This window comes from Dulcicalothrix desertica PCC 7102 (genome assembly GCF_003991905.1).
Taxonomy (GTDB): domain Bacteria; phylum Cyanobacteriota; class Cyanobacteriia; order Cyanobacteriales; family Nostocaceae; genus Dulcicalothrix; species Dulcicalothrix desertica.
In genome coordinates this window covers 3,054-44,626 of the sequence record NZ_RSCL01000019.1, presented here as the reverse complement: position 1 = coordinate 44,626, position 41,573 = coordinate 3,054, and the positions used below count along the sequence as shown (strand labels likewise).

Annotated in this window: 35 protein-coding genes; 20 read left to right on the top strand and 15 right to left on the bottom strand. The window is 39.5% G+C overall.

Annotated elements, in window-relative coordinates; all coding sequences use genetic code 11:
• The 3 genes from DSM106972_RS52735 to DSM106972_RS33535 all read left to right on the top strand — a co-directional run.
• On the top strand, positions 1-369 hold a 369-nt coding region (locus tag DSM106972_RS52735; RefSeq protein WP_411675356.1), incomplete at its 5' end, for a WD40 repeat domain-containing protein.
• A gap of 314 nt (positions 370-683) precedes the next feature.
• Positions 684-4,214 (top strand): WD40 domain-containing protein, encoded by a 3,531-nt coding sequence (locus DSM106972_RS33540; RefSeq protein ID WP_127084769.1) that lies wholly within the window; start codon positions 684-686, stop codon positions 4,212-4,214.
• Positions 4,215-4,376: 162 nt separating this feature from the next.
• Entirely contained in the window at positions 4,377-5,447 is a 1,071-nt protein-coding gene (locus DSM106972_RS33535; protein WP_127084768.1) for a S1C family serine protease, read from the top strand.
• Between the two features lie 377 nt (positions 5,448-5,824).
• Here the strand turns inward: DSM106972_RS33535 and DSM106972_RS33530 are convergent, their stop codons facing one another.
• The 4 genes from DSM106972_RS33530 to DSM106972_RS33515 form a co-directional block, all read right to left on the bottom strand.
• Positions 5,825-8,032, bottom strand: coding sequence for a hypothetical protein (locus DSM106972_RS33530; protein WP_127084767.1), 2,208 nt, complete (start codon positions 8,030-8,032; stop codon positions 5,825-5,827).
• A 16-nt stretch (positions 8,033-8,048) separates the two neighbouring features.
• On the bottom strand, positions 8,049-10,253 hold the full coding sequence (locus DSM106972_RS33525; RefSeq protein WP_127084766.1) for a hypothetical protein: 2,205 nt from the start codon (positions 10,251-10,253) through the stop codon (positions 8,049-8,051).
• 165 nt (positions 10,254-10,418) lie between these two features.
• Entirely contained in the window at positions 10,419-10,610 is a 192-nt protein-coding gene (locus DSM106972_RS33520; protein ID WP_127084765.1) for a hypothetical protein, read from the bottom strand.
• Between the two features lie 65 nt (positions 10,611-10,675).
• On the bottom strand, positions 10,676-11,392 hold the full coding sequence (locus tag DSM106972_RS33515) for a hypothetical protein (protein ID WP_127084764.1): 717 nt from the start codon (positions 11,390-11,392) through the stop codon (positions 10,676-10,678).
• 344 nt (positions 11,393-11,736) lie between these two features.
• On the opposite strand from DSM106972_RS33515, the gene DSM106972_RS33510 reads away from it, so the two are divergent.
• The 4 genes from DSM106972_RS33510 to DSM106972_RS33495 are packed head-to-tail and all read left to right on the top strand — an operon-like array spanning position 11,737 to position 16,664.
• Positions 11,737-12,162, top strand: coding sequence for a GPW/gp25 family protein (locus DSM106972_RS33510; RefSeq protein ID WP_127084763.1), 426 nt, complete (start codon positions 11,737-11,739; stop codon positions 12,160-12,162).
• Entirely contained in the window at positions 12,159-14,369 is a 2,211-nt protein-coding gene (locus DSM106972_RS33505; protein WP_127084762.1) for a putative baseplate assembly protein, read from the top strand. Before DSM106972_RS33510 ends, DSM106972_RS33505 begins: the two co-directional genes overlap by 4 nt.
• Before the next feature lie 3 nt (positions 14,370-14,372).
• Positions 14,373-15,446 (top strand): phage tail protein, encoded by a 1,074-nt coding sequence (locus DSM106972_RS33500; protein ID WP_201800820.1) that lies wholly within the window; start codon positions 14,373-14,375, stop codon positions 15,444-15,446.
• Between the two features lie 36 nt (positions 15,447-15,482).
• On the top strand, positions 15,483-16,664 hold the full coding sequence (locus DSM106972_RS33495) for a DUF4159 domain-containing protein (protein WP_127084761.1): 1,182 nt from the start codon (positions 15,483-15,485) through the stop codon (positions 16,662-16,664).
• Positions 16,665-16,738: 74 nt separating this feature from the next.
• On the opposite strand, the gene DSM106972_RS33490 is transcribed toward DSM106972_RS33495, so the two are convergent.
• From DSM106972_RS33490 to DSM106972_RS33450, 9 genes are all read right to left on the bottom strand, one after another.
• Positions 16,739-18,793: a VgrG-related protein gene (locus DSM106972_RS33490; protein WP_127084760.1), complete on the bottom strand. Its 2,055-nt coding sequence runs from the start codon at positions 18,791-18,793 to the stop codon at positions 16,739-16,741.
• Between the two features lie 62 nt (positions 18,794-18,855).
• Positions 18,856-19,416 carry a CIS tube protein gene (locus DSM106972_RS33485; RefSeq protein ID WP_186538736.1) on the bottom strand — a complete coding sequence of 187 codons (561 nt, stop codon included), beginning with the start codon at positions 19,414-19,416 and terminating at the stop codon, positions 18,856-18,858.
• Positions 19,417-19,450: 34 nt separating this feature from the next.
• On the bottom strand, positions 19,451-19,840 hold the full coding sequence (locus DSM106972_RS33480; protein WP_127084759.1) for a hypothetical protein: 390 nt from the start codon (positions 19,838-19,840) through the stop codon (positions 19,451-19,453).
• A 33-nt stretch (positions 19,841-19,873) separates the two neighbouring features.
• A complete protein-coding gene (locus tag DSM106972_RS33475) occupies positions 19,874-20,389 on the bottom strand; it encodes a contractile injection system inner tube protein (RefSeq protein WP_127084758.1) in 516 nt (171 codons plus the stop codon).
• Between the two features lies 1 nt (position 20,390).
• A complete protein-coding gene (locus tag DSM106972_RS33470; RefSeq protein ID WP_127084757.1) occupies positions 20,391-20,585 on the bottom strand; it encodes a hypothetical protein in 195 nt (64 codons plus the stop codon).
• 110 nt (positions 20,586-20,695) lie between these two features.
• On the bottom strand, positions 20,696-21,394 hold the full coding sequence (locus DSM106972_RS33465) for a hypothetical protein (RefSeq protein WP_127084756.1): 699 nt from the start codon (positions 21,392-21,394) through the stop codon (positions 20,696-20,698).
• 59 nt (positions 21,395-21,453) lie between these two features.
• Positions 21,454-21,999 carry an FHA domain-containing protein gene (locus DSM106972_RS33460; protein ID WP_127084755.1) on the bottom strand — a complete coding sequence of 182 codons (546 nt, stop codon included), beginning with the start codon at positions 21,997-21,999 and terminating at the stop codon, positions 21,454-21,456.
• A 14-nt stretch (positions 22,000-22,013) separates the two neighbouring features.
• The gene (locus DSM106972_RS33455; protein ID WP_127084754.1) at positions 22,014-24,143 is read right to left on the bottom strand and encodes a substrate-binding domain-containing protein; all 2,130 of its coding nucleotides are present in this window, start codon (positions 24,141-24,143) and stop codon (positions 22,014-22,016) included.
• A 22-nt stretch (positions 24,144-24,165) separates the two neighbouring features.
• A complete protein-coding gene (locus tag DSM106972_RS33450; protein ID WP_127084753.1) occupies positions 24,166-24,849 on the bottom strand; it encodes a response regulator transcription factor in 684 nt (227 codons plus the stop codon).
• Positions 24,850-25,235: 386 nt separating this feature from the next.
• Here DSM106972_RS33450 and DSM106972_RS33445 point away from each other — a divergent pair, with 386 nt between their 5' ends.
• The 12 genes from DSM106972_RS33445 (at position 25,236) to DSM106972_RS51685 (ending at position 36,901) form a co-directional block, all read left to right on the top strand.
• Positions 25,236-26,627, top strand: coding sequence for a hypothetical protein (locus DSM106972_RS33445; RefSeq protein WP_127084752.1), 1,392 nt, complete (start codon positions 25,236-25,238; stop codon positions 26,625-26,627).
• A gap of 916 nt (positions 26,628-27,543) precedes the next feature.
• On the top strand, positions 27,544-28,386 hold the full coding sequence (locus tag DSM106972_RS33440; RefSeq protein WP_127084751.1) for a Pvc16 family protein: 843 nt from the start codon (positions 27,544-27,546) through the stop codon (positions 28,384-28,386).
• 55 nt (positions 28,387-28,441) lie between these two features.
• Positions 28,442-30,163, top strand: a complete 1,722-nt coding sequence (locus DSM106972_RS33435) for a phage tail sheath family protein (RefSeq protein WP_127084750.1) — start codon at positions 28,442-28,444, stop codon at positions 30,161-30,163.
• Between the two features lie 53 nt (positions 30,164-30,216).
• Positions 30,217-30,675 carry a phage tail protein gene (locus tag DSM106972_RS33430; protein ID WP_127084749.1) on the top strand — a complete coding sequence of 153 codons (459 nt, stop codon included), beginning with the start codon at positions 30,217-30,219 and terminating at the stop codon, positions 30,673-30,675.
• A gap of 113 nt (positions 30,676-30,788) precedes the next feature.
• Positions 30,789-31,274 carry a phage tail protein gene (locus DSM106972_RS33425; protein WP_127084748.1) on the top strand — a complete coding sequence of 162 codons (486 nt, stop codon included), beginning with the start codon at positions 30,789-30,791 and terminating at the stop codon, positions 31,272-31,274.
• Between the two features lie 21 nt (positions 31,275-31,295).
• Positions 31,296-32,351, top strand: a complete 1,056-nt coding sequence (locus DSM106972_RS33420; protein WP_127084747.1) for a Pvc16 family protein — start codon at positions 31,296-31,298, stop codon at positions 32,349-32,351.
• Between the two features lie 435 nt (positions 32,352-32,786).
• Positions 32,787-33,506 (top strand): hypothetical protein, encoded by a 720-nt coding sequence (locus DSM106972_RS33415; RefSeq protein ID WP_127084746.1) that lies wholly within the window; start codon positions 32,787-32,789, stop codon positions 33,504-33,506.
• A gap of 243 nt (positions 33,507-33,749) precedes the next feature.
• Positions 33,750-35,786 carry an ATP-binding protein gene (locus DSM106972_RS33410; protein WP_127084745.1) on the top strand — a complete coding sequence of 679 codons (2,037 nt, stop codon included), beginning with the start codon at positions 33,750-33,752 and terminating at the stop codon, positions 35,784-35,786.
• Between the two features lie 66 nt (positions 35,787-35,852).
• Positions 35,853-36,224, top strand: coding sequence for a transposase (locus DSM106972_RS33405; RefSeq protein ID WP_325052245.1), 372 nt, complete (start codon positions 35,853-35,855; stop codon positions 36,222-36,224).
• Between the two features lie 33 nt (positions 36,225-36,257).
• Complete coding sequence (locus tag DSM106972_RS33400) at positions 36,258-36,638, top strand: hypothetical protein (RefSeq protein ID WP_127084743.1); 381 nt, start codon at positions 36,258-36,260, stop codon at positions 36,636-36,638.
• On the top strand, positions 36,628-36,780 hold the full coding sequence (locus DSM106972_RS55935) for a transposase (protein ID WP_127084900.1): 153 nt from the start codon (positions 36,628-36,630) through the stop codon (positions 36,778-36,780). Before DSM106972_RS33400 ends, DSM106972_RS55935 begins: the two co-directional genes overlap by 11 nt.
• On the top strand, positions 36,725-36,901 hold the full coding sequence (locus DSM106972_RS51685) for a hypothetical protein (RefSeq protein ID WP_158632923.1): 177 nt from the start codon (positions 36,725-36,727) through the stop codon (positions 36,899-36,901). Before DSM106972_RS55935 ends, DSM106972_RS51685 begins: the two co-directional genes overlap by 56 nt.
• 535 nt (positions 36,902-37,436) lie before the next feature.
• On the opposite strand, the gene DSM106972_RS33390 is transcribed toward DSM106972_RS51685, so the two are convergent.
• Positions 37,437-37,742 carry a hypothetical protein gene (locus DSM106972_RS33390; RefSeq protein WP_127084742.1) on the bottom strand — a complete coding sequence of 102 codons (306 nt, stop codon included), beginning with the start codon at positions 37,740-37,742 and terminating at the stop codon, positions 37,437-37,439.
• A 107-nt stretch (positions 37,743-37,849) separates the two neighbouring features.
• Positions 37,850-39,139: an AAA-like domain-containing protein gene (locus DSM106972_RS33385; protein WP_127084741.1), complete on the bottom strand. Its 1,290-nt coding sequence runs from the start codon at positions 39,137-39,139 to the stop codon at positions 37,850-37,852.
• A 264-nt stretch (positions 39,140-39,403) separates the two neighbouring features.
• On the opposite strand from DSM106972_RS33385, the gene DSM106972_RS33380 reads away from it, so the two are divergent.
• Positions 39,404-41,573, top strand: a 2,170-nt coding sequence (locus DSM106972_RS33380) for an AAA-like domain-containing protein (protein ID WP_233787929.1), incomplete at its 3' end; no start/stop codon positions are given.

Sequence of the window (41,573 nt, the reverse complement as noted above, 5' to 3'; positions counted from 1 at the left end):
TCATATGACAATACAGCGAAGTTATGGAACTTCAAAGGTTCAGAAATTGCCACTCTCAAACATCAAGATAGGGTCACAAACGTAGTATTTAGCCCAGATGGTAAGACTGTCGCTACTGCTTCAAGTGACAATATTGCGCGCTTATGGACTCAAACTAGGGATGGTTGGCAGCAGGTTGCTGAATATCAAGGTGAGTTTAGAAGGTTTAATCCGGATGGTAACTTAATTGCGCTTATTGTAGATGATGCTGTACAGCTACGTCGCGTTGAGGGTTTAGATGATTTACTCGCGCGCGGTTGCAACTGGCTGCAAGATTACCTCAATACCCATGATAACGAAAAAAGGAAGGAGTTATGTCCCGGTCAATAAGGAAGGCGCCGACTTGAAATTATAGTACAAGCACACCTTTGATATAATCTTGAGCATTCGCTTACCTCTATTTGTTTAGATTCAATTAACCTCATTGCTTTACGATAGGTAATAGGGCGCCCATCGTTAGGTTAAAATCGCATTCTCCGCATAACGTAAAAAATCAAGCCCTATATTATTGGTACACTTATCCAAAAGTTGAACGTAACTCAAATTACTCATGGCTTAACTCGAATTACGTCATGCTTTGATATAAGCAGGTATGTAAAAATCATGTACTGCATTAAGTAGTTTATTTATACGCTGATTTAATTATGACAAACAATTATGAGTATAAAGTTGGAGGAAGTTTAGGAGAAAATGCTCCTAGTTATGTTGAAAGACAAGCAGATTCTGATTTATACCACAGTTTAAAAGCTGGAGATTTATGTTACATTTTTAACTCCAGACAGATGGGTAAAACCAGCTTGATAGTTCGGACAATGAAGAAGCTAGAAGCAGAAGGTTTTGCTTGCACCAGGCTTGATTTTTCTGTACGAGGTAATTCTGAACAGTGGTACGCTGGAATAGTTTACAAGCTTGTAGTTAATTTTAACATTGGTAATCCCTCAGAATTTCTGCTTAAATGGTGGCAGGAAAGAGGCGCCATTCCTTCTGTGCAGCGTTTGGAAGATTTCATTGAAACTGTATTACTCGCATCTATCCAAAGTAAGATTATTATATTTATTGATGAAATAGATAGTATTTTAAGTCTAGACTTTGCCAGAGACGATTTTTTTGCTTTAATTAGAAGCTGTTATGAAAAACGCAACTTTAACCCAGAGTATAGGCGCCTGACATTTGCTTTAGTAGGAGTAGCTACCCCCAGTGATTTAATAGCCGATAGAGGACGAACACCGTTTAATATTGGTAAAGCTATTCAACTAGATGGGTTTAAAGACAGTGAAATTGAACCATTAGCAAAGGGATTTTCAGGTTATGTTGAAAATCCTTTAGCTTTAATGCAATACGTTTTAACTTGGACAGGGGGACAACCTTTTTTAACACAGAAGGTATGTAGTTTATTAATACAAAACCTCACCCTTAACCATTCTCCAATAGCGGAGAGGGGAGAAGGAGGAGATAAAATTTTGAGTTGGGTAGAGTCAGTTATTATCAGTAGCATTATTGAAAATTGGGAAACTAATGATGAACCAGTGCATTTAAAGACAATACGAGATAGGATGTTGTTAGGAGAGCAAATAGCTGGGTGTTTCTTAGGATGGTATCAGCAAATTTTGTTGACAGGAAATATTTTTGCTGATAATAGCGTTGAGCAAATGAGATTTCGTTTAACTGGTTTAGTAGTTAAACAGCAAGAGAAACTAAAAGTTTATAACAAAATATACGAATCTGTTTTTAATTCAAATTGGGTTGAGAAAGAACTAAATAAACTGCGTCCTTATGCAGTAACTTTTCAAGCATGGGTTGATAGTCAATATCGAGATGAATCACGGCTATTGCGTGGACGAGCATTGCAGGAAGCTTTAGTGTGGGCTGATGGGAAAAGCTTGAGTAATGAGGATTCTAGATATTTATCAGCTTCTCAGGAGTTAGAAAAAAGAGAACTTGAAGTAGCTTTAGCAGTTAAAGAAGAAGAAAGTCAGATATTAGCAGCCGCAAATGAAAAATTAAGCCAAGCTAATAAAACATTAAGCCAAGCGCAGAATAAATCTAGGCGAATGATTAGATTTGGTTCTACGTTTTTGGTAGTGTCTATTATAGGAGCAATTATTGCTTCTGTATTTGCGAATAATGCGAAAAATGAACTTCAAGTGACGCAATTAGAACAAATTGGAATAAATTTATTACAAGAACAGTTTACAGGACGAGAAACAGAGAGCCTAATGAAAGCCATGCGGGCTGGACGAGAGTTAAAAACTTTAGTGAAAGGTAAACAATCATTAGCGGATTATCCTACCTTTAGTCCTGTATTGGGCTTACAATATATATTGTCAAATATTAGGAAATATAAGCAATTGAACGGGCATCAAAATGAGGTCTATGGCGTGGCATTTAGTCCAGATGGCAAAACTTTAGCTTCTGCAAGTAAGGACAAAACCATAAAATTGTGGAATGTAACCACAGGTCAACAAATTTCTAGCTTGACTGGGCATAAAAATGAGGTCAATAGCGTCGCATTTAGTCCAGATGGCAAAACTTTAGCTTCTGCAAGTAGTGACAAAACCATCAAATTGTGGAATGTCAACACGGGTCAACAAATTTCTAGCTTGACTGGGCATAAAAATGAGGTCAATAGCGTCGCATTTAGTTCAGATGGCAAAACTTTAGCTTCTGCGAGTTACGACAAAACCATCAAATTGTGGAATGTCAACACGGGTCAACAAATTTCTAGCTTGACTGGGCATAAAAATTATGTCACTAGCGTGGCATTTAGTCCGGATGGTAAAACTTTAGCTTCTGCAAGTGCTGACAAAACCATCAAATTGTGGAATGTCAACACGGGTCAACAAACTTATAGCTTGACTGGGCATCAAGATTATGTCTTTAGCGTGGCATTTAGTCCGGATGGCAAAACTTTAGCTTCTGCAAGTGCTGACAAAACAATCAAATTGTGGAATGTCAACACGGGTCAACAAATTTCTAGCTTGACTGGGCATCTAATTTCTGTGTTCAGCGTGGCATTTAGTCCGGATGGCAAAACTTTAGCTTCTGCAAGTTGGGACTATACCATCAAATTGTGGAATGTCAACACGGGTCAACAAATTTCTAGCTTGACTGGGCATCAAAATGCTGTCATTAGCGTGGCATTTAGTCCGGATGGCAAAACTTTAGCTTCTGCAAGTGCTGACCATACCATCAAATTGTGGAATGTCAACATGGGTCAACAAATCTCTAACTTGACGGATCAAAATGGTGCCTATAGCGTAGCTTTTAGTCCGAATGGCAAAACTTTAGCTTCTGCTGGTAACAAAACCATCAAATTGTGGAATGTCAACACGGGTCAACAAATTTCTAGCTTGAGTGGGCATCAAAATATTGTCAATAGCGTAGTTTTTAGTCCAGATGGCAAAACTTTAGCTTCTGCAAGTAGTGACAAAACCGTTAAATTGTGGAATGTCAACACGGGTCAACAAATTTCTAGCTTGAGTGGACATCAAAGTGATGTCATGAGCGTGGCATTTAGTCCAGATGGCAAAACTTTAGCTTCTGCAAGTGCTGACAATACCATCAAATTGTGGAATGTCAACACGGGTCAACAAATTTCTAGCTTGAGTGGGCATCAAAATTTTGTCACTAGCGTGGCATTTAGTCCAGATGGCAAAACTTTAGCTTCTGCAAGTAGTGACAAAACCGTTAAATTGTGGAATGTCAACACGGGTCAACAAACTTCTAGCTTGAGTGGGCATCAAAATTTTGTCAATAGCGTGGTATTTAGTCCGGATGGCAAAACTTTAGCTTCTGCAAGTTGGGACAAAACCATCAAATTATGGAATGTCAACACGGGTCAACAAATTTCTAGCTTGAGTGGGCATCAAAATTTTGTCAATAGCGTGGCATTTAGTCCGGATGGCAAAATGATCGCTTCTGCAAGTGCTGACAATACCATCAAATTGTGGAATGTCAACACGAGTCAACAAATCTCTAGCTTGACGCATCAAAATTTTGTCAATAGCGTGTTATTTAGTCCGAATGGCAAAACTTTAGCTTATGCAAGTTCTGATAAAACCATCAAATTGTTGAATTTAAATTTAGATGATTTACTCGCGCGCGGTTGCGACTATCTAAAAGAATACCTCGCTACTCGTGAAAAGGAAAGGAAGGAATTATGTCCTAGTCAGTAAGAAGTTTGGACAAAGTTTATTTACATCACGTGGAAAACATACCTCTGTCAATTTTTTGAAACGCAAACAAAAATACAACTCAATCACAACAAAAACTTCTCCATGCCGAACTCAAATAGCAGCAGTGTTTAATGGAATCATTGAGTTAAACAAAACGGCGCCATGTTACCACAAGTAAAAATGCAAGCTTTACTTCTTTCGTCAGTACTTACTACTTTAATTCCTATTGTCCCTGCATATTCTCAAGTACCAATGCAGCAGTTGCAAGTAAACACTACTCAATCTGAGAAAATGTCAACAAGCAACTTGATAGCTGAGAATACCAAATCATCAGTAGTTCGCGTTGTTATATGGTGCGATGTTAAAGCGTACTTACCTAAGAATGGTAAAATATATAGCTTGAAAACAATGCTTGGTCATGGTTCAGGTTTTTTTGTCAACCCCAATGGCTACATCGTTACTAATGCCCATGTCACAAATGTAACAGATGAAGAATGCAAGCAATATTTTGTAGAAGAATTAGCTGTTAAATTAAAAGAAGATGGTGAGGATTCAAATATTGTTAAGCAGTTAAAATGGATTGATGTTAAACCTATCTACCAAGTACATTTACCAAATGGAGAATCGCTACCAGCACAAATTCTAAAATCAGGTGCCCCTATTGGTGAAGGAAAGGATGTTTCGATAATCAAGGTTAATATCCGCAATGCACCTGTACTAAAATTAGCAGATTCTTCTAAAGTGCGTATTTTAGATAAAGTTACAGCAGTAGGATATCCGGGATTAGTCGAAATGTCAGACATATTTGACAAAAAATCACTTGTAGAAGCAACTTTTACTAGTGGTGAGATATCTGCTATCAAAACCCTTAAAGATAATATACCCGTTATCCAAGTTAGCGCACCTGCTGCCCCAGGCAACTCAGGTGGCCCTGTACTTAATGAACGAGGTGAAGTTATTGGTATAGTTACTTTCGGACCACAGGAGAGCAATAATTACGTTTTCCTATTTACTAGTAATACAATACAGGAGTTTTTGACATATGAGGGCATCGTAAACGAAGAAGGATTAATCAACCAAAAGTATCGCGAAGGACTACAATTGTATAATCAAGGAAAATATACAGAAGCATTGCGAAAATTTCAATTAGTAAAACGTTTATTCCCTTACCATTCTGAGGTTGATAAATTTATTCAGCAAAGTACGCAGATAATAGCAGCTAATCACAATTAAATGCGAATAAATAATTATTGTTTAATTATAAACTAGTTTATTTAAATAAGCTAGTTTTATTTTTAGCAGTACCAACTCTTAATTTTTACTACACTGGCGCCATCGCTCATGCCAAGCAGATACAGCAAATTGCGTGTTAATACGATACACGTAGAGACGCGTAATCCGAAGGATTTCCCGAAGGGATTAATCGCGTCTCTACAATGTTTTTATTACAGTTACGCTACTGGACATGAAATTAACTCAAATTTATCATCTCCTAACCTGCACATTCAAAAAATCCATGTATAGTAAAGGTTTCAATCAATGTGCGCTTTTTCATATTGAACTTAAGCATTTGCGGCGCCATCTATAGTTCATTAAAATGGACTAGAAAGTTAATTACTATAATTTGTTTGCGGCTGAAATGGTTTTGGTGTGTCAACTTGGAGCAAAAACGCGCGTTTGGCTGATTGACCTTGTTCGGTTTCAGCCGTGAGGGTAATTTGAGAGAGATTTGTGGTCACTTTAAATGTTTTAGACCCGCTAGCTGGGACATCACCGAAAGGTTCAAGTTTAACCTTAACACCATCTCCCTGTACCCGCCACTTAAGAGTTACAACTTGTCCAACTTTCAAGAAGATTGAGGGATTCGCCTCTGAACTTTGATTATTAAGTGTAAATTCGGTGATTTGAATGGGTGTTGGCTTTAACTGGACTTGAACTGTTTTTGAGGGTGGCGATTGTTTTTGACTTCCATTATATACAGGTTGAAGGCTAATCGCATAGTTGCCTGGTTTAGCCGGAAGCTCTATATTCACGTTTGAACAACTCAATATCTCGTTGACTGGTGGTTGACATTGCTTCGCTAGTTCCGGAGGAATTTGCTTTTGAAAATTATAAGTCTTCAACACCGTTGGTTTATTTTCTTGTTTATCATCTTTAAGTTGACCTATAACTTGAAGTTGATCGAGTTGGCTAAAATTATTGATTTTCCAACTAAGAGTTAAAGGTTTCCCTTTTTGAAGTTGAGACTTTTGTACTACAATGTTTTCCACCTGCGGCAGTGGCTTTGGTTGAATTACAACATCCAGTTTCTGTTCAATAGGCTTTTGTGCTGATTTTGTTTTTGCCTGAAGCTGGAAGGTGTATTTTCCCGCTAGTCTGGCGCCTGTATCTACGTTAGTACAGGTTAAATTGCGCTCGCGAATTTGGCAATAGCGGTTGAGTTCTTTTGGTAAGCCTTGGCTAAAGTCGTAAACTTGAGGATTGCTCGCAGTCTGGTCTTTGGTTGAAGAAATTACCAGTTGATTGAGCTGATCTGCATTTGAGATTGTCCAGTTTAAACGTACCCTGCCTCCTTCTGTATAGCTAGTACTATCCGGTCTAAATTCTGATAAAACGCTTGCTGGAGCGGGTTTGAAGAACATAAACCAAATTAAAAAGCCGAGTCCTGACAATGCACCAATCCCTGCTAGCAGCAATAGTATAAACTGCCATATAGGGCGTGCCTTCCAGACTAACAACCCCATTGGTAAATTTTCTGGTATTGGTAATGCTTGAAGGTCTTGAAGATTGACTTGAAACGGTAACTCTAAGCCATACCCAAAGAAGGGACGGCGCCATTTCTGCTTAGGATAAACGTTTAGATTAATCGTTGCTGTTTCGCCAATTAATAAATTGACAGAAGATGGATTGCAAGAATAGTGGCACGACTCTGTTTTATCTCGGCTGCTAGCACTTACGGCTAATTCTCTAATTGAATTTCCGTTATTTGTGAGTGTAAGTCGATACTGACCTGGGCTGTTAGCGACTTTTCCAAGAATAGTCTCTAGTTCAACACTTAGATGGTATTTTGGGCTTACCTCTAAATAGACTAAATCTAAAAATACCTGCTCTGGGGCATTGTTAGAAACAAGCTGTAAAGTCGGTGAATAGTGACCAACTGGCATGTTTATTGGATAATAGAACTCTATGATGATTTCGCCTTGACCTCCAGGATTAAGCTCTAAACCATCAGTACTGGAAACGATACCTAGTTCACTCAGTTCGTTGTAAGGATATCGAATCTTGAACCAAGTTTTATCCAAGTCAAGACAATGCAGCCAAAACCTATCTACCCGACTGGAGTGGTTATTTACTATTACTGATAGAGTCTGGTGCTGGTTAGGCTGAACTTGCAAGGGCTGAACGGGACTAGTTGCTGGGTTAAGTGAAAAGGTAAATTTTTGTGACTTTATAACAGCCTGCTCTTTGACTAAAATTTCAAGACGGGCTGGGTAATAAATTGGAGTTTCCTCTGGATAATGCTCTGGGGCATCTATTACTATTGTATAGGGGTAACTTCCAGGTAGTGCATTGGAGGGTATCTCAAAGAGCAGGTTGACCTCACAAGCTTCTTGGGAGTCAAGAGCGACCCGTTTTCTAGCTTCGGGACACCATGATAGCAGGGTCTGTGCGATGGGATCGACAAACACATCAATCACGGCTCCTTGATCGCCTTGATTAATTAAACTGATGTCAAGAGTAACGCTTTCGCCTGGGAAAACCTCTAAGTGCGTAGGAGGATTTAGTATAACTTTGAGTGGTGTTATAAGATTTAGCATTTTTAGTAAGGGACTTTTAATTATCCGAGTTAAAGCGATAAAGGCGAACTTGTGCATCACCGGAGCCGCTAGCAATCCAAACTCCCTGCTCTTTAGCAATTAAGTCTAAGGAAGTTATCCTGCTTTTGGAGGCGCCAATTTGCTTTGGTTTTTGAGTTAGATCGGGAGTGAACTTTTGGGTCAAACGCCATGCCTGAATTTGACCATTATCACCTGCACTCACGAGCCATCGTTGATTTGGAGTAAATAGAATACTGCGAATTGGTTTGTTTGCGACCTGCCATCTGACTAGTTGTTTGCAGTTTTTTTGAGGAAGCTGCTCCAACGACTTGTTCGGCGCCGCTTTCTGACATTGATTTAAATCCCAAAAAGTAACATAACCATCAGAATCAGAGGCTGCTAAGATGGAAGTATTGGGGACAAAGTTGACATCGTAGAAATAGTTTTGCTCTCCCTGATTTCCAGCATCTTCTGAGAGCTTTAACTGCCAAGGTTGCGAGTTTGCCACATCCCATAATATAAGCCGCTTAAACTGTCCAGCGCTCACAAGGATATTTTCATCTGGACTAAGTGCTAAAGACCAGGCTTGATATGCAAAGCGATCAGGTATCTTCAAAACCTGGGCAGGTTTGGAGTCAAAATAAACATCCTTCGACCTTTGCCAACTGCGAATAGTTCCGCTTGCATAGCCAGCATATAGCCTTAGAGAGTTGCGAGTAAACATCAAGTCCAGAATGCGATCGCTTGTTTGATCGTTAGGGTCTTTGAGCGTATAAAGTCCCGAACCTGTATTAATATCCCAAACTTGAACGGTTCCATCCTCTAAACCTGCAAAGACTTGATTATTTTTTACCGGAGTTAATGCTAGCGAATGAATTGCTTGTTGAGTAATGCCGAGAAGCCCTTTAGAAGATGATGGTTGAGCATTAGTACAAGTTTTAGCTAACGTCCCCTTGCTCAATAGACCTTGAGGTTGGGGCGTTCCCCAATCTGTTACGCCCCAAGTCCGAATTGAACAGTCGCTTGAGGCACTAATTACAAGCGGTGATCTACCACTCGTGCCACTGAGTCGCACGGCATTAACGCCAGCCAAATGAGTAATAGGCTGTGGTATAAATATAGCGGTTGCAATAATTGAGAGCAATGCCAGTAATAACCATAGGGGTACGATTGGAAACACCTTTAAGAACAAAATTTGGGTTGCTGGGTCGCTACTCCCTAATCTTGGGTCTGATAACCAAGGTTTGAGTTCAAATTTTAGTTTTCGCGACCAGCCGATCCAGGGACGACGGGGTGAGATAATTAGGTTTGTAGAAGTTATTTCTCCCAATGATAGAACGGGTTTTTCTGGACTAACCTTGATTTGGCATCGTTTTGCGTCTCGACCTCGTACTTCGAGATCAAGCGTTTGCAACAAATTGCTATTGTTTTTAAACATCAATTGAAAGGTACTGCTACGCGATCGCCAATTTGGGAGCCAGGGTCTTTTAGCTGGAATACGCTGCTGCTGAGGCTGGACTTCAAACTGCATGAACCCAACGGGCAGAACTTCTAAAATTCCTTGTGCTTCAACAATAGAACCTACATGACTTTTGGCAGTTATAATAAAGCTATAATCGCGACTTTGAACTCGATCTGCTCTAGGGGGCTGACATTGAAAAGTTGTCGTTGTCTCTTCATTTGCTGGAATTTGTATATATCGTTCAAAGCTACCAACTAACCAAGATGGCTCAAGTTCTGTACACTGTAAGCATACTTCTAAAGGTTGCGACCCAGTGTTTTTTACAGTTACAGGAATATTCACAACGTTACGCGGATAGACTTGAAACCGCTCGGTAGGCAGTGCGATTCGCAGTAGGTTTAATTTGCCGCTGGGTTCTAACGTTAACCGTAAAACTAATCGTCGCTCTTCTTTTAGTTGGGGCGAAAAAACCCTCACTGTTAGATTGACAACCCCGATAAAATCAGGGAGGGGAGAGTCTAAAATCTCAACTTGAAAATCGGTGCGATCACCGGGTGACTTTGCTGTGGATACATCTGGAGAAAGGCAATACCAATTACTTTGTCTACCTGCTCCTGCCGCTTTAATTTCTAGTTGAAACGACGCAAACTGGTTGCTGCGGTTGATGACTGAAACACCAAAAGAAACTGATGGGCCACCGGGACGAAAGGATATATTTGGCGCCGTCAAGGTAGCATCGATAAGTGAGTTGACAAGCATAGTAAACAAAAATTTTGGGCTGTTTTAACATGCGAACGGGTAAAATCTATACTTTTGTCATGCTGAGGAACGTAAACGTAGTTTTCCCGCAGGGTAGCATCTTAAAGATTGTGACGCTTGTTAAAAGTAAAGTTATAAGCCGTTCTCAGTATAACATTAGAGTGATTAGTTTTTGGTGTTTTTATCTTGATGGTTGGTTGTTTGCTGGCTGGTTGTTGTATCTTGATTAAATGGTTTTTCAACCGTTTCTCTAATTTTATCTTCAGCAATGACGGTTATTTTATATCTCATTTGGTCGAATAATCTATCAAAAAATCCGCCGAAAATTCTACCTAAAAAGTTTCCAATTGATTCCATGATTTTCACCTCATAATTTAAACGATATTAGAAAGTGGCTTTAATTCAGCGTTAACTGTGCTTGTTTAATGACGAAAATCTATTTCTTGCGTGACTCCGTTGACTACTCTAATATTCTGAGTTGCTCTTATGCTTGGGCTATTTCCTGGTACTTGAATATGAAAATCTATATGTCTAGAGGCCGTTCGGGGTTGACCATTGGCATCTTGATTGATATTTCTTAATCTCGGTACATCCTGAATTAGTATTTTCATCGTCTCGTTTGGTGCAATTATTTTATTCCAAACTGTTCGCCAAGTATTAAAGGTTTGCGCTCCTGGCTTTTCTGCATACAGGTCATGATTATTGGGTGGTTCTGTTTGTGTTTTTCCCCCTATATTCTCTTGTTTTTGTTCTATCTCCGTCCATTGTACGGGAGGAACACTGGTAAACCTCAAATAATCTGATGTAGTGTTTCTCACAGTGAATTCGACTACAAAGCAATGTCCTGCCTCATGAGGTTGATTTATTGGTTTACAGTGGACAATTTCCATGTTATCTACCCTCATATAGTCATTAAAATCTTCTCCTCTCACCTCTCTTGGATTAGACTTTTGTCCAACCGTTTGTGTTTGTGGAGGATATAGAGATTGGGGAAGGAGACTTGTATTCCTCTGAGTATCTCCTGTTCTTCTTTGAGTAACTCTATTTGGAGGGAGATTTTCTAATTCTGTTTCTTGTTGACTTGCTTCTCTTGTTCTATTTCTATTTCTTTCTTGCTGATCACTAAAACAATTGCCCATAATATCCTCTTATTAGTAATTAAGCTTTCTGTTTCTATGCACAGGTGCTTTTCTCAGCTAGACTAATTTAAAATTTATGCTGAATTATCTAAATAAATTTCTCTTTGTCTATTTACATTATCTTACAATTTTCGCTTTCAAGGTCTATCAGACAAAGGTATGAACATGAAGCTTTATTCCTAGGCTAGGCGTTAAATAACGAACCGCAAAGGACGCAAAGGACACAAAGGAAGAGAAGAAGGAATTTTACAACTCATATAGGAATGCTATATACCTTTGGCTGATAGAGACTTTTTAATTGAAAGATATTCTAAATCTTATACCCAAATTGAGAGCCAATTAGCATGGCAAATACAATGTATGAAAAAATACATAATCACTATTTAGGGACGGGGCTATCTTTCCCATTGCAAAGCAATGTGCAGGGAGGACTTAAGCTAAGTTCTGAAGCTCAGAAGGTTGAAGAGGCAATTTGGTTAATTTTGCGTACTGATTTAGGCGAACGTGTTTATCGTCCTGATTTCGGTTGTCGCTTATCAGAATTGGCTTTTGCTCCCTTAAATCATGATACTTTACTAAGAAGTAAGATATATGTACTAGAAGCATTGCGAAAGTGGGAGCCTCGAATTGAGGTTGATGAAGTGAGTGCAGTGCCTGATACAATTGTTGGGCGCCTCAATATTGTTATTGATTATCGACTGAAATCTCATCCTGACCCTTACAGTTTTGTCTACCCGTTTTATTTAGCTTCAGAGACGGAGGAATCATGAGCTTTGACTTTTTACCTCGACTTCCCAATTCTCATCTGGATGATCGCACTTTTGACGATTTAGTAGAAGAATGCCTGCTGCGTATTCCCCGCTATTGTCCAGAATGGACTGATCACAATCTCAGCGATCCTGGTATTACCCTAATTGAGCTGTTTGCTTGGCTCACTGACCAGATGCTGATGCAATTTAATCAGATTCCTCGTAAAAACTATATAGCCTTTCTAGAACTATTGGGAATCCGTCTACAGCCACCGACCCCAGCTCAAGTTAGGCTGAGTTTTTACCTTAGTACCCATTTACTGGAAAACTATACTATCCCGCGCGGAACAGAAGTTGCAACAGAGCGGACTGAAACCCAGGAAGCTATTGTTTTTACTACCGATCAAGATTTGTTAATTGGTCAACCAACTTTAAAACATATATTTTCTGCACCAGATGCGGCTAATGTTCCTAAATCGCTCCAAGATCGCACTGAGCAATGGCATCCTCAAAATGACGGTTTGGCAGTAACTCACGAATTTGAATTATTTCCGCAAAAGCCGCAGTCTGGCAATAGCTTTTATCTCACAATTGAGCCTGATACCCCTTTGGAAGGAACTATTTTGGAGATCGCTTTTACAGGAGCGCAAGGTACACCTACAGGTATCGATCCAAAGCATCCTCCCCGTAGTTGGGAAGCTTGGGACGGTGAATCATGGGTAAAGGTTCTTTTACAGGAAGCAGATGACACTACCAATGGCTTTAGCTTTAATGAGAATGCAGGAGATGATGATAGCTTTGAGCAAAGTGGTGATGTGATTCTACATCTGCCCGAACGCTGGCCTGTGTCTAGTTTTGATGGCTATCGAGGTCGTTGGATTCGCTGTATCCTTACTGAATTTAGCTCACACCAGCCAGGATATACTAATTCTCCTCGGATTAAAACGATTGCGATACGTGCCATTGGCGGATCGGTGCAAGCTAGTCAGTGCGTTTTGATACAAGAGGAAATATTAGGTATCAGCGATGGGCAACCAGGGCAGAGCTTTGAGGTTGAGACGGCGCCCATTTTAGAGAACCGAGACTCAGAGCAACTGCTTGTTCTTCCTTTTGGGAGACCTGCCGAAATTTGGCAAAAAGTTGAGGATTTTGCTGATTCTAAACCCCAAGACCGACATTATGTTGTTGATGCATTAGCAGGCACTATTCAGTTTGGACCAAGCATTCGCGAACCTCAAACGCTTAAGAAGCAAACGCAAACTCGTGCTTATCTACAGCAAGTGCTGCCAGCAGATCGCTTGCCCGGTCATGACCTGCACGAGCAAATAATTGAGCAACAGTATGGGGCTATTCCTCCCTATGGTGCTGAAATTATATTTTCCTATCGTACCGGAGGTGGCAAACAGGGAAATGTGCAGGCAAACACGTTGAAGTTTATGCAGACAGCAATTCCTTATATAGACCGTGTGACCAATCATCATGCTGCTGTTAACGGTGCCGATGCCGAGTCTCTTGAGCGAGCCGTGTTAAGGGCGCCTCAGATGCTGCGGTCGCATGATCGAGCCGTGACGGCTTCAGATTTTGAAGCTTTAACTCTAAAAGGTAGCGGTGGTGCTATTGCTCGCGCGTTAACCTTACCGACATCTGCTAACCAACCAGCCGGCTCGGTCAGCGTGTGTGTTGTGCCTCAAGCTAATACCGAGCTAATTGCCCTAGGACGTGGGATTGCTCCTGATAACTTTAATTTAAATTCGGCTCTGCGTGATCAAGTTTTGCGCTATCTAGATGAAAGACGTTTGCTAGGTGTTCAGGTGCAGCTACAGCAGCCTAACTATTTTGGCGTATCGGTTCAAGCTGAAGTTACCCTAGAACCTGCTTATAATAACCCAAGCGCTCAAGCTGAGATTGTCCACAAAATCAAAGTCACGCTATATCGCTACCTCAATCCTTTAACTGGAGGTCAAGAGATGACGGGTTGGCCTTTTGGGCGCCCGCTTTACCCATCAGATATAATGGCTCTGCTTCAGCAAATACCAGGGATTCAATATTTAGGTGCTATTTTACTATTTCCTATTCAACAAAATGGGGAATCTTGGCAGAGGCAAACAACACCTGTAAGCTATATAGACCCAGGCGCCTTGGGTTTACTTTGCTCTTGGGCAGACCCACAGGCACGCACAGGACATAGTGTAAATGTTCTAAAAGACCAATCTGCGGTAAGGATTTAGGATATGCAGCCAGTACTTACCTCCAAATCAGTCAGTCTTCAGATATCTCCTATGCAGATGTCTGTTACCACCTCCCAAGGTGGTAGTCGAATGCTTGGAACTGAAGCCACAGAAAGCTTGCAACAGCAAACTGAAATTGTGATTTATCCGGGAGAACTTTGTCGAATTGCCCTGGAAATTAAAAATTGGGAGTCTCAACCTCAACACCTTACCTTAAAACTAGATGGGACATTCCCTTTGGAATGGTGTCAGGTGCAGACAGATGCTTCTAGTGTCCCTCAATTTGGGATGGCGCCAGATGTGACTATAGAAGTAGCTGCCAAGAAAAGTAAACATGCTGACTTATGGTTTCTAATTCCCAATCATTTTTTTGAGGGTCAAGATGTCCTTCAAGGAAGAAAAGGAAACCAACTCAACTTTCGAGGTTGTGTATCAATTTATGCTAACCAAAGCCTGAGTGAAGGAGTAAGTTTACATCCAATTCAAGTATCCAACTTTGAGCTAAATGTTCGACCACGCAGTGCTTATACTAATTATTTACCAGTAGTTTATCAAGAAGTAGACTACATTCATCGCTTTATCAAAATTTTTGAGCAAGCGTTCGAGCCAGTAGTGAATAGCTTTGCTTCTATGTGGGCGCATTTAGACCCCCTGACAGCACCTCAAGCGCTTCTACCGTTTTTAGCTCACTGGGTGGACTGGCCAATTGATGCACAACTAAATTTAACTCATCAAAGGCGGTTAATTCGACGCGCGGTAGAAATTTATCGTTGTCGCGGAACCCGTAAGGGACTTCGATTTTATATACATTTATATACAGGTTTACCGCTCGACGAACATATTGACCGTGAAGAAGATAAATCGATTAGCATTACCGAACCCTTTGGTCAAGGATGTTTATTTGGATTAGCCCATGTAGGTGAAGATGCAATTCTCGGCGGTGGCAAGCCTTATCATTTTGATGTATGCTTGCGTGCCCAGCCTAATAACGAAATTGACGAGCAGCTTGTTCGGCGAATAATTGATCAAGAGAAACCTGCATTTTGCTCCTACAGCCTTCGGATAAAAACAGAATAGATATACAAATTAGTTTATTGCATTGGAGATTTTCTTATGACCTATCCTTTTCCAAATCCAGCAATTGTCCCTATGCAGCGCCAACAAGTTAGAGATGGCTTGCTCTTAACTGCCGAGCGTTGGCAACGCGCCCATGACTATCAGCGCAAACGCCAAAATCTTCACTACCAGTCAATTAATCAGCCTGGAATTGTTTGCGGGTTGGGAGTACGGGTAATTCCAGCTCCAGAAGAAGTTGCCGCTCAATATCGAGACAGTCGCTGGGTACAAATTCAGCCAGGAATTGCTATTGATTTAGAAGGGAATCCGATTGTAGTGCCTCATCAAATCAATTTTCGGATTGCAACTGAGCTAAAGGAATCAGAACCTGTGACTGTTTATTTGGTTGCTCAGTATCGAGACCCTGATCAGTTGGGGGGAAGCCCCGATCAGGAAATCGTACAAGAAACATTTAGAATTGACGAGAGAAGCTGTCCTCCTGAGCGTTCAGATGTGGAGCTTTGTCGCGTCTTGTTAAGACAATCGCAGCAGGTATTACTTCGCACACCTGCCGATATTTTTTTTCCGGGATACGGCGATTTAGATTTACGCTACCGCCGTCAAGCACAGGCAAGACCCCAAGGTTTAGTTCAAATTGCTCAAATCAATTCTGATGATGAAGACTGTAGCCGAAATTTTTTCAATCTTACCTATTTACTGCGCGCAGTTGAAGATATTTATCCTGCTTTAAAGGGTGTAGAAACTGTTTCACGAGTCACTTGGGATGGAGATTTGCATCCTTACGATCTGCTATATTTGACTGGTCGTAAGAGTTTGTCGCTAAACAACCATCAATTCTCGAAGCTTTCAAGCTACCTGAATTCGGGAGGTACTTTGCTGGTTGATGCCGATGTTCAAAATACAGAACTAATTCAATCAGTCCAGGTACTAGCTCAACATTTACAGGCGCCTCTAAAGTCTTTACAAGAAGCTCGTCGCGACCATCCCTTGCGAATAAAGCCGTTTTTATTTTCTGCGTTGCCAATAATGGATCAAACTAGAATTCAACTTTTGTCTGGCGGCGGAATTATTTTAGCAATTGGTAATTTAGGCGGATTATGGGGTTTAGATGAAGAATTACAGCGGTCGCGAACTGACATTAGAACCGCTCAAGAGTTAGGTATAAATATCCTACATTTTGCTTGGAAACGCAAACAAACAATTAATTTACAGTCTTAAGGAGGCGCCGTTGCATAATTAAAGCCCTGCTTTCTGTAGGGCTTTAGTCATTGTACGCAATAATTTATTGTAGGTTACTGTGGAATACCGTTAGCTGTTACCAACCCTAGCATTGAAACCGTCGGTGCTTTGATGATGATTGCGGAAGTTGAAGTTAAATCGATTGGAGCGGTTGAAAATGCTGAAATTGGTCCACCTGCCTTGATACTGACAAGACCACCAGCATTTACATTAAGCATTCCTGTGGTATGAAGGGTAACATTCATGCCAATATCGCGAAAGGTCAGGTGTTGTCCTACTTTAGTTCTAACGCTAACAATAGATTTTGTATCATTTAAGATCACTTGATTGCTACCTGAAGTTTTAATTTCGATCTTTTTTGACCTGGGTTTGTCGTCCATACGAATGCTGTGCCTACCAGCAGTTTTAATTTCTATAAATTTTTGGCTGTCGTTGATGTCGATACGATGTCCGCCCTTAGTTTTAATATAGATTCCTGCTTTCGATTTCTTATCATCTTCCTCGACAAATTGAATCGTATGTCCTGTACGAGTTTTAATGGTGCGTACTCTGACTTTGCGGTTCTTAACAGTATTAGCAATTGTTTCAACCGTTTTGTCCTTGCCATTCCAGACACCCCCTATTATATAAGGTCGATGAATATCCCCGTGTTCAAAACCAACAAGCACTTCATCATTAATTTCTGGTAAGCAATAAAATCCTCTTGCATTAGCTGCTCCTAAACCCACTACTCTAGCCCAATTGCTTTCATGTTCTTCTGTTAAAGTGGGAAATTTTACTTTAACGCGACCCAAACCTTTTGGATCGTTATTATTAGTTACCTGACCCACTAGTAGAGTTTGACCAGGTTGGAGATGAGTTTTGGGAGGCAATGTAGAAAGTAAGCTACCTTCTCTCAGCCCACGAACTGTAAAATCAGTTGTGTAATTACCATGAACATAATGGTGATAAGTTCCTGTTACGTAGTAATCACCACTATAGCGAGTTCCCATATTTTCAAGTGTAACCACTTTGCCTGGTCGGATTTTAGGGTTTCCCACGGCTTTGGCATCAGCAGTTACAAACTCTCCACCTAGCTCATTACAAAGGGCTTGAGCCAACTGTTTTGCTTCTTTTGGAGTATTTACAGGTTGGTCTACCACAATCATTTCAGGAAGTCGTTGCATTTCTTCAGTAAGTGGTCGCATTTTAGGACGTGGAAACTGGCTGATGCTGCTCCCGGCACCATTTCCTGTTTTTGTAACCAATTGTTCCTTTGAAGCGGTTTGTGAGATTAACTTTTTATTAATATAATCCCAGCTATTAACCCGGACTGAACTAACTTGTTCGGCACTCGTAACCCTTACATCAAAGCTCATAATATCCTTAAGCCACTCCAACTTAAGAGATTCTTCACTTTTAGGCTTGCGAAAGTAAAGCTTCTTGCCCTGCATAAAGAGTTCAAATCCTATTCTTGCAGCGCGCTCCCGCAGAAACTCCATATTGGTTTGATTTTCTTGAAAAACATAATCATGGGAGACACCACTTGCATCTAATTGACCAATTCTAATTCTCGCTTCTTGAGCAACACGTCGCACAATATCGGTATCTGTACAGTTTAAGAAAGATCGATTGTGGCGACCCCGATGCAGCCGATGGGAATTGTCATAGCCGCGCACAATAATATGGGCTGTAGATGGAGCAACAAATTTGACTTCAATTCCCGTAATTTCGCCCTCAATTAACCGATGCTCTACTTCCGGCAACAAAAATTCAGGATCTTCTGTTGTACCAGCCTCAAATCCAACCGTAATTTGATCACCAATATTAAAGTAATTTTCGTTTTTCCAAGGCTCGCTGTTCTCACTTGCAGCGACATAGACATTATGGATTTTTAGGACAAACATACTTGGCATATGTAAGCTTTCATCCACAACAATTTCTAAAATGTCCTTTAATAATTCCTTTGGCGCCGGCGCTCCACCTATTTTAATTACAGGCTTCGATAGATAAAGGGTTTCATCATTTTTGGCAGAATTAGGTTTAGGAGAATTAGGTTTAAAGGTATTAGATTTAGGAAAATTAGGTTTGGGAGAATTTGGTTTAGGAGAATTTGGTTTAGTAGGCATTGGCAAATATTCTCAGTATTGTTAGATGATTTAGACGTTGTGTTAAAATTTAGCGAAGTCTTTTATGGCTTCGGCTTTGGTGAGGGCTTCGGTGAGGGTTTTGGTGAAGGCTTTGCTGATGACTTTGGCGAGGGCTTTGCTGAAGGCTTTGGTGAGGGTGATTTGCCTCCCGACATATCTTCAGGATCGACTTCTTGGAGCGCAATATTAACGATTGCTTTAACCGGGGTGCCATCAGCTAAAAACAGAGTGAGTCGGTAGTTCAAACTCGTCATTACACAGTGAAAATAGCTATCTTGCCAGGTCAATATATAAACTGGCGGACGACTAAGAGTATTGTTACGAGCAGTTACACCCTTTTTTATGTTGTTAATATATTCCTTAAGAACAGATGTCTTTTTTTCATAAGTATCAAATAACAAATTCTGTAATGTAAATGAATAAGGTTCTACCCCAGAGAAATTAACCTTTGGCAATAAAGTAGTTCCGCGATTTCCTAAATCACTATGCCAAATTACTTGCCGAGTAAAATCAAGTTCTAATGGATTAAACATGAACTCAATATCTTTGGCTTGTCCGCTGGGGTCACTATGAACCATCAGCTTTGCTTTTACAAGTTGCATTGCGTTTTCCTCAACATGGATGAGTGCATTAAAATTACCAAGGTAAACAACCTACAGACCGTCCGCATCGCTCGCGCTCGTAGATTAAACGGTGGTGCAAAAGCTGCTCTATTTCCTGAGTTAACTGTTCTAATACATCTGCTGCCTGTCCAGATTTTGAGTAAATCTGATCGGGTGCAATTGTTTGATGCGAAAAAATTCGGTTGCTTTGATGAAAGCCTTTACGTTCCATCTTAAGGTTTAGACGTGGACTGATGCGATCGCAAATCATCTGCGTAAAAAACTCTAAATCTTCTGCTGCTTGTTGAACAGTGTTGACTTTTGGAGTTAGGACTTCCTCAAGTATGGGGTTTTCGGGTGCAAAAGTACCTGGTGGAAGCCCGTCTGAAGATTTGGAGTCAATAGGAGAGTTAAGCTCACTCATAATTAAACTTCCAACTAAACTTCCAACTTATGTTTATTCCCAGGCGCCCTTACCAAAATATCCCTTCGCATCCCTAGAAACTGCATCGCCACCAGCAGACTGCTTACCAATTTTTAAACCTTCAAAGGCTAAAGTTAATTCTTCAACTGCAACCGTATTGCCATCTGCCTCTAAACTAGGGAGTTTCCACCCTACTGGAATGGCGCCAATTAGGCACCAACTCTTCATGATTTCCCCAGCTTGGTTGTAGGTAACAATATTAACGTTGCGTCGCTGCGTTTTTTGCTCAAATAATTCGCTTAACCACTGTGAAAACGTATTGTCGTCAGTTGTCCCCCGCTTTAATGTAATATCTGAAAAACGAGTGTGTCCTAAACTAATTCTTTGCTGATCGTTTACACCACCCTCTTGATATACCTCTTTTTCTACGTCGATACTGATACCCGAACATTCTGAGAATGAGGCAACTGTATTGTTTTCGATTTCTATATAGAATCGGTTGGTTGTGACGTAGTTCTCAGAGTTAGAATTGGATTTTGGTGCAGGCATTTTATTTTCTTCCTGTATTAGAGTTACCGATTCTTTCTTTTTGAATTTTGAGATTTGCGTGGAGTCGTTTGTAAACGCTATCGCATAATTGATGCATTAGCATCGGATTGTTGAGATATTTTTGCGCTAACTGTACTAGACGGTTATGCTCAATATCTTTGTCTGTTGAGTTTGTATAACTAGAGCTTTGGAACATGAAAATTACCGAATCATTAATGGGCGTATTTGTGTTGGTAAGTCCATATTAGGCTAGGTGATGAAATATGAAAATAGACGAACGTCGTATTTTAGCCAAAAAGCAGTTCCTTAAAATGACTTACAACTTTTAATCAGCACTTGGGCATCCTTAAAAAAGTAGCTAGTTTCAGAAATTTGTTCAGCAATAAGAATCGCATTGCGAAATTTACCATTTCTAGCCAACTCTTTGGCAAAAGAAAGTCGGCAAATATCTAACTCTCGCAGTTTTTTCTGATACAGTTCTGAGCTAGTAAGCTGTTCTTCTGAAAAAGTCGTTCCCTTCTCTGGCTGCCTGTTTTGATGAAAATGAGATTGCAGTTCTTTTCGGTTAATTTTACTCCAGATTGAATGAAAAAATTCTCCTGTAGTATGTATAAAGCGTAAGGTAAACGAGCCTGGTGCCCTAAATATATCCTGAAAAATATTTGGTGGATGCTCCCGTTGAGTATGTGTTGATAACTGCGGAGATTTTGGCATGGGTTGAAAAATTGTTTGATTCGACTCAGTAGACGGTGACGGTATTGGTTGAAAAATTGTTTGAACCGCTGGATTATGGATAGCTGAGTCCGAGTATTGAATAATAGTTTGACCTGTTGGGTTTTTAACCTTATTAACCTCTGTAGTATTAGGATTTTTAGAATTATCCTCTGAAGAAAATTGAGCAACTGTTTTGTTATTTCCTGCTTCTGGTTTTGAAGGAGGGTTTGGAACTTGCATAATTGTCATATTTTCAGAGATTTGTGCTGATGATAATGGTTCTGTACTCATATTTTTGTTTATGGTGATTTGATAAGGTTTGACCGAACGATTTAATTTGACTGAACAATTTAATTTGAAAGATGGGTTAATTCAACTTGCAAGCAAATCAACCGATTTTGACCTAGCTGTAATTTATCTCCATGACTCAATGAATGAGGCGCCCCACGAGGTAATAATTTATCATTGAGGTAGCTACCATTTCGGCTATCATCAACAATCATGTAAGTTTGTTGATTAAAATCCCAGTAGAGATAAGCATGAGTGCGGGAGATAATTCCTGCATGTGGTAGTCCCGTTAAATCGATTTCAGGGCGCGTACCATTAGCTAGATTTTGACGACCAATTATGCCAGACTCCCTAAGTAATATAAAGTTTTGTTCGCTAGAATGAAGCAACTTCAACTGAGGACGTTTCTGATTATTAATTGTTGATGAGAGCTGGGACGAAGAAGTCGAGGTTTGACCATAGTGGGGAGAGGTAGCAACTGTTGCAGGGGGTTGTACTGCTTGTGCTAAAGAAGTACCGCACATTGGACAAATCTTGGCGTTTTGCGGCAATACCTGATTAAAGAAAGAGCAGCTTGGCTCTGGACAACGGTGAGTTTGGATTGCCATAATAATTGCGCTCCCTAACGATTCATAATAGATGAAGATAATGTATAGTTTTTAGGTGGAGTTTGGAGCGGCACAAGACCCGCTTCTTGAAGAAGATACTGCCCATCTTGAGTTTTAAGAAAATTAGCAAAGAGCGGACCTGATGTATGCCCAGGTAAATTATTATCTTTAGGATACGCAATAACCAATGGTGCGCTAAGTGGATAAGTTGCTGTGTGAAAAGCTGATGCATTAATACGTAAGGAATTTTTTTCTAAACAAAGATTATCTGATGGAGAAATAGGTTGCATTGTGTTGTTGGCGGTTTCTTTTAGTAGGGGTTGTACTGGGTCTAGATTTTCTTGGGCAATAGCTAGGGGGTAAATTTTGCATTGATCCCAGGTTTGGGTTAATAGTCCGAAACTAATTGAACCAGCTTCAACTTTTTGCGTCTGCTTTTCTTCAACTGCGATGGAGCGCAAGGTATCAAAGGTGGAACGTTGCTCAATCTTGTTAAATTGGGCAATCAGATTTGGATCGTTGCCTAAAACTTTTTCTTGGAACAAGCGTAATGCTTCTGGTTCTGTCGGTCGATAGGGTTTGATAGGCAGGTCAGGAAAATTTGAACCTAGCTGCTTCCAGTTGGTAAGTTGCCCTGTAAAAATTTGCTGCAATTGTGTAAAACTGATCTTACCTTGTAACACGCTTGGTAAATTTTGAGTTTTGTAGGCAGGTACATAGACTAAAAGACCATCGTAGGCGATAGTTTCTTGAAGTAACCCTTCAGGTAGTTGGGTTGATGTGGCAATCGCAAAATTTGCTTTGGCGTTTGCTTTGAGAACTTCATCAAGGGGAGATCGTTGAGGAGCATAAGTTCGGTAGTTAAAGATGGCTGCTATATCTAGCTTGGGTTGGGTCAGCAATGATTTAATATTGCGATTACTCACTGGCTTTTTGTCCAAAACTGTTGTCCAAGTTCCAAGCGATTCTCCGGTATAAGGATACTGTCCTGCCTGAACACCATTAACATCTGCAAATGATGGTAAAAAAGGCTTAACGTTATTCGTCTCTGCATTAGTATTTGAGATAAATCGGGGCAATAGCAACCACAATAGCCCTCCTAATAAAGGTAAAGCGAGTAAACTCAAAAGCCAATACTTTCGCTTTGGTTTCGCTAGAGATTCTGAGCTACTAAGATTTTCATGAAAACCAACAGCATCAGGTTGAGGCAGTTTAATTAAAGCTTGACGCGCTTCTGCTGCAGAATTAAAGGAGGCGCCTAACCCTAGTAAACGATGCAGAAAATCTTTCAGGGGTAAATCGTCTTGCGGCCAATGTTGAGCTTCGCGCGGATTTAGCGATGCGTTAGAACCAGAGTTTATAGGTTGACCCGTCCAGAGAGCAAACGCGACCAAACCAAGATCGATTAAGTCTTGTTCCGGTAATAATGCTTGGGGGGGAGCAGGAACAAAAAGCTGTTCCCAGTATGCTAAATCACAAACATAAACGTAATCGCTATCACTTATAACCAAGCTATCAAGCCCTAAGTTGCCGTGGGCAGTGAGTGCTATTGCTTTACTATCAGAGCTAGCTGGTTGACTATGTAGGAAATGTAACGACTGCAACGTTTGATTTAGGACTTGTCTCACTCGTGATGCAGAAAAGGCTCCTGTCTCTCTCAAAACTTGCTTCAGGGTAGGAAGCGCCGCAATTTCGCCTGAAAAAATAAGATAAACGCGATCGCTCTCTGGATCTGCAATGGTTTCTAATGGGCTAACCAACCGAAACTCGCGACTTTTTGGGGTGGTCAAATTACCTTTAGCTACCTGACCCAAGGCTATTCTCCGCTGTTGTGCTTCCACAGCATTAAAATATTGCTTAGGCAGTAAATACTCTTTTACCACAATCGGTTGACCGTTGCTGGTCTGAGTTCCTCGATAAAGCCGTCCTATTCCCTGAGACCTAAGTAGTTCAGAAATGCGATAGATACCTAAGCTGCCCCGGAGTTCAGTTTGAACTGGCAATGTAGTAGGGAATCCACATTCAAGACAAAACTTAGCACCTGGTATTTTCTCAATAGTTTCTGTTGGCTTTCGACAGCCAAGAGGCGCGTTTTCGGTACATGGGTAGAATTTAGCTAGCGCATTAGAATCAATAGTAGGCATAGAAATTTCCCGGTAGTTTTGGCTAAACCAGATTCATCTTTATGGCTGTCACAATAGCTTGTGTTCGATTTTTTACATTTAGCTTTAGAAAAATATTAGTAAGATGAGTCTTAACAGTAGCCACTGAAATATAGAGTTGCTTCCCTATTTCATCGTTTGAGGCGCCTTGAACAAGCCAATATAGAATATCGCTTTCTCTCTTGGACAGGTTGCAGGGTTGATTTATTTGTGAAGGTAACAAAGCTTGGGTTTTTTGGAATTTTCTAAAGAAGCAAGTGGCAACTTCAGGTGGTAAACAAATTTGGTCTTGCATAATAGTGGAGATCGCATCTAGCAACTGCTGTGAAACCTGACCCTTAAATACATAGCCATTTGCCCCCAACTGCATAGCCTGATAGATCCAGTAGTCTTCTTGATGACTTGATAGAACAAGAGTTCTACTTAATGCATTGCTGTTTTGGAGTTGTTGTAATAGGGAAAGTCCATCTCCCTCAATTAATTCTATGTCAATTAGAATTAAATCGGGAGTATACTGCTTGATAAAAGATAAAGCTAGAGCCAGAGAATCTGCTTCCCCAATCACATTAATGGCTCGATCCTGAATATGGGAGAAGTTTAGGAGGGTTCTGATTCCAGCCCGAAATTGACGATCGTCATCAACTAAAAGCGTCGATATGGTTTTTGTTTGTTTTACTTGGGTTAACATGCTGTTCCCGAATTCAATGATTTCATTTAACACCCTGTAAATCTGAGATAGCTATGGTGATATTTGAGTTATATTTTACTTGCCTACGACTTTCTTCGAGTTACTTGAAAACCCTAATCAGGGTTAATATATATTCTGATTTATATTTTCTGAAAGAGGTATTATATTTCAGTTGTGTTTGCATCTATCAAAAGTAAGATAAATATACAAGAATATTTTATACGTTTTGCGTGCGGGTTTTGGTGGCAACGCTTGTAGAGGCGCCGTGCTGCATAATTATGTCATATGTTATTACAAGTAAATGGTTCCTAACTCAGACTTCTGTCTGATTGCAGTGGCTAAGATATCGCTTAATCTGAATATGTAGAAACGAATTAGATTGTATTATGACTCAACCACAGGAACAAGAGAATCGAGATAAATTACCTCAAAATATGCAAGCTTATAGTTGTGAAATTCTTCAATCTATGCAAGTAGATATTTTTAAAATTATTGAAGAGACTCACAAAAAAATTCGTTCAAAAGATATTTTACCAAATGATATTCAAAAAGAAATAGCACAACAAATTACTTTATTACAACGGTTTCAAGAGTATATACTAAAAATATACAAAAAAAACCAAAAAAAGTCTTATAACATAGATAACATCAAGTATTTACAATTAAGATTAAATTGTTTTAAAATAGCTTTAGATGGTCTTTTTGAACCACCAAGAGAACTAATGTTTGCTAGAAAATTAAGATATGAAACTGAATATTTTTTAAATCGTAAACTTTGCTTTGGCTTTATTAAAACTTTGTTTCAACGCGCTACTCGCGAATTTTCAACACCAACAAAAGTTCTTTTTGGACTTGCAATGGCTATTCCAATTTATGCTATCATAATACCAGTCAGTTTAACTACTTCCATTGTATTAACTCTGATGCCTGATATTGCACAGATTCCTACATATTTGCTAATCGATGCAGCTAAAGATAAATCTAACGTTTCTGAAGGTATTAAAAAACCACAAGTAGAACCTACAACAAAAGCACAAGTACAATCACAATTAGAAGATGCGCTACAAAGAATATCATTTAATTTAGGACTGTTATTAAAAAATTCATCTTTAGTAATTATGGTTGCTTTTGCTGGAGCATTTGGGAGTATAGTTAGTATTTTTATTAGACTTGATCAATACAAAAGCACAGATTATAAAGAGTCAGCGACTCCTATTCTAGTTGGTTTCGCTAAACCATTGATTGGTACTGCTTTCGCTATTTTAGTTTGTTCAATGCTTAGTTCAGGGATTATAACTTCTCCACTTTTATATTCACATGAGAATTCAAGCCAAAAATCAGATGAGAATTCAAGCCAAAAATCAAGTTATAATTCAGAAAAACAATATTTTTTATATTTCACAATTGCGTTTTTAATTGGTTTTAGCGAACGACTAGCCAATGATATTGTCAAGCGAGCAGAAGATACTATCTCACCACAAGATAAGACACAAACTAGTGCAGTAGTACATAAAAAAACAATCACTCAAGAAAACATTTCAAAAGCGTTACATAAAGACTCATCAATGAAACAAATATCAAGGGAAGAAGTGCAACAAGCTTTTAATACTTTTAATTATATCCAAGAATCATTATTAGCTCATTTTCAGGAGAAAGATAAGATAGAAGACAGTACAACGGAGCAAAATTTGGTGGGACAATCGACTGATATAGAAACAGAGACAGAGAAAACAACAATAGAGACAATTGATGCCGAAATAAAAAACCAAACAACATAGGGCTTTGTTTTCTGTTTAAAAGATTGTTTTGTGATGTTGTTTACTGGCAGAAGGTTATTAGACGTAATGGTTTAAAGCTAAAAAAATAATCGGTATAATGACTCCCTGTTCGCCCATTTTTTCGTGTCCCAGTAGAGATAAGCATGAGTACAAGAGATAAATTCCTGCATAGGGGGATTAAAGAAAGAGCAGCTTGCCTCTGGACAACGGTGAGTTTGGATTGCCATAATAATTCGTTCCCTAACGATTCATAATAGATGAAGATACTGTATAGTTTTTAGGTGGAGTTTGAAGCGGCACTTTTTCTTGGAACAGGCGTAATGCTTCTGGTTCTGTCGGTCGATAGGGTTGAATGGCAGGTCAGGAAAATTTAAAACTAGCTGCTTCCAGTTGGTAAGTTGCCCTGTAAAAATTTGCTGCAATTGGGTAAACTGATTTTACCTTGTAACACGCTTGGTAAATTTTGAGTTTTGTAGGCAGGTACATAAACTAAAAGACCATCGTAGGCGATAGTTTTCTGAATTAACCCTTCAGTTAGTTAAGTTGATGTGGCAATCGCAAAAATTTACCTTGGCGTTTGCTTCAAGAACTTTATTTGTTATTTAATAGACATATATTTTTATCAACAATACGTCAAATCAAGATTTATAGCCTGCTCCCGGCAGGCTTTGTTTGTATAGCCCCACCCTTCTTGGGTGTAGGTGCAAGATATCAGGTAAGTTGATTTACACTCCACAAGAATATTTTATACGTTTCGCGTGCGGGTTTTGGTGGCAACGCTCGTGGAGGCGCCGTGCTGCATAATTATGTCATATGTTATTACAAGTAAATGGTTCCTAACTCAGACTTCTGTCTGATTGCAGTGGCTAAAATATCGCTTAATCTGAATATATAGAAACGAATTAGATGTTTACTTATGCTGAATTCGATTCTTCAAACTCTTGCCGAAATGTTGGCTAGTGGAGGTATTCTTACTAGCACTGAGCAAATTAACTTTAGTCCCCCTTCAAGTTTAGAAAATAGTAATAAGGAGCTATTACTTAATCTCTATCTCTATGATGTTAGAATTAGCAAAAAAATACCAAATAATGGCAGACATGTTGAGCGCTATTTTGATGATTCACGACAGGTTGCAGAAATATGTAGAGCGCCTAGTTGCTTTGATATCTCTATTGTGATTACAGCCCATGATCGCACTGTGTTAGGAGAGCTTCATCTTTTATCTGAAACTCTACTGCTGTTAATGCGTAACCGACTATTGCAAGAGGAGTTTTTAACTCCTGATCTTCGTGGTCACGGTAACTTATCATTATCAGTCACTAGTGACCCGCCTGTTAATGTAGAAAGTATATGGAGTTCTTTTTCTATTCCTGTACGACCTGCTATTTATTTGACAGTAACCGTTCCATTTAATGTATGGAGGAAAACAACTGTACCATTAGTCACGGGACGACATCTTGGGGTTAATAATTCAATTTCAGCTAGTAAGAGCAAATCTAAAATTCAGAAAGTTGCTATTGCTGGCGTTGTTAAAAATATTTTGACCTCAAAGCCGTTAAAACGAGTGCTAATTGTACTTGAAGGAACCGAAAAATCAGCAACTAGCAACGAGGAAGGGTATTTTGTGTTTGAAAATTTGACCTCTGGAAACTACATTTTACAGCTTAAACGGTCTGGGTATGAGGTTAAGACTTGTAATGTTTTTGTAGACGGAAAATCATGTGTCCCCGAAGAGATATTACTTATGCCCGCGCGCTAACGCACATTAAATATTTACGTCAATCAATTATCCAACAAATTAAGGAGCTTTTTACATGGCTAGACTAGACTATTTTGCACCAGGTGTGTATGTTGAAGAAGTAGATCGCGGAAGTCGTCCTATAGAGGGTGTCAGTACTTCGGTTGCAGGATTTATCGGTTTTACCGAAGATATACGAGGCGGAGCTGAACTTTTTAAACCTATGCTTGTCACTAGTTGGACTCAGTATATTGAATACTTTGCCCGACCCAATTCTAACGGTTTTACAGAGTTTGATGCGTATTTACCTTTCTCTGTTCGCGGATATTTTTTGAATGGAGGTGGACGCTGTTGGATTACAAGTATTGGAACCCAACTTCCTAGTATTGGTCAAGAAAGTTCAAAACGGCAGGCGCCTCGTTTAGAGATTCCAAGACGCGGTAATAAACCAAGTTTAAATTTATCTATTCGCCCTGAACACTTCGATAACGGGTCTATTACAATCGAAATTCACGATGGAACACCTCGTGCGGCGTTACCTCCTGCAAAGAATGTTGATAATGCGAGCGAACAAACTAAACATCAACCGTCGGGAACGAATAAAGTAGAAAAACCATTAGATTCACGTGAGTTTTTCTCTTTAAAAGTGTGCCGAGATGATCAAGTGCTTGAGGAATACAATCACTTAAGTATGGATCCCAAACCCCAAACACAGGCTGCAACTTATGTTGTTGAGGCTCTGAAAAACTCTAAGTTTATTTCGATTGGAGATATTGCCCAGCCTGGACAGCCTTTAGCTCGGCGCCCCTTGAATGGTGAATATGAACTACTGCCTCCAGCGCCAAATTCTACACCTGAGAAATTTGCTAGTGAAGTAGAAGGAGATCGGAGTAAGCGAACTGGGGTTCTCGGCATTTTTGAAATTGACGAGATTACAATGATATGCTTTCCAGATTTAATGCGAGCCTATGAAGCTGAAATTTTAAGCCTTGAACAAGTTCATGGTGTGATGGAGACTATGATCAGCATGTCTGAAGGTGTTACTAGCGGCAATATGCCAGGACCAACGAATCGGATGGTTGTGTTAGACCCTCCTCCAGATCGCAATACACCTCAAGATGTCGTTAATTGGTTAGATGAGTTTGGTCGTCGTTCCATGTTTGGAGCTTTATATTATCCGTGGGTTAAAGTACCTAATCCTCGAAATGCAGGCCGCTCAATTATTGTTCCTCCTTCTGGGCATATGATGGGTGTATGGGGTCGGACGGATGAATCACGGGGTGTTTATAAGGCGCCTGCAAATGAAGTTCCTAGAGGAATTACTGGTTTAGCATATGATATCAACTTTAGAGAGCAAGAACTTCTTAACCCGTTAGGTATCAACTGTATTCGTAAATTTCCTAACCGAGGAATTCGGATTTGGGGCGCCAGAACTTTGGTTGAACCTGACAAAACAGAATGGCGCTATATCAGCGTTAGAAGGCTCATCAGTTATATTGAGCGCTCGATTGAAGCTGGTACTCAGTGGGCTGTCTTTGAACCGAATGACGAAGAACTGTGGACGCAGGTTAGATATACGGTTAGTAACTTTTTAGAACGGATATGGCGCGAGGGTGCATTATTTGGGGCAACTCCTAGCCAAGCATTTTATGTCAAATGTGATGCTGAAAATAATACACCTGAAACAATGACTTTAGGGCGTTTATATATTGACGTTGGTGTATGTCCAGTACGTCCGGCTGAATTTGTGGTTTTCCGCATTAGCCAGTGGAATGCTCTAGAAACAGAACAACAATAATAATTCTAGAGAAGTCAACTATTCATTGAACAAAATAACTAGGAGAAAAAATTATGCCAGGTCAAGATTACATTGAGTGTTCTAGCTTTACCTTTTCTGCTGGGTCTAAAATTAAGGACTTACCAGTCAAGGAGTTCAGTAATATGGGTATGGATGCTCCTCCTACCGACCATGTTGCTGGTTCTGGAAAAAATGGCGAAAAAACAATGCAACCAAGACCAACACCCGTTAAACCGCAAAACCCAACAATTGTTTTAGCTGGATGTAAAGATAAAAGTGCCTATACTTGGTTTAACAAAGTTAATCCTCCTACAGGTAAAAATCCTGACTGGAAAGGACAACTTGAAGATGCAAAAATCACTGCGTATGCAGATGGTAAGGCAGTTATGGAATGGCAGATTAAGCAATGCTATCCCTGCAAATATTCGGTTTCTTCAATGACTTCTAGCGGTGGAGAATTAATTTGCGAAACCATAGAGTTAGTTGCTCAAGAAGTCACGCGCGAACAATAGTTTAAAATCCTAGAAACCTGGTTTCTTTTTCTAATTTGTAATAAAAACGACGACTTTGCATAGAAACCAGGTTTCTTTCGACTTCGATATTTTTTAGTTCAACAAAATAAATTATGCCAAATTCATCTAAAGGTCCCGTTTTTCTGACTGCATCTAATTACTCTTTACATTTAAAGCTAGATGGTTCAAGCGACGTAGTAGACGCAGTTTTCTTAGAATGTCGCGGTTTTGACTATTCGCAGGATGTAATTGAGTTTAGTGAGGTTACTTCGAGTCGATGGGGTAAGGCAAACAAAGGAAGGGTTGTGCGGACGAAACTTCCAGGTAATGCTAAGAGCGGAAATTTAACATTACTTCGAGGAATGACAAGTTCAATGGCTTTATGGAACTGGTTTGAGTTGACTGAGGATGGGAACTGGGCTAAACAGAGAAAAAATGCTCTTATAACGATTTATGAAGATGGAAAACCCCAGGCAAGATTTGAATTAACAGCAGCTTGGCCATCGCGGTACAAAATTGCAGATGTTAAAGCTAATAGTCAAGAGATAGAAATTGAGGAAGTAGAAGTAGCTTATGAAGGGTTTAAACGAGTGAAATAAAAGATTTATAGAGAAAAAGCTATGAGTAATGGATTAGTGATTGCAGCAATAACAGCTGTATTCAAAAATTTATTAGAAGACGGTTTGGTTCAGAATGCAGCACTGTCGAGCATGGGAAATGTGCTAGTAACCACACTTCCCCCAGATCAGATTTCGATTGGAGTCGATGATCAACCTCGGCTAAATTTATTTCTCTACCAGGTTTTGCAAAATCGTAATGTAGATTTGGGTGGGCGCCATCGTAACCAACTAGCCCATTACCAAACCAGTACAGAAGAAGGTACAAATACCCCCTTAGCTATTAATTTGCATTATGTATTGACCGCCTACGGAAACAAAGACTTTCAGACGGAAATACTATTGGGTTATGTTATGCATATTATGCATCAAACTCCAATTTTATCTAACGCCATGATTCGAGCAACCCTAAATCATGTTGCAACAATTAATCGTTCCGGTCTTTTCGCACAAGCAATTGAATCAACTTCTGTTGAAGATTTAACCGAGCAGTTAGACCAAGTAAGAATTACACCAAACTTGTTTGATACAGAACAGATGTCCAGATTGTGGTCGCTTTTACAAGGTTCTTATCGACCCTCAATTGCCTACGAAGTATCAATGGTGTTTATTGACTCTAAGAAATCTTTACTTACTTCAGGTTATAATCAAGAAACATTGGAGCAGCCACAAATTCATAAAATTGTTGCATCGCCTACAAATGGTAAGATTATAGCGGGAAGCAGTGTAATTATTTGTGGGAAAAATCTTAGTGGTGATATAACTCTGCTGCGTCTGAACGGAGGAGAAAATTTATTAGAACCACAAGTAGTTGAGGATAGCAGAATTTTATTTAAATTACCTCAAGCAATATACGCTGGGCATCATAAAATTCAGGTTGTCCATCAACCAAAATATAAGTTTTTGAATAGCGAACAAGTGGTATCAAATGAAAAGACTTTTATCCTGCATCCAACTATACAAGTCTCTGTCGATGAACCAACCCCTGATATTCAGGAGCAAAATAATTCAGCAAGTTCTACGGGAGCAACTCAGGTTTCATTCCGTTGTTTAACATAATTCGATCTTAGTCTCATTTAAAACAGCATCTACGCTGACACAATAGAAGACTTTATTACTATATCGGAGGACATTATGGTTTATGATTCAAGAAATACTCGAATATCTAGGCGCGATCGTGATGACGATTATAACGTTGTAGAGGCAAGTCCGTCTTATAGTTCTACTCGAAGATCTAGGCGTGATCGTAATGAAGATTATAACGTTGTAGAGGTAAGTCCGTCTTATAGTTCTACTCGAAGATCTAGGCGTGATCGTAATGACAATTATAACGTTGTAGAGGCAAGTCCGTCTTACAGTTCTACTCGAATATCTAGGCGTGATCGTAATGACGATTATAACGTTGTAGAGGCAAGTCCGTCTTATAGTTCTACTCGAAGATCTAGGCGTGATAGTGATGACGATTATAACGTTGTAGAGGCAGATCTCGGTCGGATGAGGTCCCTTAGTGAAAGTAATGAAGCACCTGGATATATACGAAATATGATGGGCGAGTTAGTTGAGGCTAGTGGAAGGGCAGAAATACATCCGAGTCAAGCAGCTTATACAATTAGAAGGTTTAACGACGGAGTTCCTTCCACCCAAGAAGTATATTACCACAGAGATACAGAGAACCGCCTGCCCAACCTTGCTCATGAACTAACACATGTAAGGGTACAGGAAAGTTTTAATAGAGATTATGTCAATTACACAAATCCGGCTAGAGGCGAAGTAGAAGATGCAACGTTTAATGAAGCTCGCGATAGAATGAGAAATGAAGATAATAGGCAAAATCAACGGAGAGTACCAAAGGCTGATAATTCAATACAGGTCACATTGGAAGATTTGCAAAGAATAACCCACGAGGATAAGAGTTTAAATGGAGATCAGAAGCGGTGGATTATACAAAGACTAAGTTATGGCATGATACAACCCCACAAAGAATATGATACTGTTATTAATCAAATTTCTGTGCAGTTACATGATTGGGAGATTACTTCAGCTAATTCTAAAGTTGCAAGAAAAATAGAAAGACTTGCAACGCGACTACATAATGAACGAATGTCGGGAAATAGAGTAATATCAAGTACCATAAGAAGACCCTCATTCAAGCCGGGAATGAAACCAGTTGAAGAAAACAAACCATCATTTCTAAAGCATTTATTTCGCGGCTGATTCTTTAGCTTGGTTTGAGGCATAGAATCAATATTTGCAGTAACCCCTAAGCTCGACTTTATCCAAAATTAAGAATTTAATTTCCTCGAAGCGGCAAAAACCTAGCTTTTAGGCAAAAACTTTTTCTATATCACTGATTATTAGTGAAATCAAAAAGTAAAGCAAACGTTTCAGCTTAAACCTTAAGGTTTTATAAAATGGATAAAGTTGAGTTAGCCATATTTGTCTAAAGGATTATCACATATGTATAGCTCCACAGATACTAATATTTGGTATCAATCTAATAGAGAATATTTGAGAGCCAATTTTGATTGTGTTCGCAATATTTTACTAAATTACATCAATCAATCTCAAGATGAATCTAATGTAAAACCAATCGATATCAATCAAGATTATTTAAGGCTAGAAAAGATAGAAGCAGCTATGCCATATCCATCTGCTATTGAGCAACTTTGTCAAAATTTTAATCTATCTGAATTTGAGCGATACATAATAATATTTTGTGCAGCCATAGAAATTGATCCTCGCTTTCAAAATTTATGTATTAAAGCCCATAAGGACAATAATCAATATCATCCAACATTTGGTTTGGCTCTTGATGCTCTGCCTAATGCCCATTGGAGTGCTTTAACACCCGATGGACCACTTCGCTATTGGAAACTAATCGACTTAGGCTCAGGTAGTACCCTTACCAGCACATCTCTTCATATAAATGAGAGAATTCTCCATTATCTTTTAGGTGTAAAAACAACGGACTCGTTACTAACAGAAATTACTGAGCTTCCATTCTACACACAACAACTAATTCCTTCTCATCAATGCTTGGCAGATAGTATAAAAACTCTATGGGAATTGAATCCTTTTAAAAATTCTCCGCCTATTATTCAGCTATGTGGTTCAGAGGTGGAGGATAAAACCGACATTACTCAAGCTGTTTGTCAGCATTTTAATTTACAAATAAGTCTTTTGAACTGCCATCGTATTCCTCTCAAACATAATGAATTAGAAATTTTTATCCGCCGACTGGAAAGAGAGTGTATTTTGGAGGGTAAAACACTCCTTCTAGCTTATGAAGATATTGATTATTCTGATAAGCTACAACTTAGTTCTCTCCATCAACTGCTTGAGGAATTACGATGCTTTACGATTGTTACGACACTTTCTCCACTCCAAGGCATAAAGCGTCAGATGATTCGCTTTGATGTTCCTAAACCTCTACCTCACGAGCAGTTAATTACCTGGGAAACCTCTGTGGTCGAACTCAAAACTCGACTCAATGAGCAAGGAAAATATATGCCAGACTCAGATCAACTGCTGGAAGACTTGGAAGAACTCACATCTCAGTTTCAACTTAGTACCTCTATGATTCGTCGAGCCTGTGCGGCAGCTGTCGGGCAGTTAACAATGCCGTCTGCTCCTGAGCTAAAACAGGCTCTATGGCAAAGCTGCCGTGTCCAGGCTCGTCCTAGATTAGATGATTTGGCAGAGCTAATTGAGTCTAAGTTGTCTTGGGAAGATTTGGTATTGCCGCCCCTTCAGAAGGGAATTTTAAAGGAAATTTCGGCTCATGTTCGACAGAAGACCAAAGTATACGAAAAGTGGGGATTTGCATCTAAAAGTAGACGCGGATTGGGTATTACAGCACTATTTTCTGGACCTAGCGGAACCGGAAAAACTTTAGCAGCAGGTGTTCTTGCTAATGAGTTGAATCTCGATCTTTATAAAATTGAACTCTCTGCTGTTGTTAGTAAATATATTGGAGAAACCGAGAAAAATCTACAGCAAATATTTGATGCAGCCGAAAGCGGAGGTGTAATTTTGCTTTTTGATGAGGCAGACTCTATTTTTGGTAAACGGAGTGAAGTTAAAGATTCTAAAGATCGCAATGCCAATCTAGAAGTAAGTTATTTACTTCAGCGAATGGAATCTTATCCAGGAATGGCTATTTTAACGACAAATTTACAGAGTAATTTAGACTCTGCATTTATGCGGCGCCTTCGGTTTGTGACTCAATTTTCTCTCCCAGATGCCGCCCACCGAGCTGAAATTTGGCGCCGGATTTTTCCGCCTAACACGCCAACTGAAGGCTTAAATTTTGAAAGACTGGCTCAACTTAACGCTCCTGGCGGCAATATCCGCATTATTGCGCTTAACTCAGCCTTTATGGCCGCCGATGCAGAAGAGCCTGTCCAAATGAAGCATATTCTTAGAGCAACTCAAACGGAGTATGAAAAACTAGGGAAATCATTAACAAGCGTAGAAATTGCTGGCTGGATTTAACCAGTTAGCGACATAGCAGGACTTTTTGCTTAACTCATCGCGCGGCAAACGCATCAATGATTTTTTATACATATTTGTTGTAAAGTCTTATCACCACAGCCTTTCAGGCGTTATTTATATAACTTTGACTGGGCTGCATTAATAACAGTAATGCAATTTGGTGAAGGATTAACTGACCGTCAAGCGGCAGATGCAGTTAGAGGTAGAATCGATTGGAAATATGTTCTTGGACTTAAATTAACTGATTCAGGATTCGATGCAAGTGTGCTATGTGAATTTCGTAAACGATTATGTGAGCATAATTTATCCAATCAACTTTTAGATTTGATGCTGTCTCATTTCAAACAACATGATTTAATAAAACCTCGTGGAATGCAACGTACAGATTCGACGCAGGTAATAGCAGCAATACCTTTACGTAAATCGCGCGCGAATTAGTTGGAGAAACGTTACGAGCTGCATTAAACGAAGTTGCGACAGTGGCGCGGCTATTGGTTAAAAGAAGTCGTCACAGACGATTGGTTTGACCGATACAGTTCACGATTTGATGATTACCGCTTACCAAAAAAGAAAAACGAGCGTGAGCAAATGGCACTACAAATTGGTATTGACGGGCACCATTTACTACATCAAATTTGGTTTGGAGGTAATGTACAATTAAGCTTACAAGAACTATCAAGTATTGAGATTATTAGACGTATATGGATTCAACAATATGCAATTATAAATTGTAAACTTCATTGGCGTACTCAAGACGCAACAGGGTTTCCACAAAATTCAATATGTATTGAATCGCCCTATGATATAGAGGCTCGTAATTCCTCAAAGCGAGATATAAACTATTCAATTTGAGCGTAAAACATGTGGAGAATGCTCAGTTAGAAATAATTGTGCAAAGAGCCTAAAGGCGCCACGAACATTAAAATTAAGACCGCAGGATGAATACGAAGCTCTTACATCGCGTAGGATTGAACAACAAACGCTTATATTTTGAGAAAAAATATGCGCTACGAGCAGGAATTGAGGGTACTATCTCTCAAGGAGTTCGTAAGTTTGATATGAGACGTACACGACCGGAGTGGGCTTGGAAAAACACATTTACAACATGTCGCTAGCGCTTGTGCTATCAATTTACATCGTTTTTTTCAATGTCGAATCATTTTCCTAAAGCTAAAACTCGTATAACTGCTTTTGCTTCCCTTCGCAGTAATGTAGCTTAATCAAATAAATTTTCATATTTGATAGCGAGTGTGATACCTAGATTTGAAGCACTCAATATTGTTATGTTTATATGTATTTAAAAAATTAATATAACACTCATAATTCTAATATTGGCATCCGAATTACTTATATTGCTAAAACTTTAGTCACTACTTAACAAATAGACGGACAGGAAAGCACATCTCACAAGAATTTAAGCTAATAAATTTGTACCTGCGGAACTTGCAAACTGCTGTAATAGTTTTTTTGCATTAAAATCGTTTCGGCGCCCTTGGCGCTCGGTGTGGCGGAGCCACACCATCGCTTAAGCCCGGTAGAAAAAATATTACCCGCCCTAAAACTGATGAACTAGTAGGGGGCTTACCCCTGATTCGCCAGCAGTATCCTTCTAGGGTGTTGGCGGGTAATTTTGTTATGTAAAATATCTTGTTAGTATATTACAACTCCTCCTCGATTTGATTCCATACAGCCGCTAGAAACGTGGACTACATAATTACGTCTAGTTCTCTGGCTATACATCAATATTGCAACTCCTGGTTGACGGTTTGGAAACGTTCCAAATCTCACCAAAGGATAGAAATTATTAGCTCGTAATGTCACTCCGAGTGGACGTAGATTATTATTGTAAACCTGACAATTTGCGACAGCACGAACACGGTTATTAACAGCAAAAGCTGACATAGCAGACAGACAAATACTTCCAGTAACAACAGTAGCAATAAACTTGTTAAACATATGGGTGTGTTTGTTGAATTCGATGATTCTATAAAACACCCTTGGTATATGAGATAGCCTCTAAGATATTTGAGTTAGCTTTTATTTGTCTACGACTTCCGCGCGACTTACTTCGAGAAATATTGTCTATATAATTCACAACTTGGCAAAACTTCGTTATCTTGTATATTGATTAACCCCAGAGCATTTAGCTTTGAGCAAGTTTTTTTACTTAATTGCGTTTCTTGTGTATTTGTAATTATCTGTTTTAATCCTGCTTCCAATTCCGGATGCTGTTCTAAAATTGATTCCAGGCGCCGTAGATAAGTACTATATATTCCTGTTGTAGTAGGCGCCGTTTGTAAAAGTTGAGCTAGAGTCGTATCTTGACGTGCGACATGATATAGCGCCAAGCGTACTAAAAATGGGTGTCCACCTACCATTTTCATTAATTGTAAAGCTTCTCTATCGCTCCAATTGAGTTGGTGAAGTTGTGCTAAATGTTGCACTTGGTCTGGTAGAAACTCTGGTAATTCTACTGGTAGACCAACGTTGAAAGGCGATTGATTTAAGTTGATTGGTACATAAACTTCTGTAGAGTGGACTATAACTAACCGCAGTTTCTTCCAAATCGTGCGTTGTTTACCTTCTTCGTGGAGTACACGCAGTAACCCAAAGAAGTCTGAGGAAATATCTGGGTACTCAAATACTTTATCAACTTCATCCAAACCTAAAGTCAGAGGTTGATTGATTTCTGGGAGCAGATACCGTTCAAAGTACTCTTGACAGCACAGGTTTCCACCCATGATATCAGCTAAATCCCAGTACTTATCTAGTTTAGGAGTTAAATCTAGAGCCACCGTCACACTAACACAGAACCATTTGAGGAATGTATCGATATCGCTAAAACATTTTTGTGCAGCTACCTGTAGACTTAAATATACAGTTCTATCTCCCTGCTGCTCTGCCCGATGTCGAATTTTTGCGAGTAGGGAAGATTTACCCATTTGTCTAGGCGCCTTAATTCTAATCAAAGAACCAGGTTTACTAATTTCTTCGTAGCAGCGTTGCTCAATTGGTGGACGCTCGATGTAAAAGGGGGAATCTACAGACATCTGCCCCTCTGGATATTCGAGCGTTGTATTAGATGGCGGGTTTTGCGGTGCTAATTGTTGTATTTCTTCTAGTGGTTCTAATTGGTTAGGCAAAACAGCATAATCTCGCCAATTAAGACTTAATTTCTCACAAATCTGAACAAAATACCTACGGTCAACTGGTTTGAAATTAACAAAATTACTAATCGTAGATGCAGCAATACCTAAGTCTTCTGCAAAATCCTGCTGACTAAAAAATTCCCCGCTGATGCGCTGCAAGACTTTTTCTTGTTTCTCTTTCCGTAGGATGACAGAACGTGCCATAGGTAATTTGCGTTGACGCTACTAAACTGAGTTTACAAGATAATTATATTATTGGTAAAGTTAGCCATAAGTCGAATGTAACTCAAATTTCTCATGGCTTAACTCGAATTTGGTCATGCTATATATAAACCGTAGGTTGGGTGGAGGCTTTGCGGAACCCAACAAAAGCGTAAAATATTCATGTTCCGTTCCTCCACCCAACCTACAAGTAGATTGTTTCTGTTTAAGTAAATATCATTAACTTATATATACAGTGACTCAATCATGACAACAGATTATGAGTATAAAGTTGGAGGTAGTTTAGGAGAAAACGCCCCTTCTTACGTTGTTAGGCAAGCAGACTTTGACCTTTACCACAGCTTAAAGGCGGGAGAGTTCTGTTATATTTTTAACTCTCGGCAAATGGGTAAAACGAGTTTAATAGTTCGGACAATGAACAAATTACAAGCAGAGGGGTTTGCTTGTACTTCTCTTGATTTCTCGGTGCGAGGTAGTCGAGATATAAAATCAGAACAGTGGTACGCTGGGATAGTTTACAAGCTTACAGTTAATTTTAACCTAGGTAATCCATCAGAAATTCTGCGTGGTTGGTGGGTTGAAAGAGGCGCCATTCCTCCTATAGAGCGTTTAGAAGAATTCATAGAAACCGTATTATTAGCATCTATCCAAAGTAAGATAGTTATATTTATCGATGAAATAGATAGTATTTTGAGTTTAGGCTTTGACACGGGTGATTTTTTTGCATTAATTAGAAGCTGTTATGAAAAGCGTAATTTTAATCCAGAGTATAGGCGCCTGACTTTTGCGTTAGTCGGAGTTGTCACCCCAGGTGATTTAATAGCTGATAAAAGGCGAACACCGTTTAATATAGGTCGTGCAATTCAACTAGAAGGATTTAAAGATAGTGAAATTGAACCTTTGGCAAAAGGATTTGAGGGTCAGATAGAAAATCCTAACGCATTAATACGAGAAATATTGACTTGGACAGGGGGACAACCCTTTTTAACACAAAAAATATGCAGACTAATTGCTACAGACCCAAATGTAGAGACGCGTTCACGAAGTGTACCGAAGGTAAATTTCGCGTCTCTACAGGATTTAATTCAAAAAAACATTATTGAAAACTGGGAAAGTCATGATGAACCAGAACATATAAAAACAATCAGAGACCGAATGTTATTAGGAGAGCAGGTAGCAGGGCGTTTTTTAGGATGGTATCAGCAAATATTGCTATCAGGGTACATTCATGTTGACGAAAGTATCGAACAAATCAGATTTCGCCTGACTGGCCTAGTGGTTAAACAACAGAACATTATCAAAGTCTATAACAGAATATATGAATCGGTATTAAATTTAACTTGGGTAGAAAAAGAGTTAAAAAAAATACGTCCATATTCGGAAAACTTTCAAGCATGGGTTGATAGTAACTATCAGGATTCCTCACGACTATTGCGAGGACAAGCTTTACAAAATGCTTTGCAGTGGGCAACTCAGAAAAGCTTAAGTAATGAGGACTCTCGGTATTTAGCAGCTTCTCAGGAGTTAGAAAAAAGGGAACTGGAAGCTTCTTTAGCTGTTCAAGAAGAAGACAGCCGAATATTATCAGCAGCGAATGAAACATTAAGCAAAGCGCAAAAGAAATCGAAGCGAATGATTCAATTTGGTTCTACGTTTTTGGCAGTGTCTATTATAGGAGCAATTATTGCTTCGGTATTTGCTAGCATTACTCTAAAAGAACTGACGGTGACAAAATTGGAAAAAACTGGAATAAATTTATTACAAGAACCATTTTTAGGAGGAGAAATAAAGGGTCTGGTAAATGCTATGAGGGCTGGACGTGAATTGAAAAATTTAGTCAACGATAAACCTTTAGCAGATTACCCTACTTATAGTCCTGCATTAAGCTTACAATATATATTGTCAAATATTAGGGAACGCAATCAGTTACAAGGGCATACTGGTGAAGTCTATAGCGTGGCAATAAGTGCAGATGGCAAAACTTTAGCTTCTGCTGGTGCTGACAAAACCATCAAATTGTGGAATATCAGCACTGGTAAAATCATTTCTACCTTGAGTGGGCATACTGCTATAGTCAATAGCGTGGCAATAAGTGCAGATGGCAAAACTCTAGCTTCTGCTGGTGCTGACAAAACCATCAAATTATGGAATATCAGCACTGGTAAACTCATTTCCACCTTGAGTGGGCATACTGATGCAGTCAGCAGTGTGGCAATAAGTGCAGATGGCAAAACTCTAGCTTCTGCTGCTGACAAAACCATCAAATTATGGAATATCAGCACTGGTAAACTCATTTCCACCTTGAGTGGGCATACTGCTGAAGTCTATAGCGTGGCAATAAGTACAGATGGCAAAACTCTAGCTTCTGCTGGTGCTGACAAAACCATCAAATTGTGGAATATCAGCACTGGTAAAC

Coding starts and splice junctions, on each gene's coding strand:
- DSM106972_RS33495 (WP_127084761.1), top strand. CDS start 15,483: ATGACCTATCCTTTTCCAAATCCAGCAATTGTCCCTATGCAGCGCCAA.
- DSM106972_RS33470 (WP_127084757.1), bottom strand. CDS start 20,585: ATGTTCCAAAGCTCTAGTTATACAAACTCAACAGACAAAGATATTGAG.
- DSM106972_RS33485 (WP_186538736.1), bottom strand. CDS start 19,416: ATGCAACTTGTAAAAGCAAAGCTGATGGTTCATAGTGACCCCAGCGGA.
- DSM106972_RS33490 (WP_127084760.1), bottom strand. CDS start 18,793: ATGCCTACTAAACCAAATTCTCCTAAACCAAATTCTCCCAAACCTAAT.
- DSM106972_RS33505 (WP_127084762.1), top strand. CDS start 12,159: ATGAGCTTTGACTTTTTACCTCGACTTCCCAATTCTCATCTGGATGAT.
- DSM106972_RS33525 (WP_127084766.1), bottom strand. CDS start 10,253: ATGCTTGTCAACTCACTTATCGATGCTACCTTGACGGCGCCAAATATA.
- DSM106972_RS33500 (WP_201800820.1), top strand. CDS start 14,373: ATGCAGCCAGTACTTACCTCCAAATCAGTCAGTCTTCAGATATCTCCT.
- DSM106972_RS33465 (WP_127084756.1), bottom strand. CDS start 21,394: ATGAGTACAGAACCATTATCATCAGCACAAATCTCTGAAAATATGACA.
- DSM106972_RS33530 (WP_127084767.1), bottom strand. CDS start 8,032: ATGCTAAATCTTATAACACCACTCAAAGTTATACTAAATCCTCCTACG.
- DSM106972_RS33520 (WP_127084765.1), bottom strand. CDS start 10,610: ATGGAATCAATTGGAAACTTTTTAGGTAGAATTTTCGGCGGATTTTTT.
- DSM106972_RS33480 (WP_127084759.1), bottom strand. CDS start 19,840: ATGAGTGAGCTTAACTCTCCTATTGACTCCAAATCTTCAGACGGGCTT.
- DSM106972_RS33445 (WP_127084752.1), top strand. CDS start 25,236: ATGACTCAACCACAGGAACAAGAGAATCGAGATAAATTACCTCAAAAT.
- DSM106972_RS33535 (WP_127084768.1), top strand. CDS start 4,377: ATGTTACCACAAGTAAAAATGCAAGCTTTACTTCTTTCGTCAGTACTT.
- DSM106972_RS33430 (WP_127084749.1), top strand. CDS start 30,217: ATGCCAGGTCAAGATTACATTGAGTGTTCTAGCTTTACCTTTTCTGCT.
- DSM106972_RS33420 (WP_127084747.1), top strand. CDS start 31,296: ATGAGTAATGGATTAGTGATTGCAGCAATAACAGCTGTATTCAAAAAT.
- DSM106972_RS33515 (WP_127084764.1), bottom strand. CDS start 11,392: ATGGGCAATTGTTTTAGTGATCAGCAAGAAAGAAATAGAAATAGAACA.
- DSM106972_RS51685 (WP_158632923.1), top strand. CDS start 36,725: ATGAATACGAAGCTCTTACATCGCGTAGGATTGAACAACAAACGCTTA.
- DSM106972_RS33425 (WP_127084748.1), top strand. CDS start 30,789: ATGCCAAATTCATCTAAAGGTCCCGTTTTTCTGACTGCATCTAATTAC.
- DSM106972_RS33390 (WP_127084742.1), bottom strand. CDS start 37,742: ATGTTTAACAAGTTTATTGCTACTGTTGTTACTGGAAGTATTTGTCTG.
- DSM106972_RS33385 (WP_127084741.1), bottom strand. CDS start 39,139: ATGGCACGTTCTGTCATCCTACGGAAAGAGAAACAAGAAAAAGTCTTG.
- DSM106972_RS33440 (WP_127084751.1), top strand. CDS start 27,544: ATGCTGAATTCGATTCTTCAAACTCTTGCCGAAATGTTGGCTAGTGGA.
- DSM106972_RS33460 (WP_127084755.1), bottom strand. CDS start 21,999: ATGGCAATCCAAACTCACCGTTGTCCAGAGCCAAGCTGCTCTTTCTTT.
- DSM106972_RS33475 (WP_127084758.1), bottom strand. CDS start 20,389: ATGCCTGCACCAAAATCCAATTCTAACTCTGAGAACTACGTCACAACC.
- DSM106972_RS33455 (WP_127084754.1), bottom strand. CDS start 24,143: ATGCCTACTATTGATTCTAATGCGCTAGCTAAATTCTACCCATGTACC.
- DSM106972_RS33540 (WP_127084769.1), top strand. CDS start 684: ATGACAAACAATTATGAGTATAAAGTTGGAGGAAGTTTAGGAGAAAAT.
- DSM106972_RS33415 (WP_127084746.1), top strand. CDS start 32,787: ATGAGGTCCCTTAGTGAAAGTAATGAAGCACCTGGATATATACGAAAT.
- DSM106972_RS33410 (WP_127084745.1), top strand. CDS start 33,750: ATGTATAGCTCCACAGATACTAATATTTGGTATCAATCTAATAGAGAA.
- DSM106972_RS33510 (WP_127084763.1), top strand. CDS start 11,737: ATGGCAAATACAATGTATGAAAAAATACATAATCACTATTTAGGGACG.
- DSM106972_RS33450 (WP_127084753.1), bottom strand. CDS start 24,849: ATGTTAACCCAAGTAAAACAAACAAAAACCATATCGACGCTTTTAGTT.
- DSM106972_RS33435 (WP_127084750.1), top strand. CDS start 28,442: ATGGCTAGACTAGACTATTTTGCACCAGGTGTGTATGTTGAAGAAGTA.